The sequence below is a fragment of the Clostridium caldaquaticum genome, from assembly GCF_023806125.1.
Taxonomy (GTDB): domain Bacteria; phylum Bacillota; class Clostridia; order Clostridiales; family Clostridiaceae; genus Clostridium_AT; species Clostridium_AT caldaquaticum.
Map to the genome: position 1 here is coordinate 1 of NZ_JAMSKT010000013.1, position 57,671 is coordinate 57,671.

Here is a 57,671-nt window from a genome sequence, read left to right on the forward strand (position 1 = left end):
CTATTTTGTATAGATCCTATAAGAGATCCTCTTTTTTTCGAACAAAAGGAATGGGTCTTATTTGTGTGCCTTCATTTATGGTTTTCATTTTCAAGTTACTCTCCTTAAAATACAACTATACATATATTCTGGATAATTCTTTAAATATTTTAATAAAAGAAATATATTTGTGACTTACTTCATTTAGTAAAATCAATTCATTACTTATGTCTATAAAGTTATCTGTTCTTGTTTTTTTATTTAAATAGGAATTAATCCTATAGTTTAAAAGTTCATTGAATTTTTTAATTACAGGATTGAATTTTTTAATTGTTTTTAATTGACTATATCCCAAACTTGCATTTGATAAAGTAAATAAATTTACTAATCCTTCAATATATAAAATAAACATAAGTAAATTAGGATCGGTATACTTTTTTAGCAATAATGAATATCCATTGAAGTTTATTTCGTCTCTATTATCAACAATTTTATGTTCTTGATGAACACTTTCTAATTCCAAAGCACACTTAAATTTTATGCTATTTTTATATAGTCTATATCCAAGATCCCAATCTTCTTGTCTTTTAAAGCGTTCATCAAATCCACCAGCATCTAGAAGATGTTTTTTTAAGATTGATACATTACCTGTTCCAAATAATAACCATGGATATTGAAAATTATCAAGGTTATTTCCAAATATTTTTACTAATGAACCAAGAAAACTATCACTCCAAGAGGGTATAAAGCTATATTCTTCTATTCGAGTTAAATCATCTTTACATATAATTCTGTGATTATCTTGATAATCAAAATTAGTAGCTTTAAGTTTGTTATTAAAAGTAATAAGACTTCTTCTTACTGATTCAAATTCTTTTTTTTGATTATAGTTGAAGCTTTCGTAATAAAAAGAATATATTTTTTTCCATCTTATTACTGCACATATGGATAGATTAGACTCTAGAGTATGATAATTTACATGTCCGCTGACAAAATTAGGAGGTACAATTAAGTCGCTATCTGAAAAAATAATAATATTTCCTCTGGCAATTTTTAATCCTTGGTTGCGGCAAAAAGCAGCCCCGTGATTTTTTTCATTTATTATAAGTTTTATAGGAAAATTCATATTTAACGATTTGACCATATCGGCTGTACCATCATTTGAACCATCATCAATAATAATAACTTCAAATTTATCAAACATGAAATCTTGTTTATTAAAAGAATAAAGGCTTAGCTCAAGTAAGTCCTTTCTATTGAAGGAAGGAATGATTATACTTGCTTCTATTTTTGTCATTTAAACCTCCAAACCATTTTATTTAATGATAATAGTTTTAAGTAACTTATACTAATAATTGGATAAATTATTCTGCATAATATATAGTATTGTTTATGTTGTTATTATGTTCTAAATGGGGTATTAATATTTTTTTATTAATAAGGTAACATATATTTATTTTAATCATAAACTGATATTAGCGAAATTTTATTATGTATTATTCCTAAGGAAAATAATTCTATTATATTAAACCATTTTTTTAGATTGTTTTAAAAAGTTACTACGAAAGGGAGCCTGATATGGAATATAGAAAAATAAGCTTTAATAACCGTAAGAATACTAGTATGCAATATTATTTATTTGATGTTTCTATAATTATACCTTGTAAAAATGAAGGTAATAATTTAAAAATAACATTAGATTCTATAATGAAGGCTAAGAATAACGCTTGTTACGAAATTTTAGTTGTTGATGATGGTTCTTTAGATGATAGTACAGCATTTTTAAATTCTGATATTTATAAAAACGTTACTTTAATAAAAACTGAAGGAATAGGATGTGCTGAAGCTAGAAATACTGGAGCAAGATATGCTAGAGGAAAATATTTATTTTTTTGTGATGCACATATTAAAGTTCCTGAAATGTGGCTAGATGATTTAGTTAATACTTTGCAGTATAAAAAAGCTCATTTAGTAACTCCTTGTATTTGTGATATGTCGAATATAAGCTCAGAAGGTTATGGTGTTACTTGGAATGAAAGACTTCAATTTACTTGGATATTAAATAATCCTAATTGTGTAACAGAGATTCCACTTTCAGGTGCAGCCTGTTTATGCATAATTAGAGAAGTTTTTGATAAAATAAATGGTTTTAATAGTTTATTAAAATCTTATGGTATGGAAGATCAGGAACTTTGTCTTAAAGCTTGGCTTTATGGTTATAAATTAGTTATAAATCCAGATGTAAAGGTTAGACATCTTTTTAGGAAAGTGCATCCTTATAAAGTAAAAGAAACTGATATTTTTTATAATATGTTATGTGTTGCATATTGCCATTTTAATAAAGATCGTATTATTAAAATAATAAATATGTTAAAAGAAAATAATGCTTTTTCATCTGTATTAGCAGAATTCAAATCTAATACAGATGAAATTATTAATCAAAGGAAAAAATTTTTCAAAGAACGTATATATAATGATGACTATTTTTTTCAAAAGTTTAATATTATGTTTTAAAAAGCAATATTTCAAGGAGTGCGTATTTTGATAGAAAACATATATGCGTCAAGTAAAAAAAGTACTATAGATGTATCTATAATTATACCTTGTAAAAATGAAGTGAATACTCTTCGAAAGACTATAAATTCTATGATAAAATCTAAAAATTCTCTAAGTTATGAAATCATAGTAGTAGATGATAATTCTATTGATGGAAGTACTGATTTTTTAAAGGAGGATTTAAATAAAGAAATTTATAAGAATGTCTCTGTAATAAAAACAAATGATTTAGGTTGTGCAGGAGCAAAAAATGCTGGAGCTTATTTAGCTAAGGGTAATTATCTATTTTTCTGTGATGCTCATGTTAATGTACCTGATAGATGGTTAGATAGTTTAGTAAATACTTTAGAAACTACGAATGCTCATTTAGTTGCTCCTTGTATTGTTGACATGTCAAATACTTATTCTGCAGGCTATGGTCAAGTTTGGGATAGTGAACTTAAGCTAAAATGGTTAATGGATGAACCTAAAGGTATAAGCGAAATTCCAATTGCCTGTGGATGTACTTTTGGTATAACAAAAGAAGTATTTAATAAAATAAATGGCTTTGATAGATTTTTTAAGGTTTGGGGTAAGGAAGATGAGGAGATATCTCTTAAGTTGTGGCTATATGGCTATAAAGCTGTAGTTAATCCTTATGTTAAAGTGCAGCATCTTTTTAGAAAGAGTTTTCCTTATAAAGTAACTTCATTTAATGTAACTTATAATTTGTTGTGCCTTGCATACTCACACTTTAAAAAAGAAAGATTTATAAAAATTATAAATTTAGCACAAAATGATTTTTATTTTAAAGATGCTGCTTTACAGATAAAGCTTAATGAAGAATTGATTTTAAGTCAGAGAAAAAAATATTTTATAGAACGAAAATATGATGATGATTTTTTCTTTAATAAATTTAATATAGAGTTTTAATATAAAAATCCTCACTATTAAGTTGAGGATTTTTAATGTGAAAATAAATTATATATTTCATAATATTCATTGTATATTCATAATTTAATAGTATAATGAATAGCAGATATTGGGGGAAATAGGAAGTTCAATGAGTAATAATAGTTATATAGTAAGAACTTCAAAAGATGATTTATACAAATTTAAGCTTGAGAGCGGCAATTTAATTGTAGAAAAGTTTGAAGGCTTAAAGCAAACTAATGAGTATGTTTTAATAAAGGATATTTTAGAATATTCTTTGTACATAGATGAAAATGATAAAATATATATTTCTTATATTACAAATCAACAACAACTTATGTTAACTATTTTTGACAATAATTTGAGCAGTATAGAGATTTTTCACTCAAGCTGCAATACATATATTCATTCAGTTAATATAATAGCGATCAATTCAAATGTACATATTTTTATTGTTATTAAAAATTTAGCAGAAGAAAATAATTATTTATATCATTTTTATTTCCATCTAAATGAATGGATTAGTGAAAGAATAGATGGTATAGAGTATTTAAGATATACATGTCCATATTTTTTGGATTTTTATAAAAAAGATATATATTTATTTTACTGTATAAATAGTATTTCTGGAGAATATGTTATAAGAAAGTATAATACAGATAAAATAGTATGGGATTGCTTCAAGAACAGTATTACACTTAAGAATTTTACTAATTTAAATTTTTTTATTACTTTAAAAGGAATATGTTTAATATACTTTAATAAAATTATAAATAATAATGTGAGAACTCATATTTTATTTAAAAATTTAAACAACTTAGATTCTTTATGGAATTATAATAATATTTCAAGAGATAATTCTAATACCTTAAAGCCTGTAATATTTTGTAAAAACAATATTTTTTACTATATGTGGAATACAGGTACAAGCATAGTGTATAAAAAATCTAGTAATTTAATAAATTGGAGCGAAGAATTTGGATTAGATAGTAAAAAAAAGAATATGAGGAAACTTACTTATTTAAGCAATTTTTCAGAAGATAAGGATTTAAAAATCAACTTCATGTATTTTTCGTATCTAGATGCTACTTATCAAATAATAAATCCAAAACTAAACTGCAGTTACGAAAGTTTAAGTATAGATAATTTAGACGAGGATAATATAAAATCAGCTTCTTTACAGGAAAAAATAATATATTTTACAGATTGCGCTTTTAAAGGAGATAAGGACTACATGAAGGAAATGGAAGAAAAAGACATTTTAATTGCGAAGCTTAGAAACAAAATAGAAGAGCAGAAAAATAGATTATTATATTATGAAAATAAATTTAAATTTATAAATAATAGCATATTAAGCTTTAATGAAAAAAAAGAACAGTTAATTGATGCTATAAATTTACTGCAAAATGCTCTTATAGATAAGGGGAAAAAATTAAATGAACTTGAAGCTGCCTATGCTGAAAAAGAAAAAGAATTAGAATCGTTAAGACAAGAAGTATATAATATGAAAACAATAAAAACTAACAGATTTAGTTTAAAGAAAATGTTAAATAAGATTATTTTAATTATTAAAAATAAACTAAATTTTTAATGAATTGAGAAGACGATATCAATATAAATTTAATTGGTTATCGTCTTATTTTTTTAAAAAAACATTTAAAAACTGTAACCAATTTTTCAGTACTTCATATTATGTTAATAGAAAGATTATCTTTCAAATATGTTTATAAGGAGAGTTTATATGAAAGATATACAAGAAATAATGCTGCAAATGGAAAATTTGAGCAAACAGATTGCTGCTACATTGAATGAGGATGAATCAGAAGTAGAAAACGAAATAAAAGAACTGGCAAGATTATTAGATGAAACTTCAGCATTAGATGAAAATTTTAACACACTAACTCATGGAAAAGTTATATCACCATGTTCACCTAGCTGTCCGCCTACACCAGATCATACAGTAGAATTTTGCTGTGTTTTAAATGTTCCTAGCAATCTAGGTATTAGAAAGACTGGTGCTCCCAAAATAATTTTTAATACTGGTTGCTTACGATGTATTGTGGAACCATGCACTGCTTCTGCAACAGTTTGCGGTTGTCCTGTAACTCTTACTGTTTATAATGTAAAAATTGTAGGTTGTATTCCATTTTTTATAAATCATCCAATTACTACGACTTCATGTGTTAGCCCAAGTTCTGCTGCATCTACATTTGATTTATGCTGTCATGATTGTGTATGTGTAAATCATGTTATCTGTACTAAATGTACTGAGGCTGAAGCAAATAATGCTTGCAATAATATTCGTAATAAACTTAGTAGTTGTGTTAACACTACAGTAACTTTTAATCCTGTTGATGAGATAATATGTGGTGGTGCTTTTAAAGGTTTGAAAGTTTCTGGTTTCTTTACACTTCCAAATTGTAATCCATAAGATAAATATATGCTGGAATGATTAGTAGATTTTACTTAAAAGTATGAATAAAGTATTAAAAATCTGCAGTTAAGTATATTTACTTAACTGCAGATTTTTCAAAATCATGAGACTTACGAAAAATATTTTTAATAGACAGTTTTTTACTAAGAGAAATTTGAAAAGGGGATGAAATTGTGGAAACCTATGAAAATGAGTTTATAATAGTATTTCAGTCATACAATCAGGCAATGCTTTTATATAGTGAGCTTATTAAAATGGGGTGTAAGGTACAGATGGTTTCTACTCCCTGTAATCTTACGAAAGGCTGCAGTCAGTCAATAACTTTTAGTACAATAGATATAAGAAAAATAATAGATGCATTAGAAAATAATAATATGAAAGTTGCAGGAATCTATAAAATAATAAAAAATAATAATTATGTTAACTATATACCAATTCAAAGAGCTTAAAATTTAGGCTCTTTTTTATTACAATAATGTGTTTTTCTATAGATACATATCTCTGCATTATTAGAACATATCATTTCTTATCAATATAGTTTAATAATAATTCACAGAATTAATTTGTATGACATATTGTGTAGTAAAGGGAGGTGCGTAAAGTGGAAACTATCAAAAGTTTTATTTGGGAGTATAGATTTGTATTAGTAATTGCTGCAGCTTTAGGGTCATATGCTTTTGCAGAATGGAATGGGTTTAAAGCAAAATCCTATGCTCTTATGCTACAGGCAAAATCATTAGCTAAGGATGCAGTATTAAAATCCGGAGATGAGCAAGTAGAATGGGTAATTAAGAAGTCATATCAGATTTTACCAAAAAGATGGACAATACTCATTTCGGAGGAACTTATGAGAAAAGTTGTATTTTTTCTTTACCATAAGGCAAAGGATTATCTAGATGATGGAGAAATAAATAATAGCAATTAATAAAGTAAGACAGTCTCAAAATGAGGCTGTCTCTTTAAGAATAAATTTTATTTAAAAGAAAATCGTGATAATATTTTTATTTACCGCATAGTAATATTTTAAAAAGAGAATTAACGACAGAAGGGTTTAGGGGGATTTGAGTATGAGGATTTTACTCTGCGTAAGAGGAGATTATTTGAAAAGCTTTGCAGGAGATTCTAAAATTGTATTAATGACTGCAAAGTATTTAAGAAAGCTAGGTGCAGAAGTAGATATAAACAATGGAGATATTGTAGATTATTCTAAATATGATATTGTACATCTTTTTAACTTAACTAGGATGGGAGAAACTTATAAATATTATAAACAAGCCCATAAACAAAATAAAAATATAGTTATAACTCCTATCTATTGGAATTTAAAAAAATATTATGAGTATAGAAATGAACTTGAAAATATAAAACTTTGGGAAAAGTGCAGGCTGTATAGAGAAGAAATACTTAAGGGCTGCAAAATTGTATATCCTAATAGTGAAATTGAAAGAGAAATGATATATAAAGAATTTAACAAAAATATTCTATGCAAAGTAGTGCATCATGGTGTTGAGGTAGAACATGATGAAACTCCACTTTATGATTTAAAGGGCAGATATAGTTTAAACAATTATGTGCTTTGCGTAGCTAGAATAACTCCACAAAAAAATCAGCTTGCTTTAGCTAAAGCCTGCAGTAAATTAGGAGTTAGTCTTGTACTTATTGGAAACATAAATGATAAAGCATATTTCGAGCAGTGTATGAAGTATAAAAATGTAGTTTATTTAGGTTTTATGGACAGTTATCATATATATAATGCATATAGATTTTCTAAGCTTCATGTGCTTATTAGCTTTATGGAGATACCAGGGTTATCTTCCCTTGAAGCTGCAGCAAGCGGCTGCAATATAGTTTCTACTTCAGAAGGGAGTGCTAAAGAATATTTTAATAATATGGCACAATATGCTGACCCTTATGATGAAGGAAACATAGAATTTGTAATAGAAAATGGACTTAAGCAGAATAAGAGCAGCAAATTAAAGAAATATGTATTAGAAAACTATAGTTGGGATAAATGCATTCAGGAGCTTTATAACAGCTATAAAAAAGTATTGAATTTGTAGATAGTAATTTATATGGAAAACTAACATCTATAGCTAATAGGTGTTAGTTTTTTGCTATATAGGAATAATAAAGATGTTAAAATAAAGCTTTAAAATTTTATAAACTATTGTATAATAAGGGTTAGGATAATTTAGGAGAGATGAGAATGAAAAAAATTGAACTATTAGCGCCTGCAGGAAGTATGGAAAGCCTTTATGCTGCGGTGCAGGCTGGAGCAGATGCGGTATATCTTGGAGGAAGTAAATTTTCTGCAAGAGCTTATGCTTCTAATTTTGATGAAGAGAATATGATACATGCAGTAGATTACTGTCATTTATATAATGTTAAGGTTTATATAACTATAAATACTCTTTTGAAGGAAAGTGAAATTAAAGAAGCTTTAGAATACGCAGCATTTTTATATAGAATTGGAGCAGATGCCTTAATAATACAGGATACAGGATTTGCTTATTTATTACGTGAAAATTTTCCGGATTTTGAGATACACGCTTCAACTCAAATGACTATCCATAATGGTGAAGGAGCCCTGTTTTTAAAAAAACATGGGTTTAAAAGAATTGTTTTATCAAGAGAACTATCCCTTGAAGAAATAAAACATATATCTAAGGATTTAGGTGTTGAAACAGAGATTTTTGTTCATGGAGCTTTATGTATATGCTACTCTGGTCAGTGTCTTATGAGCAGCATGATAGGTGGGCGCAGCGGCAACAGAGGCAGATGTGCACAGCCCTGTAGGCTTCCTTACACATTAATAGAAAGAGGAAGCGGCAGGGAAAACTCTGCCTATATATTAAGCCCGAAGGATATTTGTACACTTTCTGATGTGGAAAAGATAATAAATAGTTCCACTACTTCTTTAAAAATAGAAGGAAGAATGAAAAGACCGGAGTATGTGGCTGGTGTGGTAGATGTTTATAAAAGAGCAATTGATAGTGTATATGAGGGAAAGAACTTTGATTTTGAAAAGGAAAATAAGAAGCTTCTTAAGCTTTTTAACAGAGAAGGCTTTTCAAAGGCTTATCTTTTAGGAAACAAAGGCAGAGATATGATGGCTTATTCTTTTCCTAAAAATACAGGTATAAGGCTTGGAAAGGCGTTGAAAAATTCTCTTGTAGAGCTTGAGGAGAATTTATCTATAGGTGATGGAATAAGAATAGGAGAAGAAGGGTTTATTCTATCTAAGATAATAAAAGATGGAAAAGAAGTGTCTGAAGCTTTCAGCGCAGATGTAGTAAAGCTTGTACCTTCAAAATATAAGCCAGGGGATATATTATATAAAACCTCTGATAATTTACTTTTAAAAGAGTTAGAAGGGTTTTATAAAAGTAATTTTATAAGAAAGATAGATTTGTCTCTTAAGGTTATTTTTAAGGAAAATGAACCATTTGTACTCAAAACTGTTTATAAAGACATGGAATTTAAAGAAATTGGAGATGTAGTACAGATTGCTCTTAAAAAGCCACTAGATAAAGAGAGGCTTATAGAAAATCTTACAAAGAGTGGTGATACTCCTTTTAGATTTACTGATATAAAATTTGAAAAGTTTGAATCAGGCTTCCTTCCTGTATCAGGAATAAATGCTTCACGCAGAAGGATTATAGAACAGATTGAAAAATATGTGTTAGTAAATTCTAAGAGAGATGTTAATGGTTTCTTACAATATCCGTCTTTTCAGGGTATTAGAAAGGTTTTGCCTCAAGCATTGGTTTTAGTAACTAGTAAAGAGCAGATTGATGCCTTTAAGTATAGCAATATAGAAGGAGCTTTAGCAGTAGACATATTTAAAAGGCAGAACAGATTAAATATAGAGGATATAATAGGTTTAGAGTGTGATAATATATATTTGAAAGTGCCGAATATAATAAAAGGGGAATTTGAATTTATATGCACAATAATTGAAAAATACATCCCTTATATTAAAGGTTTGATTACTTCAAATTTAGGCATTATAAGTAGGTTCGGCTGCAAAACCTCTATAATTGGAGATTATAAGCTAAATGTTTTTAATTGTTTTTCAACTTGGTTTTTTGATGATTATATAGATGGAGCTTGTATAAGCGTAGAACTAAATAAAAAGGAAATTGAAGGGGCTGTAAAAAATGCAAAGATGCCTCTTCAAGTAAAGATATATGGTAAGGAAGAACTTATGGTAAGCGAATACTGCCCTATTGGAAGTGTATTTGGTGGAAGGAGCAGTAAAGCAGCCTGCAAAGAAGACTGCAGCAAGGGAGATTATGTTTTAAAGGATAGAAAAGGAGAAAACTTTATTCTTAGAACAGATAAATTCTGCAGAAGCTTTATATATAATTCAGTTTCTACTAATTTAATTTCCCATATAGATGAAATTAGAAATATGGGGATTTGTTCCTTCAGGCTTGATTTTATAGATGAAGATTATGATGGAACGCTAAAAATTTTAAAGGCATTTAAGGAAAACAAGTGGCCTTATGAATATGTAGGTTTTACAAGAGGTCATTACAAAAGAGGAGTTGAGTAGATTGAACGAGAAGGCTTTAAAAGTTCTGGAATATTTTAAGATAAAAGATATGATAAAAAACTATACCCAAACTGGAGCTGCTAAAGATATTATAGATAATTTAAGACCTTATGATAATATTTATGAGGCTTGTGAACATCTTGAGGAGACTAGAGAAGCTTTAGAACTTTTAGTTAAAAAAGGGAGTCCTCCCTTTGAGGGGTTATATGATGTAAGAGAAGGAATAAGCAGAGCGGAAAAGGGTTCTGTACTTATGCCTGGGCAGCTTTTGAGGATAGCAAATATGTTGCGTTGTGCTAGAAGGTTTAAGGAGTATATTAACCATAAGGAGGAAGAAGAATCTTTCAAAGTTATTGAAGATATATGTGAAGGAATTGTTCCTATAAAAAAGCTTGAAGAAGAAATATTTTTTGCTATAGCAGGAGAGGATGAAATATCTGATAAGGCAAGTACTTTATTATATAATATTAGAAAAACCTTAAAGGATAAAAATGCTTCAATAAAAGATAAGGTAAACTCACTTATAAGAAGTAATTCAAAGTTTCTTCAGGATAACCTTTATACTATTAGAGGAGACAGATATGTACTGCCTGTTAAAGCTGAGCATAAAGGGGCTGTGCCAGGCTTAGTTCATGATCAAAGCTCCTCTGGTTCAACACTTTTTATTGAACCTATGAGTCTTGTAAATTTAAATAACGAAATTAAAGAACTTATGCTGAAAGAAAAGGCTGAAATTGAAAGAATACTGGTTGAGCTTTCTTCTAGAGTTTATGACAATATTACAATTGTAAAAAATAATGCTGATATTATATGGGAATTGGATTTTATATTTGCTAAGGCTAAATTTGCAAGTCATCATAACTGCAGCTGTCCAGCGATAAATGATAAAGGAATAATTGATATAATAGAGGGAAGACATCCACTTATAGATGCAAAGGTTGTTGTGCCTATAAGTGTTTATTTAGGTAGGGAATTTACTTCTCTTGTTATAACAGGACCTAACACTGGAGGTAAAACAGTAACACTTAAGACTGTAGGACTTCTGCATCTTATGGCTTTAAGCGGAATTATGATTCCAGCTCGAGAAAATTCTACTGTAAGCTTTTTTCGTGAAGTTTTTGCAGATATTGGAGATGAGCAAAGTATTGAGCAGAGTCTTTCTACTTTCTCCTCTCATATGACGAATATAGTTAATATAATTAATGAAGCAGATGAAAAATCTCTTGTTCTTTTTGACGAACTTGGAGCAGGTACTGACCCTACAGAAGGAGCAGCACTTGCTATGTCTATACTTGAAAACTTAAGAAATAGAGGAACTAGAATAGTAGCTACCACTCACTATAGTGAACTTAAGGGTTATGCTTTAAAAACTACGGGTGTTGAAAATGCTTCAGTAGAATTTGATGTGGAGACACTAAGACCTACTTATAGACTGCTTATTGGTGTTCCTGGGAAGTCCAATGCTTTTGAAATATCTAAAAGACTAGGACTTCCAGAGTATATTATAAAGGATGCTAGGGAAAAGATATCCAGTGATACTCTTAAGTTTGAAGAACTTATACAAAGTCTTCAGGAAAAGAGCATTAAAGCTGAAAATGATGCAAGGATAGCCGAAAGTTTAAAGTTCGAAGCAGCTAAAATAAAAGAGAAATATGAGGAAAAGCTGTTTAATTTCCAAAAGACTAGAGAAAATGCTATAATAAATGCTCAAAGAGAAGCAAAGAGGCTTATTAAAGAAGCTAAAGAAGAAGCTGATGTTATTTTAAAGAATATGAGAGAGCTTGAAAGGCTTGGTTATTCTTCTGAAGCAAGACAAAAATTAGAAGAGGAAAGAAAGAGACTTAAGGCTAGATTGGAAAATGTAGAAGATTCCATGAATAATACTGGATATGACGAGGGAGAGGGGCTTAAAGAGGTAAAGGAAGGACAGGAAGTATTTTTGCCTTCTTTAAATCAAAAGGTTATTGTACTATCAAAGCCAGACAGTAAGGGAGAAGTGCAAGTTCAAGCTGGTATTATGAAAATTAGTGTTAAACTCAAGGATTTAAGAGCTTCTAAAATATCAAAAGAAGAAAAAAAGGAAATAAAGAAAAGGGAAGTAAGTCTAAATTTAAAAGCAGTATCTTCTTCTGTTGATTTAAGAGGGATGGATTCAGAAGAGGCGGTATATAATACTGATAAGTATTTAGATGATGCCTATAGAGCAGGGCTTGGAGAAGTTACAATAGTTCATGGAAAAGGTACAGGGATTTTGCGCCAGACTATAAACGAAATGCTTAGAAAGCATCCTCATGTAAAAAGCTACAGGCTTGGAAGCTACGGCGAAGGTGGGACAGGAGTTACTGTAGTTGAGCTGAAATAAAAAGTGCTGGATATAAACTTATCCAGCATTTTTTATTAACTATTCTACACTTATATATACAGCATCTTCTGGTTTTACAATTTTTATATATTCAACCTTTGGATCTTCTGTACCTTGAACATATAGACCTGCACTTTTTAAACGTTCTATATAGTCAACTATTTCTTTAGTAATTTTTTCACCAGGACAAAGTACTGGGATTCCAGGAGGATAAGCAAGTAAAAACTCCCCGCTAATCATGCCGATGCTGTCTACAAGTGCTATGGAAGTTTTCACGCTATTAAAGGCTTCTCTAGGCTTTTGTATCTGTTCTGGAATAGCTGGAATATCTATAAAGTCTGACTTTCTATTACCTTTGCCATAGTATTCCAAGCTGATTTCTCTTAAGGCTTCCAGCATTTTTTCAATATTTTCCTCAGTATCTCCAAAGGAACCGACTGCCAAAACATTATAAAGATCGGAAAGTTCCATTTGAATATGATATTTGTTAGAAAGAATCATATCTAAATCATAACCTGTAATACCTAAATCTCTGCAGGTTATAGTTATCTTTGTGGGATCAAAAGCATAAGCACCAGCTCCTCCTAAAATCTCTTCTCCAAAGCAGTAAAATCCAGGAATTTTGTTTATTTCTCTTCTTGCGTAATTGCATAGGTCTATTGTTTTATCTAAAAGTTCTTTTCCATGAAGTGCAATCTGCCTTCTTGCACAATCTAAAGACGCCATCAATATGTAAGAAGGTGAAGTTGTCTGCATTAAGTTTAACATCTGTTGTACTCGCTGCTTATCTACTCTTTTTGAATTTACTTGGAGCAGTGAACATTGTGTAAGTGCCCCGATTATTTTGTGAGTACTTTGAGCACAAATATCTGCTCCGGCTTCTATAGCTGACATAGGAAGCTTTTCGTTAAATCCAAGATGAGGACCATGGGCTTCGTCTACTATTAATGGAATATCATAACTGTGTACAATTTCAGATATTTTCTTTATATCTGTTGAAACCCCGTAATAAGTAGGATTAATTATTAAAACTGCTTTTGCATCTGGATTATTTTTTAAGGTTTCTTCTACAGTTTTTGGAGAAACTCCATGTGCTATTCCTACAGTTTTATCTAGTTCAGGCTGCATATAAACTGGTACTGCACCGCTAAGTATTATTCCTGCAGTAACTGATTTATGAACATTTCTTGGAATAATTATTTTATCTCCATCGCTGACAACAGACATTATCATAGCCTGTATAGCTCCTGAAGTTCCATGTATGGAAAAAAAGGAAGCATCACAGCCATATGCATCTGCAGCTAATTCTTGAGCTTTTTTTATTGGGCCAGTAGGATGATGAAGGCTATCTACTAGCTTAAATACTGTAACATCGATTTTAAAAGGATTTTCGCCTATAAAGTTTCTATATTCCTCGTCTATTCCGTATCCTTTCTTATGACCAGGTACATGAAAAGGAATGGTTTCCCTATTTACATACTCCATAAGAGCATCAAAAAGTGGAGTCTGATTTTGATCTAATTTATACACTGTAAATCAGCACCTTCTTTCATAAATTACGTCCATAAAACCTTGAAAAATCAAGGGGTTTCTATGAGTTGTACAAAACAATAATATTATATGTTATATAGTTTTTAAATGCAATATGTAATATTATAATATTTAGTATTCTCTCCTATATGAATGTATATAAACCTAAAATTATGGCAAGAATAGAAAAAGTAGGAGGGATAATAATGGAAAATTTAAATGCTGTTAAAAGAGAAAAGAAAACATCCCATGAAGCCAGAAAAGAGAGAAGAAGCGGTAAAATACCAGGCGTACTTTATGGGAAAAATATTACAAATTTGTTATTTGAAATTAGTGAGTTAGAGCTTGCAAAAGAAATATCTAAAAATGGAGAGCATGGTATAGTTAATATCAATATAGATGGTGAAGAGCATAAAGCACTTATTAAAGAACTACAAAAAGACCCAGTAAACAGAAAGGTTGTACATATTGATTTAGAAAAGTTATCTGATAATTCTGTAGTTGTTACAGATGTTCCTTTAGTGTTTATTGGAGAAGATAAAGTAGCTAAAAATGGAGGCATACTTCAAAAGGAAAAAAATAAAGTTAAAGTACAGTGTAAAGGAGGAAACATTCCAAAATCAATAAATATAGATGTATCTAATTTAAGCTTTGGTGATACGTATAGATTATGTGATGTGGAATTCTCTAATGAAATAACATTTGTTGAAGATAGAAACACAGTAATAGCAACCGTTACTGATGGAAATACAGATGTAATAATAAAAGATACTCCAGAGGTAAGTAGCATCTAAAAATAATCAGGAAAATAGTGGATAAATTCCACTATTTTTTTATAAAAAAAAATAATAATATGTGGAAAAAGTATTTTATTTCCATAATTTTATAGTATAATAATTATGTTTAGAATATAAATTTATGTATTTACTTTTTATAAGACTAAAGGAATATGGGAGGTTAACTATGAATTACAGAGAAAAATATGAATTGTGGATTAACTCTAATATGGTGGATGATAAAACAAAAGAAGAACTTAGAGGCATACAAGATGAAAAAGAATTAGAAGACAGGTTTTATAGAGAATTAGAATTTGGTACTGGAGGACTTAGAGGAATAATAGGGGCTGGAAGCAACAGAATGAATGTATATACTGTTGGCAAAGCTACTCAAGGATTGGCTGAGTATCTTTTAAATACATATAAAGATGATTCATCTGTCAGTATTGCCTATGATTCTAGAATAATGTCAAAAGAGTTTGCAGAAACAGCTGCTGCAGTTTTATGTGCTAATAATATTAAAGTGTACTTATTTGAATCACTAAGACCTACACCTATGCTTTCTTATACAGTAAGACACTTAAATTCTAAAGCAGGAATAGTTATTACAGCTTCACATAATCCAAAACAGTATAATGGATATAAGGTTTATGGTGAAGATGGAGGACAGGTTACTGATAAGGCAGCAGGAGAAATACTTGATAAAATAACTGCGGTTGATGATTTTTCCAAAATTAAAACTATGGATTTAGAAGAAGCAAAATCAAAAGGTCTCTTAATTATTATAGGTGAAGATGTAGATAAAACTTATATAGAAAAAGTAAAGTCATTAACTATCAGAGAAGAGCTTGTAAATAAATATGCAAAAGATTTAAAAATAATATATACTCCTATCCATGGTACAGGAAACATTCCTGTAAGAAGAGTGCTGAAGGAACTTGGTTATGCAAATGTGTTTGTTGTTAAAGAGCAGGAGCTTCCTGATGGAACCTTTCCAACTGCAGCATATCCAAATCCAGAGGAGCCAAAGGTATTTAGTTTGGCACTTGATATGGCAAAGGAAGTGCAGCCGGATATAATATTTGGAACAGACCCTGATTGCGATAGAATTGGTGTTGTAGTTAAAGACAACAGCGGTGAATATAAAGTGCTGACGGGTAATCAAACAGGGGTGTTGTTAACTCATTACATCGTTTCCTCTTTAAAGGAAACAAATAAGCTTCCTAAAAATGGAGTAGTAATAAAAACAATAGTTACTACAGAAATGGCTAGAAAAATTGCAGAAGACTTTAATGTAGAGCTTATAGATGTTTTAACTGGTTTTAAATATATAGGTGAAAAGATTAAGGAATTTGAGGAAACTGGAGAAAATACTTATTTGTTTGGTTTTGAAGAAAGCTATGGATATTTAGCTGGGGATTTTGTAAGAGATAAGGATGCAGTTATTGCAGCTGCACTTATAAATGAGATGGCTCTTTATTATAAGATAAAGGGTATGAGTCTTTATGATGCGCTTATAAATTTATATAATAAATATGGTTTCTACAAAGAAAGTTTAATTTCTATTGAACTTCAGGGTAAAGAAGGCCAAGAGAAGATATCTAAAGCTTTAGAATATTTAAGACATTCCATGAAGCCAGCTGTGGATGGAGTTAAAATAGTGAGAAAGATGGATTATAAATTAAGTATAGAAAAGGACTTGTTAAATATTGAGGAAAGCATTATTAACCTTCCAAAGTCAAATGTTCTTAAGTTTATCCTTGAAGATGGCTCTTGGTTTGTAGTTAGACCATCTGGAACAGAGCCAAAAATGAAAATATATCTATCTTGTGTTGGAAACAGCTTAGATAATGCTGAAGAAAAAATGGGAATATTCAAAAATAGTATAATGAATATAGTTGAAGAAGCTTGCAATTGCTAAAAGATGAGAGTGAGGTAGTACTCACTCTTATAATTATGTTCTAATGAAGAGGTGATACTGTGCATGGAAAAACTTATTTTACAGAAAAATTATCAAACCTATTGTTTCTTGATATAAAAAAAGAAAAACTTATGAAACTATTTAATGTGTATTTGAATGAGAATGTATATATGCCAATAAAATCTGTAAAGATTATTGAAAATGTTAAAAAAGGGGATTCATTAGAAGAGATTCCTGTTTTTCTTTTCTTAGAAGGCATGTATTATGTTTTAGGGATTGACGAAAATTTTAAATATGCTGATATTTATAGGAGAATGCTTTTAAACATGCCTAGTAGTATCAATTTTATTAAAAGCATTGTTTTCAATGAAGTAAAAAAAGAAAATTATGCAGATGCTTTCATATTTTTAAAGGGATTAGTTCAGGTAGAAGAAAATGTAGAGAATTATGATAAACTGTTATCTTTAGCAGATACTATAAGATATAAGGATAAAAGCTTTAAAAATGAAGAGCTTTATGTAATTGAAAAAGCAAAGCTATTTGACAATATCTCATCTCCCTATCTTTATGAGGCTGTAATTAAAAGAGAAGATGGAGATTATGATGGAGCTATGTTTTCTATTAATACTTATCTGGCAAAAGGCGGAGAAAAAACTTTAGAAGTATCTGAATTTATACATTCTTTAAATAACATAATAAGTTACGAAAGAGGGAAAGAGCTTTTATATGAAGATGCAGATGGAGCTTTAAAACTTCTCATACCTCTTTTAGAGGAATATGGAGATGATGCTGCTTTATATTATTATATTGCAGTAGGCTACAGAATATTAAATAATTTTGAAAAGGCAATTTACTATTTGAATGAAGCATTAGCTATTGATGATGCGTTAGTTGAAGTAGTAAACGAGCTTGGTATAAATTATGCCTCCCTTGAAGATTATGCTACAGCAATAAAATATTTAAGAAAGGCCTTTGAGGCAACTAAGTCAGTGGAAATATGTACAAATTTGATAATGTGCTATCTTAACTCAGGTGATATACAGCAGGCTAAAAATCACCTGGAAATAGCGAAAAAGCTGGATGATAAGGATGAAGTAGTAATAGAGCTTGATAAAATTTTAAATAATAAAGCATAATAAAAAATATGGCTATCTAAAAAAGTTTAAAAATTATTTAGATAGCCATATTTTTAGTTAAGTATTATTTTTTTGGTGTAGGTTTTATATCTTCATAAATATATTTATGCATTTGATCAGTTGTAACTTTTAAATCTGTAACTATTACTGAGGCACCATTTATAGTCTGGCCTTTAGCGTATCCGTCTACAGGAAATCTTTCTTGATCAAGTGTTTTTATTCCAGAGGTTAAAACTTCAGTTCCCATAGCAAGTATGTCAGCTTTAGAAATACTAGTTTCAGTATATGGTAGCAGAGTAGCTACTATTGAAGGATACTTTGTAATACCTGCTGATTGTATTTTGTTAAATAGGGCAGTAAGTACCGTTCTTTGTCTCTCAGTTCTTTCATAGTCTCCGTTTCCCACATATCTAATTCTGGAGTATGCTACAGCCTGCATTCCATTCAGAGTTTGTGTTCCAGCTTGTGTTACATTGCGAGGAGTTTTATTTTCAATAGCGGCAACTTCAGTCATATAGCTGTTAATTAAGTTTATTTCATTTTTTTGTACATTAATAGTAACTCCGCCTAAAGCATCGATTATTTTTTCCAAGCTAAAAAAGTCTACTGTAACATAATCTTTAATATTTAATTGAAAATTTTCATTTAGAGTCTTGATGGCTAACTGAGCACCACCATAAGCGTAAGCATGGGTTATTTTTTCGTTGTTACGCCCAGGAATCGCTACGTAGGTGTCTCTCATAACAGAGGATAGTTTTATTTTTTTATGCTTTTTGTCAATGCTGGCTATCATTATGGAATCAGAGCGGCCAGCTCCAGTTGAGGATCGTCTGTCTACTCCAAATAGAGCTATATTAATAACGTCTTTATTTGGATCTTCTTGTTGAATTTTTTCAAGTGCTTCATTGTTTATACCCAGGTCATCATTGCTTTTAGATAACTCAGCGGTTTTCATTTTATCTAGCTGAAGAAATAAATATCCACCAACTGCAGCAGAAACCAATGCAAGCAAAACAAATATGGAGGATATAATGAGCACTTTTTTATGCTTTTTTTTATTAGAGCTATTATTTCTTTTATTTTTATTTTCCACTTTAATACCTTCTTTCATTACTATAATGGATTGAACTTACAACTACAATATTATACTATAGTTTTTTTATGGAAGGAAGTATCTTATAACTTAAAATATAAAAAATCCATTTATGCTATTAATTAGAAAATGATAAGATTGTATTAAATATTTACATTTTAGGTAACATATATATGATAATTGAAATTTATGTTAAATTATTTTATAATTAATTTTATAAGTTTGGAAGGGAGAATTACAAATGAAAGTAAAAAAAGCTATAATACCTGCTGCAGGGTTAGGTACAAGATTTTTACCTGCTACAAAAGCTCAGCCAAAAGAAATGCTTCCTATTGTGGATAAGCCAACAATACAATATATAATTGAAGAAGCAGTAGCATCAGGTATTGAAGAAATACTTATAATTACAGGAAGAAACAAAAGAGCTATAGAAGATCACTTTGATAAGTCAGTAGAACTGGAACAGGAGCTTGAAGCTCACAATAAACAAGAACTGCTCAGTTTAGTCAGAGAAATATCGAATATGGTAAATATTCATTACATTAGACAAAAGGAGCCAAAGGGTTTAGGCCATGCTATAAGCTGTGCGAAAACTTTTGTTGGCAATGAACCTTTTGCCGTAATGCTTGGAGATGACGTGGTAGACAGCAAAGTACCTTGTTTAAAGCAGTTAATCGATTGTTATACAGAATATAAAACTACTATTTTAGGTGTTCAAGAGGTTCCTTTAGAAGATGTTTCAAAGTATGGTATAGTTAAAGGAATGCATATAGAGGACAGGGTGTTTAAAGTTAAGGACTTAGTAGAAAAACCAAAAGTAGAAGAAGCACCTTCAAACATAGCTATCTTAGGAAGATATATAATTACACCGCAAATATTTGATATTTTAGAAAATACGGCTCCAGGGAAGGGCGGAGAAATCCAGCTTACAGATGCACTACGAACTTTAATACAAAATGAAGCTATGTATGCCTACAATTTTGAAGGAAGACGATATGATGTAGGAGATAAGCTAGGGTTTTTAGAAGCTACTGTTGAGTTTGCACTTAAAAGAGAGGATTTGCAAAGACCGTTTATGGAGTATTTGCTGACTATAAAAAATAATCCGAGATTTGTTGAATTGTATAAGCAGATAAATGCAAGTGAAAATTAAGTATATGTTTATTAAGTCTGTTAGTAAATTACTTTATTAACAGACTTTAATTTTTAAAAGAAAGTTATTTATAGTAATTACATTGAAATTTAATGTTTTTTTAAATATAATTAAATTAGTGCAAAATTTTACATAAAAATCAGTGTTAGAGTTTTTTAGATAATTTTTTAAGGGAAGGTGTCGGTATTGAATAAATTGCAAAAGTTTATATGTGTAGCTTTAAGTACCTTATCTATTTCATTACTTTTTACATATAATGTTTCTGCTGCAACTTTAACTCAGAGATTAGGTGGATTAAACAGATATGAAACCGCAGTTAAAGTATCCAGTTACGGCTGGCAAACATCAGAATATGCTGTACTTGCAACAGGACAAGATTTTCCAGATGCTCTATGTGCCGCACCTTTGGCAAAGAAATATAATGCCCCAATACTGTTAGTAGGTAAAGATAGTTTAGATAGTGCAGTTGAAAATGAATTAAAAAGACTTCAAGTGAAGAATGTATTTTTAATTGGTGGACAAGGTGTAATATCCGTTAATGTGGAAAATAAATTAAAGAGTATGAATATAGGCGTAACTAGACTTGGTGGAAAAGATAGATATGAAACTTCTATATTAATAGCAGAGCAATTATCTTCTACAGGTAAAGCTGTTATAACAACTGGGGGGGATTTTGCTGATGCATTATCCATTTCTCCTATAGCTGCAAGTGAAGGTATGCCAATACTACTTTCTGAAAAAAATGTTCTACCTAATGGAGTAAAAGAGTATTTAAATAAGATTAATGTAACTAAAACCTATTTAATTGGAGGTACAGGGGTTATAGGAGCAAGTGTTGAGTCTTCAGTACCAGCTCCTGAAAGATTAGCTGGTAATAACAGGTACGAGACAAACTATTCTGTAATAAATAAGTTTAAAGATGTTCTCAATTTTAATTCTATATTTGTGGCTACAGGAAAGAATTTTCCAGATGCCTTAGCTGGTTCAGCATTGGCAGGAAAAGGATTTTCTCCTTTAGTGTTAGTAGATGGTGGAATTATTCAATCTACTTCCGATTTAATTAAGGCAAAACTACCAGATAAAAACTCTGTAATTGCTTTAGGCGGAGAAGCTGTAGTTGCAAGTGCTTCATATAAAAGTATTGTTAAGAGCAATTATAGAATAGTTGTTGATGCAGGGCATGGGGGGAATGATCCGGGAGCAATTGGAACTGTACTTGGACTTAAGGAAAAGGATGTAACTTTATCTGTAGCTTTAAAGTTAGGGGATATTTTAAAAAGAAATGAAATTGATGTAGTATATACTAGAGAAACAGACATCGTTCCTGTTTATCAAGATACCTCAGATTTAGAAGCTAGAGTTAATATTGCAAAAGATTCAAATGCAGATATATTTATAAGTATTCATAGTAATAGTTATACAAATTCTTCTGCAAATGGAACTGAAACCTTTGTTTATGCCAGAGGTACAGAATCAGAGAAGTTAGCTCAATTAATACAAAAAGAACTTATTAATGCAACAGGTTTAACAGATAGAGGGGTAAAAACAGCAAATTACTATGTGTTAAGAAACAACAATATTCCTGCTGTATTAGCTGAACTTGCATTTATAAGTAATGAAAAAGAAGAAAGACTCTTGGCAAGCGACGATTTCCAAAATAAATGTGCAGAAGCAATTGGAAGATCAGTACTAAGTTATCTACAAAAATAACAGTAAAATTAAACAGAGAATTGACAAATTCTCTGTTTTTTAGCTGATTTTATATAAAGCTCTGCATTTAAATACTTAATATAACTTTATTTAGTTATATTGAGATGCTATAATTCAACTAAGGAGGGATATTTTTGTGGTTAGTAGAAAAATACGTAAATTAATAGCAGTATTATTAATTCCTGTGATATTGTTTGCTTTTCAAATTAGAGGACAAGCTTCTGTATCCTCGGACAGATATGCTCAAGGTATTTCTGTAGGATTTACTTCTATGGGAAATGTAACATCTTTAGATTTTACTGTAACGAATGATTATTTTGTTCAGAATGAAAATATTATTTTGAAATCTGGAAAAAGCTACAAGATTGATATAGCAGATTCTATATTTAAACTTTATGAAAATAATTCGTTGTTATTGCAGACAAATAACAATATTACAATTAAACCAACCGTATTAGGATCGTTCATTAGATTTGTAAAAAACACATATACAAGAAATTTTCCTGGAAGTATTACTTTTAAAAATAATGGTAGTTTTTTTATTCCAATTAATACTTTAAAAATTGAAGATTATGTAAAGGGTGTACTGCCTTTTGAAATGGATAATAGTTTTCCTATAGAGGCTCTAAAAGCTCAAGCAATTGCAGCAAGAACTTATGGAATAGCTAATAAAGGGAGCTATTCAAGCTCAGGGTATGATTTGAGGGATGATGTCTACTCTCAGGTTTACAGAGGAATTGTAACTTCTGCTTCAAATGCTAATAAAGCAGTTGATGAAACTCAGGGTATTGTACTTACATATAATGGTAGTCCTATTAGTGCACTTTTTTCGTCTAGCAATGGCGGATTTACAGAAAAAAGCGGAAATGTGTGGAGTACAAATTATCCATATTTTGTAGATGAGGCAGATCCTTTTGATCTTAATGAATCTAATCCGAGACGCAGTTGGAGTGCAAGTTTAACTGTAGCTAGAATAGATGAAATACTAAAACAAGAATACCCCAATTTAAATATAAAGCAATTTGTCAGGATTGATATAGAAAATATAAAAAAATATGTAAGCGGCAGAATAAGCGAATTAAGATTAATTTATTTAGATAATAATGATGTAGAACAAGCTGTAACTGTAAATAAAGACAAAGTTAGAACTTTATTTGGCTTAAATAGTGCAATGTATTCAGTAAATGCTGTTAAGGATCCTGTAACTCAAACTGATGTTGAATATACTTTTAATGGAAGTGGCTGGGGACATGGAGTTGGTATGAGTCAATGGGGTGCATACGGAAGAGCAAATGCAAATCAGAATTATACAAGCATACTTAATTTTTATTATAGAAATACTTTGCTTGAAAATGCATTTACAAATGCCTATATAGCACGATTTAAACAGCGAATTGGCGGTGAAAACAGATACTCTACCTCAAGAATGATAGCTGAAAAAGTAAATAGTGGACAAGTTAATGCAGTGGTACTTGCCACAGGGAAAGATTTTCCGGATGCCTTATCTGGTGCAGTGCTAGCTAAAAAAGTTGGAGGACCTATTTTATTAGTGGATCAATATCCAAGTTCAGAGGATAGTAAAGAAGCCCTAAATTATATTAGTTCTCATCTTTCAAAATCAGGCACTATTTACCTGTTAGGCGGAGAGGGAGTAATTTCTCCACAGTATGTTAGTACTTTAACTAGTATGGGCTTTAGTAGCAGCAATATAATAAGGTTAGGTGGAATAAACAGACAAGAAACTGCTCTTCAGGTTGCTTCAAATGTGAGCAGCGGAAATACTCCTGTTGTAATTGCAACAGAGAATGATTTTCCAGATGCTTTAAGCATATCATCTATTGCTGCACTAAGAGGATGGCCAATACTATTAACAAACAAGGATAACTTAAGTACACAAGTTGAAAATTTTATAAAATCTCGAAATCCAGAAAAAGTTTATATAGTTGGTGAAACAGGTGTTGTATCAGATTCTGTTAAAAATAAGATCAAGCAGATACTTAATGCTGGTGACAGCAGAGTAATTAGAATCGGGGGAGTTAATAGATACGAAACTAGCAGATTAATAAGCAGTACTTTTATTCCTGACACAGAAGAAGTTGTGCTGGCTACAGGAAAAAATTATCCTGATGCTTTATCTGGCAGCGTATATGCAGCTATGAATGGTTCACCTATTATATTAGTTGATGATTCTAATATGAGTGATGCAGAAAAATATTTAAGAGTTATAAATTATAATGGCAGTTATCCTAATTTAGTTGTTTTGGGTAAATCTGGTGCGGTTAGTGATAAAGTAGTAAATTACCTAACCAATTTAAAGTAAATTTTTAAAATGCCCACTTTATAAATGCAGGTGGGTATTTTTATGTGTGTTTTATTATAAATATGCAAAAACAAAAAAACATTGAATATTTTTAGAAATGATGTACAATGATTTATGTAGAATAAATAGTGTTTTATGATTGAGCTGAGGAAGTGATAAGGTGCAGAAATATAAAAGATTTTTAATATCTGACTCTATACTTGTAGTTATTTCTCTTTATGTAGCTTTGCTATTAAAGTTTGACTTTTATATACCTTCTGAATATATTTTGTTTTTTAAACTTAATATTATTCCTGTAGTAGTAATTACTGTTGTGTTTAATAACATTTTTAATTTGTATAAACATATTTGGAAGTATGCTTCTATAGAAGCAGTTATTTCAATTGTTTATTCTTTAACTTTATCTAATATTGTATTTATAATATATAGCTATTTTATAAATTATAGAGTATTAGAAAATCAGTACTTTAGATTTCCCTTTACAGTACATATAATATTTTGGATTTTATGTACTGTGACACTTGGTGGTACAAGATTTATTTATAGAATAAAAGAAGAAATGCAGAAAAATGATGAAAAAAATAATAAAGCAATTAGACTATTAATAGTTGGAGCAGGGGATGCAGGTGCAATGTTAATTAAAGAAATAAAAAAACATAAAGAATTAAATTATGATATAGTAGGTCTAGTGGATGATGACAATTCTAAAATAGGAAAAACAATAAATGATGTAAAAATTTTAGGTGGAACAAAAGACATAGTTTCAATTTGCAAGAAAAATAATATTGACGAAATAATATTGTCAATTCCTTCTGCAAGTTTTCAAAAACAAAAAGAAATACTTAATGTTTGCAAGCAGACAAAGTGTAAATTGAAAACTGTACCAGGTATATACGAAATTTTAGATGGTAAAGTTAACATTAGTAAAATCAGAGATGTGAAAATTGAAGATTTACTTGGTAGAGAACCAGTAAAGTTAAATGATGAAAATATTAATAAATATATAAAAGATAAAGTTGTTTTAGTTACTGGAGGCGGAGGTTCTATTGGATCTGAGCTTTGCAGACAAATTGCAAGATTTAATCCAAAGCAGCTCATTATATTAGATATATATGAAAACAATGCTTATGATCTTCAGATGGAGCTTAAATATTTATACCCTCAGCTAAATTTGAAGGTTGTGATTGCTTCAATTAGGGATATGGAGAGAATTAAAAGCATATTCTCTTCATGTAAGCCAAATGTAGTTTTCCATGCTGCAGCACATAAGCATGTGCCGCTTATGGAGGAAAATCCGCAAGAAGTTGTAAAAAATAATATTCTTGGAACCTATAATGTGGCTACATGCAGTGATATGTTTAATGTTGAAAAGTTTGTTCTTATAAGCACTGATAAAGCTGTAAATCCAACTAATATAATGGGTGCTTCCAAGAGATTTTGTGAAATTATGATTCAAACATTAGACAAAAACAGCAATACCGAATATGTGGCAGTAAGATTTGGTAATGTTCTTGGAAGCAATGGCAGTGTTATTCCATTATTTAAAAAGCAGATAGCTCATGGCGGACCAGTAACAGTGACACATCCTGATATAACTAGGTTTTTCATGACTATACCAGAGGCTTCACAGCTTGTTATTCAGGCTGGCGCCATGGCTAAGGGTGGAGAAATATTTGTACTGGATATGGGAGAACCTGTAAAAATTGCAGATTTAGCTAAGGATTTAATAGCATTATGTGGATTAAGGCCTGATGTGGATATTAAAATAAAGTATACTGGATTAAGGCCTGGAGAAAAGTTATATGAAGAGCTTCTTATGGATGAAATAGCTCTTACTTCTACAGAGCATAATAAAATTTTTGTAGAAAAACCTATTGAGTATGAGATAGAATTTTTAGAAAAGTCAATAGAAGAGTTCAAAGAAATAGTATATAAAAGCGATGAAGAAGTATTTGCTTTAATTGAAAAGAAAGTACCAACCTATAAAAGAAAAAAGTAATGTATTAAAATAGAAACATTTGGGAGGTAATTTATTGTGTTACAACTTAAAGAAGAACTTATGCTAAAGTTAAAAAACAGAACTGCAAAACTTGGGGTAGTTGGACTAGGCTATGTTGGTCTTCCTCTTGCAGTAGAGAAAGCAAAGGCAGGCTATGATGTTATTGGTTTTGACGTTCAGTCTCAAAAGGTTGAAATGGTTAATGAGGGGCATAATTATATTGGAGATATAGTAGACGAGGATTTAAAAGAGATTGTAAATTCAGGAAAACTAAAAGCTACAACAGATTTTAGTTTCGTAGCTGATGTAGATGCAGTTTCTATTTGTGTTCCAACACCACTGGATAAATACAAACAACCAGATTTATCCTATGTAGTAAATTCTTCTAAAAGTATAGCAAAATATCTTCATAGAGGTATGTTAGTTGTTTTAGAAAGCACAACTTATCCAGGCACAACTGAGGAAGTGCTTAAACCAATACTTGAGGAAAGCGGATTAAAATGTGGGAAAGACTTTTTCTTAGCCTTTTCACCAGAAAGAGTAGACCCAGGTAACAAACAGTTTAAAACTAAGAATACTCCTAAAGTAGTAGGAGGATGTACATCAGATTGTACAGAAGTGGCAGCAATGCTTTATAGAAGTGTGCTTGAAAGTGATGTTATGGAAGTATCTTCTCCAGCAGTAGCTGAAATGGAAAAAATATTAGAAAACACCTTTAGAAATATAAATATTGCATTGGCTAATGAAATGGCTATTTTATGCAAAAAAATGGGTATAGATATTTGGGAAGTGATAGAAGCAGCAAAAACAAAGCCTTATGGATTTATGGCATTCTATCCTGGTCCTGGCCTTGGAGGACATTGCATTCCATTAGATCCATTTTATTTATCATGGAAGGCAAAGGAATATGATTACCATACAAGATTAATTGAAACTTCAGGAGAAATTAATGATTATATGCCTGAGTTTGTAGTAGAAAATGCTATGAAGCTACTTAACTCACATAAGAAACCTATGAATGGTTCAAAGGTTTTACTTTTAGGGGCAGCTTATAAAAATGACATTGACGATATGAGAGAATCTCCAACGTTAAAGGTTATTGAGCATTTGGAAAAAAATGGTGCTGAAGTAATTTATAATGATCCATATATTCCTAGATTTAATCATAATAAAAAAGAATATGTATCAGTTGATTGGAAAGAAGTTATTGATGATGCAGATATTGTTATTATAACTACAAATCACAGCTGTTATGAGTATGAAGAAATTGTAGAGAGAGCTAAACTTTTATATGACACTAGAAATGCTACTAAGGATGTAAAAAATAATAGAGAAAAAATAAATAAATTATAACAGCTTAACAGGATAGACTATATGGTTTATCCTGTTATAGTACTAAAGAGGTGGTGCAAGAATTTATGAAAAAATTAAAATTTGCAATTATCGGATGTGGAAGAATATCATATAAGCATGTAGAAGCACTTGTAAAAAATAAAGAAGAAGCTGTACTTGCAGCAGTTTGTGATGTTATAGAAGAAAATGCAGCAGCAAAGAAAAATGATTATGAAACTAAAATGAATAATGAAATTAAAGTCAATGTTTACACAGACTATAAAGAAATGATACGTAAGGAAGAGATTGATGTGGTAACTATAGCTACAGAAAGCGGTTATCACCCAGAAATAGCTATATACTGCATGAATAAAGGAAAGCATGTAATCGTAGAAAAGCCAATGGCACTTTCAATTGAAGATGCGGACAAGATGATAGAATGTGCTAATAAAAATGGTGTGAAGCTCTGTGTAAGTCATCAGAATAGATTTAACATGTCTATTAGGAAATTAAGAGCTGCTATTGAAGCTAATAGATTTGGTAAATTAATCAATGGAACTGCTAGAATTCTTTGGAACAGGAATATGAATTATTACAAACAAGCACCTTGGAGAGGAACTTGGGAGCTTGATGGCGGTACGCTTATGAATCAATGCATACATAATATAGATTTACTACAATGGATGATGGGGGGAGAAGTTGACACAGTTTTTTCAATGAGTGATACTTTTATTAGAAATATTGAAGCGGAAGATTTTGGTGCAATTTTGATTAGATTTAAAAATGGTTCTATTGGTATAGTTGAGGGAAGTGCCTGTGTATTTCCTAAAAATTTAGAAGAAACTTTAAGTATTTTTGGTGAAAAAGGGACAGTTTGCATAGGTGGCCTTGCAGTAAATAAAATAGAAACTTGGAGATTCGAAGATAATGTAGAAAATGAAGAAGAAATTTTAAGTAATCAGGAAGGAGATCCTGATACAGTTTATGGATTTGGGCATGCTCCTTTGTTTAAGGATATGATAAATGCTGTTAAAGAAAATAGAGAACCGTTAATAAATGGAGAGGAAGGTAAAAAAAGCGTATCTATAATATTAGCTGCTTATAAATCTAGAATTACTGGAAGTCCAGTTAAGTTTCCGCTAGAGAGATTTTCTACTTTAGATATGAAAAATATATAATAGGTTGCTATTGATAATACCATAATAATAATATATGGACATAATTATTTTGTTTATTTTATGAAGGGACTAGCTTACTATGATTAAAAAACAACTACACATTTTAATATTGCCATCATGGTACCCTATCAGTAGTATGCCATTAAGTGGGATTTTTTTTAAGGAACAGGTTCAAGCGCTTAGAAGAGCAGGGGTTAAGGCAGGAATAGTGTACCCAGAAACTAGAGGTTTGACAAATTTTAGTATAAAAAATTTGTTAAATAACCATTTTCACATAACAAAGGAATTAGAAGACTCAGTAATGACATTTAGATTGCATAGTTGGAATATGTTTCCAAAGATGCCGAAACTCCAAGCAATACAATGGGTTTATGAAACAAAAAGACTAGTCAAAAAATATATAGAAATAAATGGTAAACCAGATATTATTCATGCACATAGTACGTTATGGGGAGGGTATACGGCTTTATTATTATCAAAGGAATATAATATACCTTACATTATAACAGAGCATCATTCTAATTTTGCAAATGGTCTTATTAAAGACTGGCAAGTGCCATATATTCAAAAATCATTTATTGATGCTAAAAAATTGATTGCAGTTAGCAGTCCCTTTGCTAAAATACTTCAGCATTATGATAAGGGAAAAAATATAGTGGTTATTCCGAATGCAATTAATACTGATTTTTTTTACTTTAAGAAAAAAAATGCAAAGAAAAATTTACTTATTTATTTGTAGCCCTTTTACATCCACATAAAGGCGCAGATATTTTGATAAGAGCTTTTGCTAAAGCTTATAAAGGAAATGATAAGTTTGTTTTAAAAATCGGCGGAGACGGAAAATATAGAAGACAATTAGAAAATTTAGCTTGTGAATTAAATATAAAAAGACAAGTAGAGTTTCTTGGCAGCCTGAATAGAGAACAGGTTAGAGAACAGCTTTGGAATTCTAATGTTCTTGTTTTGCCTAGTTATTATGAGACTTTTGGGGTTGTTTTAATAGAGTCACTATCTTCTGGTACGCCAATTATATCAACAAATTCAGGTGGACCTGTTGACATAGTAAGGTCTGATGTTGGAATATTATTTAATCCAGGCAATGTAAGTCAATTGTCCAAGGCGTTAGTAGATTTATATAAAAATTATGATTTATATGATCCATGTTTGATACGAAAATATGCAGTTGATAATTTTAGTGATAAAATTATTACAGAAAAATTAATAGATGTTTATAAAGAGGTACTCAATTTAAAATCCCATGATCTATGAGGTGATGATTTTTGAATATAGGGATGATATTAACTAATGGATTTGATCCTGATCCACGAGTATATAAAGAGGCTTTATCTTTAGTTAAGTTAGGACATAATGTTACAATTTTATGTTGGGATAGGGAATCAAAGTATAAAGATTCAGCTATACAAATTTTAGATGGAATTAAAATTGTTAGATTTTTTGCTAATTCTAAATATGGTTCAGGTTATAAACAGGCTTTAAAGTTTTGGAAGTTTAGAAATGAAGTTTCAAATTATATTAGAAAAAATAATTTTGATGCTTTACATTGTCATGATTTTGATGGATTTTTCATAGGTTATACTATTTGTAAAAATATGAAAATAAAATTAGTTTATGATGAACATGATTTGTTTTATACTTATTTTTTAAATAGGAAAGGTATTATAAATAAATTTATCTGTAATTTTATAAAATATAGTGAAAAAATAATGCTGAAAAGAGTAGATAATCACATAGTTGTTACTCCAGAGATGGCGAGATTATATTCAAATTCATCAAATAATATTACTATTATTAATAATGCTCCATTAAGTGCTATCTTTAGAGATATTAATAAGACACACAGTAATAAATTAAGAATTGGTTATATAGGGTCTGTTAGATATTTGGAGGAACTTAAGGTACTGATAGATGTTTCGCAAAAATTTAAGGATAAAGTTGAGATAATTATATCTGGTAGAGGAGTTGCACTGGATGAATTGATAAGCTATAGTTCTAATTATAAGAATGTAGAAATTACAGGAGCTTTTTCAATGGATCAGTTAGAAGAGTTGTATAAAAATATAGATATAACATATGCTTTTTATCCTGGAGATGTATCTTCAATATCTATGCCTAATAAATTTTATGAAAGTATAATTACTGAAACCCCTATAATTGCTAATAAGGAAACAGAATTTGGTAAAGAAGTGATAAAAAATAATATAGGCTATAGTATTGATGAAACTTCATTGAGTAAAGAGTTAGAAAAAATTATTTCGGAATTAGTTGAAAATAAAACTAAGAGAGAGTTTATTGTAAATAATATGAGAAGAATTAAAGGAGATTATGTTTGGGAAGCAAACGATAAGAAGTTAGAAGCTATATATGCAAACTAGTATATATGGTTAATAAAATGTGTGAGTAAAAATGGTTATTTTACAAAGAGTGGGTGCTTGATAGATGAGAAGTCAAAATAATGTAAGTGTAATAATCCCAATTTATAATGAAGAAAAATATATATATAATACACTTAATCGTATCATAAACCAAACATGGCAGGGAGATATAGAAATAGTAATAGTGGATGGTAATTCATCTGATATGACATTACAAATAATTCATAAGGTAAGTACAAATTTACCTGAAAATCGTAAAATTATTGTTTTAAATAATCCAAAGAGATGCATACCTACTTCATTGAATATGGCATGTGAAAATGTAAGTAATGATATAATTATCAGAGTAGATGGACATACATTTATTCCTTTAAATTATATAGATGAGTGTATGTCTGCCTTGACTAAAATTAAATTTAATGGAATAGTCGGTGGAAGATGTATTATAAATCAAGGTGATGATACAAAGATTGCTAAAGGAATTTCTATAGCTGTAGGTAATCCAATAGGAGTTGGGAATGCTTTATATAGAACCTTTAAAGGAGAATTAGAAGAACTATTGGATGTGGATACAGTACCTTTTGGAGCTTTTACAAAAGAATTATGGGAAAAAGTTGGGGGATATGATGAGGAATTGCTTTATGATGAAGATTATGATTTTAACTATAGAGCCAGAAGATTAGGATATAGAGTTGTAATGAATCCTAAAATAGTGCTTAACTATTTTTCGAGGAAAGACTTTAAAACATTATGGCTCCAATACTATAGATATGGATATTGGGCAAATCGTTTTTGTCTAAAGCATAAAATTGTGCCATCTTTCCGTAGACTTGTACCAACATTTTTTGTTTTAGCTTTGCTTACTTTGCCTTTTATAAGTAATTTGTTATTTTATTTAATGATTTCAATGTATTTAGTAATGATTTTTATAACGGCTTTTCGTGAAGGGGTTATAAAGAGAAAGGACTTTATTTTATTTGTAGCGATGATACCTGCATTTCCAACCCTTCACTTATCATATGGATTTGGAAGTATATTAAGTATTATTGCAAAATTGTTAAAATTTTAATATTTACTTATTCAATAAATATTTATAACTGTAGCAAATATGTATTAATTCATTTGCTACAGGTTTTTTATGGGATTTAATATTTGTAATAATTTAATTTTATGTGATATAATACTTTTATGTGTTTTATCATAGATTGAGGAGGATATTTATGATATGTAATAGATTTAAATCCTTTTTAGATTTTAGAAAAGTATGGGATCAATCTATTTATTATATTGTTTTTTTTATAATATTATGTCTAGGGTTTATTACTGCTAATAAGTATTATCAATTTTATAATTTTTATTATGTTGAAGGCATTGGATTAAGAATAGTGCAAATGATGCCATTATTTTTTATTGTTTTAATTGCATACATAAAATTAATACCGAATAATCTTGATGAGTTTCCAACTCTTTATTGGTATTTTTTTATTTTTATGACCATTATACCAATGATTGTAGTTTATATATTTAATGGTATTGGTGAAAGTAAAAATATTATAATGTTTATATATCTGGTGTCTTTTTTATGTATGGTCGGAGCTTTGCTTTTGAAAATAGATATATTAAAAATTAGGAATACTAATATTAATAAACATATATTTTGGTTTGGAATAATTATAATACTCATTGCAGGTTATAGTTATATTATTTATAAGTTAGGTATACCTAAAAACATACTTAAATCTTTTACCGATGTATATGAAATTAGATTAAATTATAGAAAAAACTCAAACAGAATAGTAGATTATTTTGTTCAGTGGTTAGGCAACGCTGTCAATCCTTTTATTTTTGCATATGCTTTAAGGAAAAAGGAGTATAAAAAATCTTTTACTTTGTTTATACTTCAATTAGTATTATATATATATACTTCATATAAAAGCTTATTTTTAGTATTTTTTTTGGCGCCACTGTTTGGAGCGGTAATAAGTATAGGGCTTTCAAAAAAATTTGTAAGTATAATGTTTATTTTAGGGGCAGCAGTTGGTACTATTGCTGGATTTTTGGATTTTTTAATGATTTATCTTCTTAGTGTGTTAAGAATATTTTTGTGGCCGGCTTTAATTGCGTTTGAATATTATGACTTTTTCTATATGTATCCAAAGCCACGTCTATCTTATAGTTCATTTGTACCATTTATACCAGATGTATATAACATTGAGCCTCCCTTTTTAATATCTAAGCTTTATTACAATAAACCTCTTATGAGGGCTAACACAACTTGGTATGCTGATGCATATGCAAACTTTGGATTTATTGGAGTGATTGTTTTTGCAGTCATTTTATATTTAATACTAATTGTAATAAAGGCTATTCAAAACAAAGATAAATACTTAGTTTCAAGCTGCTTATTTGGTGGAATTATTACGTTGTTTAATGGACCTTTATTAACTACTATTATTACTGGAGGATTAGCAGTAGGAATTTTTTTAGCATATTTTATACCTAATGAAATATGTACAAGTAATCAAGGTCTTATAAGCTTAAATTTAAAACTGGGATTTATGTTAAATAATTTTAAAATTAAAATTATAAATATAATGAAAAAATTTTTAAATCGTAATTAGATAATAAATAGTAAAATAGTACAACTCAACATAATAAATTTTACCTTTATTAATTTGGTACTAAAATTTGAGTTGTTGTGCGGTTAAAGTTTTGGAGGAAAATATGACAAAGTCTAAACTTAGTAAAATAGCAGGAATACTCATGATAATTACTATAATAAGTAAATTAATTGGATTTGTCAGAGATGCATTAATAGCTAGTTCATTTGGAGCTTCTTATCAAACAGATGCTTATACTATGTCATTAACAATACCTTATATGTTTTTTGAGTTATTTGGTTTGACTATTACAACTACTTTTATACCTATTCTTAGTGAAAGTTATATAAAAAAAGGTAAAAAAGAGATGTTTAATTTAGCTAATTCCATATTAAATATATTAATTATTATTACTATATTTGCATCCATACTTGGGTGGCTTTTTGCTCCAATAATTGTAAAAATGTTAGCACCTAAATTTAATGAGGTTACATATAATTTAACAGTTCAACTTACTAAGCTAAGTATAATTAATATATTGTTTTTAAGCTTAAATAGTGGACTAACAGCTGTAGTGCAGGCTTTAGATGAATTCGTATCGCCAGCAATTGTAGGAATTGTTATGAATATACCTATAATATTTTATATAATTTTTGGTAAATCTCATAATATTGTAGAATTGACAATTGTTACAATCTTAGGTAATGCTATTCAAATATTAGTATACTTGCCATGGCTTATTAGGAACAGATATAAATATAAATTTTATATAAACTTACACGATTCACGAATAAAAAAAATGCTTTATTTAATATCTCCAATACTGATAGGTATAGGAGTAGAAAAAATTAATTCTATTGTAAATAGAATAATGGCATCAGGACTGGCTCAAGGTAGTATTACGGCGTTAGATTATGCTAATAAAGTAAATTATATGGTTTATTTTACATTTGCACAGGCTATTATTACTGTTATTTATCCTTCGCTTTCTAGAGAAGGAGCTTCTGAAAATTTGAATCAGTTTAAGCAGTATTTAATAAAAGCATTTAATAGCATAAATTTATTAATGATTCCTTGCTCTGTTGGTATGCTTGTTTTAAGGATACCTATTATTAATATATTATTTAAACATGGTTCTTTTGATGATAGAGCAGTAAATATGACATCTACTGCACTATTATACTTAGTTATAGGAATGATTTTTTATTCAATTAGAGATGTAGGCAATAGAGCTTTTTACGCTCTTCAGGATACTAGAACTCCAATGATAAATGGTATTTTTGGAGTAATAATAAATATAATTTTAAACATTACTTTAGTTAATATTATGGGAATAGGGGGACTTACTTTATCTACCTCTATATCAGCAATAGTTACATCGATATTACTTATTTATCGTTTAAGAAAAAAAATTGGTAGTATTAATTTATCTGGTACTTTAAAAAGTCTTGGTAAAATACTACTTGCTTCAATTGTTATGGGAACAGTGATAAATATTTTAAGAATTTATATTTCAAATAATATAACAGGATTAAAAGCTGATTTATTTATAGTTGCATTATCAATATTTTTAGGGATATTTGTTTATGGAATTATTCTCTTAATTTTAAGAGAACAGGAGTTTATATTATACTTTAAAAATATTAAAAGCAAAATATTGTTAATAAAAGAGAAACAATAATATAAGACTATAATAAAATATATTTTGTTATAAGAAAGAGAAGTGGATTTACAATATGGAAAAATTTAAAAAAGTTTTAGTTTTAGCAATAGTTTTTGTTTTTTTGTTATCAAGTTGTAAATTTTCAAATAATAAAAAAGAAATTATTATTTGGTCACATTTGAGCGATACTGAAACACGCAACCTTGAAAAATCTGTAAAACAGTGGACTAAATTCACGGGAATTAACGTCAGGGTATATAGTGATAAAGGAGATGTATATACTTATCTTCAGGCTGTTAAGGCTAATAAAGAACCAGATATTGTGTTTGGAGTAAAGCAGGAAAATTTAGGAACTCTTTATAAAGAAAATTTAGTTGACGAAGCTCCAAGTGATATTATTAAAGAGGAAAACTATGCAAAGGCAGCTCTAAATTCAGTTACATTTGATAAAAAGACTTTTGGAGTACCTATTTCTATGACCACTTATGCTTTATATTTTAATAAGGATAAAGTTAAAACTCCACCGACTACATTGGATGAACTTTTAGAATCAGCAAAAAAAGTAGGATTTCAATATGATATTAACAATATTTACTATAGCTATTCATTTTTAGATGCATTTGGGGCAGAGATTTTTGATGATTTAGAAAATAAATCAGCAGTTGATAATTTAAATTTAGCTAATGAAGGAGCAATTAAGGGAATTAAATTATTAAGGGATATGATTCAAAGGTATAAATTTATGCCAAATGATACAAAGTTTAATATTAATGACGCTAAAGATAGTTTTAAAAATGGTGATGTTGGATTATACATAGGAGAAATGTGGGATATAGAGGGGTTTAAAAAGGCAAAATTAAATTTTGGTGTTGTTCCTTTGCCTAAAATCAATAATAAAGAAACTAAGTCAATAGTAATTACTCAAGTTGCTTTTGTAAGTTCTTTATCAAAATATAAAGAGGAATCATGGAATTTAATTAAATATTTAGTTTCTAACAATTTACTAATAATGGATAAAAAAGAAAATAAATTACCAGTTATGTTAGATGAGTTAAATAAGGAATCAATTATTAATGATCCAATTTTCGGCGGTTTTTCAAAGCAAGCTCAAAATAGCAGTTTAACTATTAATAGACAAGACATGCATGGATTATTAAAAGCTAGTGAGTATTTGCATTTGGTTACAAATGAAAGTGTAGATCCTGAATTATTTGGCAATCTGATAACTAATGCAATTAAGTTAGAAATAATAAAACAAGATCATACAAAAATAGAGTAGTATTTTTAAAGTTTGCATTGGAGGAATAAAAAATGAATTACGTTTCTAGTAAAAGTAATATAGGAATAAACGTAACTATTGGACATTTTTCAGTAATTGAAGATGAGGTGGTTATAGGAGATAATTGTATTATAGGAAATAATGTAGTAATACACAAGGGTACAAAAATAGGATGCAATGTACGAATTGATGATAATACTGTAATTGGAAAACAGCCAATGAGAGCCGTAAACAGTATTTTTAAAGATGAAAAAGATTTTCTACCTGCAAATATAAAAGATAAATGTTTAATAGGAGCTGGTGTTATAATTTATTGTGGATGTGAAGTTGGAGATAGTACTTTAGTTGCTGATTTGGCTACTATAAGAGAAAATGTTATTATTGGAGAAAAGACAATCATAGGGAGAGGTGTAGCTATTGAGAATTTCTGTAAGATTGGTTCTAATTGCAAGCTAGAAACAAATGCATATTTAACTGCTTATTCAGAGGTTGAAGATTATGTTTTTATAGCTCCTGGAGTAGTAACTTCAAACGATAATTTCGCAGCAAGGTCAAAAGAGAGATATAAACATTTTAAAGGTGTAACAGTTAAAAAGGGTGGAAGAATTGGAGCTCAAGCAACTATTTTGCCAGGAAAGGTTATAAATGAAGATGGTTTTATAGCAGCAGGAAGTGTTGTTACTAAAGATGTTGAAAAAGAAGTAATTGTTGCTGGAAATCCAGCGAAGGTAATAAAGAGAGTACCTGAAGATCAGTTATTAATTAATCAGTGAGAGGAGAAATTAATATGAAGATATTAACTGTTATTGGAGCTAGGCCCCAATTTATAAAAGCTGCAGCAGTTTCTAATGTTATAAGAAAAAAACATAATGAAATCCTTGTGCACACAGGGCAGCATTATGATGAAAATATGTCAAAAGTATTCTTTGATGAGTTGGGTATTCCTAAACCTGATTATAATCTTTCTGTAGGTTCAGGTGGTCATGGCTTTCAAACTGGAAGCATGTTGATAAAACTCGAAGAGATTTATACTTCTGAAAAGCCAGATTTAATTTTAGTATATGGGGATACAAATTCTACTTTAGCAGGTGCTCTTTGTGGAAGCAAACTGCTAATTCCAGTAGCTCACGTAGAAGCTGGTTTAAGAAGTTTTAATAAGGCAATGCCAGAGGAACAAAATAGAATACTTACAGATCATATTTCAAAGTATTTGTTTGTGCCTACAGTTTCAGCAGAGAAGAATTTGAAACTTGAAGGAATAACTGAGGGAGTATACAATATAGGGGATGTAATGTATGATGGAATACTTCATTTTAAAAAAGTTGCAGAGAAGAAGTCCTCTATTATTGATAAACTTGAGCTATCTAAAGGAGAATATATACTTACTACTATACATAGAGCAGAAAATACTAATAATATAAATAGACTTAAGAATATTATTGAGGCTTTAAATGAAAGTGAGGTTCATATAGTTTTACCGCTTCACCCCAGAACTAAAAAATATATTCAAGATTATGGACTTTATTTTTCTCATAATGTTACAGTAATAGAGCCTATAGGCTATTTAGATATGATTGCATTAGAAATGCATTCTAAAAAGATAGTAACGGATAGTGGTGGTGTTCAAAAAGAGGCTTTCTTTATGCAGAAACCGTGTGTTACAATGAGAGATGAAACAGAATGGATAGAAACTGTAGAAAATGGTTGGAATATAATTGCAGGTACAGACAAGCAGAAAATTCTAGATGGAATATTAAATTTTGTACCAACAATGGAGCAGGAGAATATATTTGGAGATGGAACTGCTGCTGAAAAAATTGTTAATATAATTAGTGAGTAAGAAAAAATATTGTTACAGGAGGATTAAATGCAAAGCAGTAATAGTATTTATATTAATATAAAAGATGATATTGAAACAAAAAAGATGCAGTTTATATTAAAAAGATTTATAGATATAGTATTGGCTTCAATTGGAATAATTTTGTTATTACCTATTTATGTGGCAATTATTGTTGCTATTAAGCTTGATTCAAAAGGACCAGCTATATTTAAACAAATAAGAGTAGGTAAAGATGGTAAAAACTTTACTATTTATAAATTCAGAACAATGGTAGTAAACGCTGAAAGCAAAAGAAAGTTAGAAATAAATGTTGATGATATTGAAAATTTTGTTTTTCAGAGTAAGAGTGACAATAGAATAACAAAAGTAGGTGCTTTTTTAAGAGAAAGCAGTTTAGATGAAATTCCTCAATTGTTTAATGTACTTATTGGAAATATGAGTTTAGTAGGACCTAGACCTGAAATACCAGAAGTAGTTAAGCTCTATCCACAAAATTACAGACAAAGATTGCTGGTTTTGCCAGGAATTACGGGGCTTGCTCAAATCAGTGGAAGAGGGGAAATAGAGCTTGGTAAAACAATTTATTATGATTTAACTTATATTAAAAATTTTTCTATATGGTTGGATATAAAAATTATATTTAAGACCTTTATAAATGTAGTAAAAAAAGAAGGAGCTTTTTAAATTTTCTAAGTTATATGAAAGTGGTGAAAGAGTATGCTTCAAAATAAATCCATTAAAACCTTTATGGAAGAATTAGCCTCAAGCTCTCCAACTCCAGGAGGAGGTGGTGCAGCTGCTTTAACTGCGGCATTAGCAAGTGCTTTAGGATCTATGGTTTTTAATTTAACCGTTGGAAAAAAGGTTTATGATGATTATAATGATGAACTTAAGACTGAGATTTTAAGCAGCTTAGAAACATTAAATTCATATACAGACGAATTTATAAATTTAATGGAAAAGGATGCAGAGGCATTTGGAGAATTTATGTCAGCTTTTAAGCTGCCTAAAAATACTGAAGAAGAAAAGAATCATAGGCAGAAGAAAATAGATGAAGGTTATATAAAAGCACTTGAAGTACCTTTAAATTTAGCAGAAAAAGCTTTTGCAATATATAAAAGCATAGAGTTTTCTGCAAAATATGGAAATAAGAATGTAATTTCTGACAGTGGTGTGGCAGCACTTCTTTTACAGGCTTCTTTAGAAAGTGCAGTTTTAAATGTTAAAATAAATTTATCGGGAATAAAGGATGAAAAATACAAAAAAAATTTACAAGAACGTTGTAAATATCTTATTGAAGAGGGGATAAAACTTAGAGATAATATAATGAAAATAGTAGAATCTAAGTTATAAATATTGTGTTTTAATAAACACTATAAATAATATATTAATAGTAAAATAATATGGACATACTTAAAAACTATGTCCATATTATTTAAGTATATGTTAATTTACGGCAAATCGTTTAAAGTTTTAAACTCATAACCTTTATTTTTCCATTCTTTAAGAATCGAATCCATTATATCTGCATTTGTTTTAGAAACTGCATGTAAAAGTATTATTGCACCATTATGTGTTCTTTCCATTATAATTTTTTTCGCATATTCATGAGAAGGCTGCTGTTCTGGTATCCAATCTTTATAAGCAAAGCTCCAGAATATAGTTTTATAGCCTAAAGCTTGAGTGTAGCTCATAGAAAGTTCACTATATTTTCCCATAGGTGGTCTGAAGAATTTTGGCATTTTAGTTCCTGTAACCTGTTCAAAGGCTTTTTCTGTAAGTGTAAATTCCTGATTGAATTTTTCTTTACCTTTTAGAGCAGTCTTAGCCATGGAAGGATGACTGTCAGAGTGGTTACAAACAAGGTGTCCTTCCTCCACCATTCTTTTTATTAATTCTTTATTTCCATTTATATAATCAGTAGTTACAAAAAAGGCTGCTTTAACATTATTGTTTTTTAGGACATCTAATATTTTAGCTGTATATCCTCTCTCATAGCCTTCATCAAAGGTTAAATATAAAACTTTTTTAGAAGTATCTCCAAGATAATATCCAGAATATTTTTTTAGCATTTCTACCACTTCGGGAGGTTCTCCAGAAGGTGTTCCGTCTTTTTTAGGCTCATAAAACCAATTTTTTTCTGAAGTATTTAAATTTGTATTATATACCTTTATATGCTTGTGCATATTTTTATCAGATATAACTTCTCTAGGTACAATATTTTTTTTCTTTTCCTCATTTTTTATTTTAGGTGTTTCTTTAAGTTTTATTCTTTCTTTAATTTTTAAACTAGCTGATGTTTTTGTATTTTCAATGGACGCTGCAACACCTTTAGTCTGCTTTTCACTGTAAGCAATTAAGGACAAAGGAATTACTAATAGTAAAGACATTATTTTTTTATTCATATTTTACCGCCTCCATTTCTTATGATATACTTTATATGAGATTAATGCTAATTATAAGATGGAGAATGCTAAAATGGTTGAAATTTTTATGGAAAATATAGGTAAACTTTACGATATAATTCTACAGCCTATAGATATTATGTACAAACTTACTGCAATAAATAATTACAAGACAAAATTAAATGTTGGCAAAAATGAGAGTTTTGGTGAATTTTATTTTAATATGGTACAAAATAAAAAAAATAACGGAGTAATTTATACTCCAATAGAAATTGCAAATTATATAGTTGAAAATACAATAAAAGATGAAAACATAATTCAAAATCCTTTTATCAGGATTGCGGATCCATCTTGTGGATGTGGAAATTTAATAATTCCATGTTTTCTTCATTTAAAAAATATATATAAAAACAATTTAGAAAAAATTAACAAATTACATAATATCAACTTAAAAGAAGAAGATATAGAAAAACATATAATTGAAAACAATTTATTTGGCTTTGATATAGATGAGTCAGCTGTAAAAATTTTATTAATTGATTTATTTAATATTAGTAAGTATATAAAAGTACAAAACTTTTTTAATGCTGATTTTCTTCTTGATGAGGGAATAGAAAAATTTGATGTTTTTATTGGAAATCCTCCATATATTGGACATAAAACAATTGATAAAAATTATTCCACAGTCATAAAATTGAAGTATAGACAAATTTTTAAAGACAAGGGAGACTTGTCTTACTGCTTTTTTAAAGCAGCATTAAATAAATTAAATAAAGGAGGCAAACTAACTTTTATAACATCCAGATATTTTCTTGAATCTCTTAGTGGAGAAGAGCTTAGAAAGACTTTAAAAGAATTTTGTTCAATTGACAGAATCATAGACTTTTATGGTATTAGACCATTTAAAAATGTAGGCATAGATCCAGTTATAATATTTTTAACTCTTGATAGAAAGAGTGATATTATACAAGTTATAAAACCTAATGTAAGTAAGAATAAATATTTCTATAGTGCAGTTTTTGAAAAAATAGGACAAGATTTTAATCTTTTTGCAATAAATAAAGCTAATTTAAACGATAAAGGTTGGATACTAAGAGATGAAAAAGAGAGAAACATAATTAATAAAATAGAAAAAAAATGCTTCACTAGCTTAGGAAATATATGTGATAGTTTTCAAGGGATTATTACTGGTTGCGATAAGGCTTTTGTAGTAGACAGAAATACAATTATACAAGAATGCTTAGAGCAGGATATTATTAAACCTTGGATAAAGAGCAGCTATATTCATAAAGAAAAGGTTCAAAGAGCTGACAGTTATATTATTTATTCAGATTTAATATCAGATGAATATAAATATCCTAAATGTATGGAACATATTGCAAGGTTTAAGGAGAAGCTTGTGCAGAGAAGGGAATGTAAAAATGGAATAAGAAAATGGTACATGCTTCAATGGGGCAGAAATAAAAATATCTTTGAAGGAGAAAAAATAGTTTTCCCCTTCAAGTCAAATAAAAGTAGATTTTCTTTAGATAAAGGAAGTTATTTTAGTGCGGATGTTTATTGTTTAATTTTAAAGGAACATATCCCATTTTCCTATGAATATTTATTAAAAATTCTAAACAGCAAGGTATATGAATATTATTTTAAAACCTTCGCAAAAAAACTAGGAGAAGATTTATATGAATATTATCCCAATAATTTAATGAAACTTTGTATACCTAATATTACAGATTTAAATGGTGATGTGGATGTATTTTTATATGACTTTTTTCAGTTAGAAGATTCAGAGATAGAAACCATGAAAAAGTATGTAGAACATTAAACTTAGTTTATTTTTTCAAAAGTCCCAAATTTTACTGGACTTCCATGCTGAACTAGTGTTTTACCTTTACATAGAACATAATTTATAGTTAAATCATTATTCATGATTAAAATATCAGCTTGTTTATCTATCTCTAAGCTGCCTAAGTAGTTAAGCTTTAATATCTTTGATGGATTTTTTGTTAGAGGATGTAAGGCTTTTTCTATAGGGATATTATAGCAGTTAACCATCTTTCTAAACTCTATTATATTACTTTCCATGGAGCCTATGGATATGCTTGTTAATCTGCCATTTTCATCAAATACAGGCATGCTTCCATTGCTGTCAGAGCTCATAGTTATGTTTTCTATTGGGCAGCCATTATCAATCAAATATTTAAAAGCATAAGAAGCGTCAACAGGTATTGAATCATATTCTGTTTTTGATATTCCTGATGTTAAATCTAAATAACCGCCAGTTTTAATATATTTCATACCTTGATATAAGAGAGGCATGTTTCTATTAATATGAGTTGGTAGCATATTTTGTGCTAGGAGAGGATATGAATTAATTATTTCCAGAAGAGGATATAAACCTTCCTTATCATCCCCTACATGTATGTGTAAAATACCGCATTTTCCAGAAAGAAGTCCAGCTACTCTGCAATCTAAAGCCAAACGTTCAATATCTTCTTTTAATGGTTTGCTTCCCCTATGGTCAGAGATAGCAATTTCTCCAACTCCAATTATTTTGTCAATAAGTATTATGTCATCTCTTGAGCTTTCAGTTATAGTTCTGGTAGGAAACTGGTAACATCCAGTCCATATGAGAGTATTAATGCCTTCTTCCTCTAATGCTCGAGACTTTGCAAGTAGACTGTTTAATGAACGGGTTGTGCCGTCAGTACCTAGACAGCCTACAACGGTAGTAACTCCAAAGGTTGTTATTTGTGAAAGCTGAATTTCAGGAGTTCTTGTAGTATATCCTCCTTCACCTCCGCCGCCTGTAAGATGTACATGCAAATCGATAAATCCAGGAGTAACTATTTGGTTCGAAGCATCAATAACTTCAACATCATAGAAATCTTTTGGCGGTATAGGTATATAGTCAGCTATTTTTGCGATTTTATCATTACATATTAATATATCTTTTTTTCCTATAAAATCGGGTGTATATATAAGTCCATTTTTTATTAACTTTAACATATTTATTAATCCTCCTAGAAGATATCAATATAATTTTTTAAAACCTCCAAAATAGTAACGTTATTAGTGTTTTACTATTTTGGAGGTTTATTCATTAGTTTATTTTATTAAATCTTCAACATATTTTGGAAGAGTAAAGCAAGCTTTATGGAGTTTTTTGGTATAATATTTAGTTTCAAAATCTATTCTATTTGATAAATTCGCATTTTCTGGATCATATTTTTTAGAGCCTATAGTAAAGCTCCAGAAGCCTCCAGGATATGTAGGAATAGCTGCCATAAACATTTTTGTAATTGGAAATACAGCTTTAGCATCATTAAATACTTTTTGTACTACTTGAGGAAGATAAAATGGAGTTTCTGTTTGAGCTATAAATATTCCATCTTCAGTTAGGCATTCATAAATTTCTTTATAGAAGCTTCCTCCAAATAAGCCTTCAGCAGCTCCAAAGGGGTCAGTAGAATCAACTATTATTACATCAAATTCATTTTTATGTTCATGAACATATTTTATACCGTCTCCTACAAAAACCTCGCATCTTGGATTGTCCAGTTCGCAGCTTATTTCAGGAAGATATTTTTTGCATTCCTCAATAACGCATTCATCTATTTCACAGAGCACTGCCTTCTCCACAGAAGGATGCTTTAGTATTTCTCTAATTGCACCGCCATCTCCGCCACCAACAACCAATACTTTTTTAGGATTTGGATGAGTGAATAAAGGAATATGACTTATCATTTCATGATAAACAAATTCATCTTTTATGGTAGTTTGAACTATGCCGTCAAGTACTAACATTCTGCCGAAAGCTTCAGTATCTAATACGGCTAGATCTTGATATTTAGTTTGTTTCCTTACTAAAGTTTCTTTTATTTTATATGTCATTGCAGCATCGCTAATTTGAGCTTCTTTGAGCCACATATCCATATGGTAAAACCTCCTTGTATGTATTCCCTAATTTATTTTTCCTTTGTAAACATAGATAATTATAACAATCATTTTTTATATGGGCAATACTTCTATTGATAAAGAATAAATAAAATTTTATCTTTATATAAAAAATATTGCAATAAGTATAAAATAATAATAATATGGGAAAAATATTAAAGTATGTATAAAATTTTTGATTTTGGCAGGAAAATAATGTAATATATAGAATATTAATATAGGGTAAAAATTTACTTTTTATCTTCATCAAATTAAATTAAATAATATTGCGAAGTTAGGGGGATACAGATGTATTTAAAGTTTCAGAAAGAAGATGAAAAGCTTATAGTATATATGATGGGAGAATTAGATCATCATAGTGCAGAGGAAGTAAGAAGTAAAATAGATGACAGGTTGGATAGGGATACAGTAAACAAGCTTATAATGGATTTTACTAACGTTACATTCATGGATAGTTCAGGCATAGGTGTAGTTATTGGACGATATAAAAAGATTTCTTTAAAAAAAGGAGAAGTATGTATAACTAATGTAAATAATTCTGTTAAGAGAGTGTTCGACTTATCTGGTATGTTTAAAATTATAAAGCTTTATGATAATGTAGAACAAGCATTAAAGAGCATTTAATGTGGGGGGATAAAGATGTACGATAACATGATAAAAATAGAATTTCAAAGCAAATCACAAAATGAAGGTTTTGCAAGAGTTGCTGTAGCGGCTTTTGTTTCACAATTAGATCCAACAATAGAAGAGATTACTGATGTTAAAACTGCTGTGTCTGAAGCTGTTACTAATGCAATAATACATGGTTATGGAGGAAAAGAGGGTATAGTTAAGATTGAAGCAAGGATTAAAGATAATGAACTTACTATTACTGTAAGTGATGAAGGAGTAGGCATAGATGATATTGAACTTGCTATGCAGCCTCTTTATACTTCAAGACCAGATTTAGAGAGATCAGGAATGGGATTTACAGTTATGGAAACTTTTATGGATAGTTTAGAGGTAACATCGGAAAAGGGTAAGGGAACCAGCATAACAATGAAAAAAGTTTTTAAATCTTTAAGTTAGGTGAAGAGTATGGATGAAGAAATTCTAAAAAAACAAGACTATAACTATGAAGATAATTTAGAGCTTATTAAAATGGCCAGAGAAGGGGATAAAGATGCATTAAACAAACTCATTCAGCTTAATTTACCTCTTGTTTCAGCTGTAAGTAAAAAGTTTTTAAATAGAGGTTATGAATATGAGGATATTTTTCAAATAGGCTCTATGGGATTAGTTAAGGCTGTAAATAATTTTGATCCAAGTTTTAATGTTAAGTTCTCTACCTATGCTGTTCCTATGATTATGGGAGAAATAAAAAGATTTATAAGAGATGACGGTATAATTAAAGTTAGCAGAAGTGTAAAAAATATAGCAAGAAAGCTTCATTATGATAAAGAAGCTCTGACAAAAAAGCTTGACAGAGATCCAACAATTGAAGAATTAGCAGAGTACTCTGGAGTAAATACTGAAGAAATATTATTTGCTTTAGAATCTGCGAGTAATCTTCAATATTTATATGATACAATTCATCAAGATGATGGTTCTCCAGTACTTCTAATAGATAAGCTTAGTGAAAACTGTGAAGAAGATGGAGAAATAGTTGATAAAATTGCATTAAAGGAGGCACTAAGCAATTTAGATACAAAATCCAGACAGATAATTATGCTTAGATATTTTAAGGATAAAACTCAGGTGCAAGTAGCTAAGATGCTTGGAATAAGCCAAGTACAAGTATCCAGAATTGAGAAAAAAGTATTAAAAATAATGAAAGAAAGATTAAGTGGATAGGATGCATTATTTTTGTATCCTATTTTTTATTGAGTTTTTTTTACTTAAAGTATTAAAAATAATAATCGTATAACATAATGCAATTTGCATACAATATTTTTAAGAATTGCTATCTAAAAAAGGAAGTGATATATGTGGATAAAAAAGAAGAAAGAATAAAGCAAAGATTTCAAACTTTATCTTCTGAAGTGAGGCCTAAGTCAAATATAATAAAAAATTGTTTTAATGCGTTTTGGATAGGAGGGCTTATATGTACTATAGGGCAATTAGTCAGCAATTATTTAATAAACATAGGAGTCCCCAAAGATGATGTATCAGGCTTAGTTTCAATAGTAATGGTATTCATAGGAGCACTTCTTACAGGTATTGGTGTATATGATAAGATAGCAAAAATTGGGGGTGCAGGAACTTTAGTACCAATAACTGGATTTTCTAATGCTATAGTTTCACCTGCAATGGAATTTAAAAAAGAAGGCTTTATATTTGGAGCAGCTGCCAAAATGTTTGTTATTGCTGGGCCGGTTTTAGTATATGGTATTGGTTCTTCAGTGATTGTAGGTATTATATACTATTTTATTAAGTAGGTGATGTTTATGAATAAAAGAGTAGGAAAGCAAACAATTCGAACTGACAGCAAACCTAGAATTATATCTACTTATAGTGTAGTTGGACCTAAAGAGGGAGAAGGACCTTTAAAGGATTATTTTGATATAATACTGCAAGACGATTTAAATGGAAAGGATACCTTTGAGAAAGCTGAGAGCAGCATGATTTATATGGCTGTAACTGAAAGTATCAAAAAAGCCAATTTAAAGGAAAATGATATAAATTATTTATTTGCAGGAGATCTTTTAAATCAATTAACTTCTTCCTGTTTTGCAGCAAAGGATTTGGATATACCATTTGTTGGTCTCTTTGGAGCTTGTTCTACAATGACAGAATCTTTAGCACTAGCTGCTATGACCATAGATGGAGGCTTTGCAAATTATGTAGTGGCTGCAACTTCCTCACATTTTTCATCAGCAGAAAGGCAGTTTAGATTTCCATTAGAATATGGAAGTCAAAGAGCACCTACAGCTCAGTGGACTGTTACTGGATCGGGAGCTATGGTACTTGGCAGGGAAGGGAATTATCCCTATGTAAGCCATATTACTATAGGAAAGGTTAAAGACTATGGAGTAAATGATGTAAATAATATGGGTGAAGCTATGGCACCAGCAGCAGTGAGTACTATAGCCCAACATCTTATGGATATTGCGCGGGAGCCAAGCTACTATGATTTAATTGTTACTGGTGATTTAGGCAAGGTGGGTAAAGAAATTACAATGAAGCTGCTTTTAGAAGAGTATGGTTATGATTTGAAAAACAATTATATAGATTGCGGAGATGAAATTTTTGACCATGAGAGGCAGGGAACTAATGCTGGAGGAAGTGGATGCGGCTGCTCGGCAGTAGTAGATTGCGGATTTATATATAAAAATTTAATTCAAGGTAAATTAAAAAGAGTGCTTTTAGTTTCAACAGGTGCTCTTTTAAGTTCTACATCTTGTTTTCAGGGGCTTACAATACCAGGTATTGCCCATGCCGTAGCAGTAGAGACATAAAGGTTTCTTACAGCTAAAAGGAGGCTTATTAATAATGGATTATATAAAAGCATTTGTAGTTGGTGGAGTTTTATGTGTTATTGCACAAATACTTATAGATAAAACAAAATTATCGCCGGCAAGAATATTAGTTAGTTTTGTAACTATGGGAGTTATACTTACAGCCTTAAAAATATATGAGCCTGTTGTAAATTTTGGGAAAGCAGGTGCAACTGTACCTCTTCCTGGGTTTGGATATGCACTTGCTAAAGGTGTTATGAAAGAAGTTGATAAATCAGGATTAATGGGAGCATTTACAGGTGGAATAAAAGGAACAGCTGGAGGTATAACTGCTGCAATAATTTTTGGATATTTGATGGCATTACTTTTTAACCCTAAAACAAAGGAGTGAAAACTTTGAGAAGGAGGGTAATAATAGTTACTGACGGAGATGATATTGCTAAAGAAGCAGTAGAAGAGGCAGCAAAAAACATAGGCGGAAGATGTATATCTTTATCTGCTGGAAATCCTACAGTATTAAGCGGGGAGAGAATAGCAGAACTTATAAAAATAGCTGAATATGATCCAGTAATAGTAATGGTAGATGACAGAGGGGATATTGGTATGGGAGATGGTGAAAAAGCCATGTATAAAATAATGCAGGATAAAGATATTGAACTTTTAGGAATTATAGCAGTTGCATCTAATACTGCTAGAGCTAATGGAGTTATTGTTGATTGCTCTATAGATAAATTCGGTAATGTAATAAGTAAAGCGGTTGATAAGTATGGAAATAAGAAAAACAATAGACTTCTAAAAGGCGATACAGTTAATATATTGTCAAATGCTGATATAAAGTATATAGTTGGTATCGGGGATCCTGGAAAGATGGATGGAAGAGATAATATTACAATAGGTGCACCAATAATAACAAAAGCTATGGAAGAAATTTTGAAAAATTACAATAAAGAACTTACTAGTTTTGTATAAAATAAAAGGAAGTGTGTTTACTTCCTTTTATTTTATACGGGTTATTGTGTATTATCACTATTTGAATTTGGCTTCATTTCATTTCCATTATTAGGGTTTGTATCAGCAGGTGTTGAAGGAGTTGTATCTTTAGGTTTTTGTTCAGTTTGATTTTCTACAGGTTGCTCTGGCTCTGTAGGTGTTGGCTCTACTGGTTCTGGTTTTGTATCATCCATTTCAGTAGGAAGTACATAAGCTTGATCTTCAAGTGTTCTTGAAGATTTAGAATCTCTCTTAATAAATACTCTAGATTCTATAAGTTCTTTAGGAGTAAATTCTGTAGCAAGTTTTCCGTTTAGTTTATTTACTTTAGCTTCTACATGTACATCGCATAAAGTAGTAGGCTGAGTACCAGCTATAAACATTTCAGTATATACTTGACTTCCTCTTGGATCCTTGGAGCATAAATCAGTTGGAACCAAGCCAGATTCTCTGCAAACGGATCTAGTTACTATACCAGAAGGTTTCTCAATTTCTTTAATAGACATATTACTATGGGCAGCTTTCATTATCTTACCCCATATGGCAGCAGCAGTATCACTTGATATACCTTTTGGGAATGGTTCGGGATTATCATGCCCTATCCAAACAGAACCTGAATAATATGGAGTTAACCCGCTAAACCATAATTCTTTCTTATCTCCTGTAGTACCTGTTTTTCCAGCAACAGGCATAGAACCAAATCTAGCACTTGGGCCAGTACCGCCAGAACTTACAGGACCTTTCATCATATCGTACATGATATAAGCACTTTGAGGGCTTAAAATTTTGCTGTTTTCTACCTTACTTTCAAGTATAGTAACGTTTCTTCTATCAATCACTTTCCTGTAAAGTCTAGGTTTAGTATACATGCCGCCATTTCCAAAGGTTCCATAGGCTGCTGCCATAGTAAGAGTATTTTCACCGTCATACATTTCACCAAGAGAAAGGGAAGCAAGACTAGTTTTATCTTGTGTTGTATGGAAGGTTAAACCAAACTTTTCACCATAGGATATACCTGTTTTAAGTCCTAAAGCAAATTCTTGTTTAACTGCTACTAAGTTTATAGATTTTTTTATTGCTTCTCTTAAAGTTACATATCCTTGATACTTTAAATTATCATTTTTAGGCTCCCAACCAGGCCATTGCTTTTTTATTTCACTGCCTATAGGTGAGTCCTCAACTACAGTAGCTGCTGTAGCTTGTTTTGAATCTATAGAAGCTGCATATACTGTAAGAGGTTTTATAGTAGAACCAACAGGTTTTTTAAATTCTTTAGAACCATTAAAAGCCGCTCTATTAAAGGATCTTGCAGGCTGCTCACCTCTACCTCCAATTATTACCTTAACTTCCCCAGTATGATAATCCATAATAACAGCAGAAGCTTGAGGATCCATTATTCCATTTAGCATCTGTGTTTTAATACTGCCATAGTTTTTAGTGTCGTCTATTATTGCTTGAGCAGCATCCTGAAGGTTTTTATCCATAGTAGTATATATTTTAAGACCGCCAAACATGAGAAGATTGTTAATTTCCTCATCTGTGTAGTTATATTGAGCTTTTAAATCTTCTTTAACCTGTTCAATAGCTGGAAGGGTGAACCATTCATAATTTAATCTGCTATTATTTGTATTAGTAGATTGAACAAATTCAAAGCTATCTTTGCTTAAGCCATTTACAGCTTGGTTATATTGCTGCTCAGTTATATAATTATTTTTCAGCATCATACTAAGTACTGTTTTAGTTCTGTTTAAGTACTTTGAAGGATCTTTTTGTCTTGAAGCCAAAAAAGCATTATATATACTTGGATTTTGAGGAACACCTGCTAAATAAGCACACTGAATTAAATTTAAATCTTTAGCAGATTTATTAAAATAGTACTTTGCTGCAGCTTCAACACCGTAAACAGTACCTCCTAATGGTACTGTATTCAAATATCCTTCTAGAATTTGATCTTTGGTTAAATGTTCTTTCTCTAGTTTTACTGCTAAATACATTTCACGAATTTTTCTTTTGGCAGAATCTAAGAAAGTAGGTTCTTTTTCTCTAGTTGAAAGCATAGCATTTCTCACAAGCTGCTGAGTAATTGTAGATGCACCTTCAAGCTCATCTATGCCTCTAAGCTTGTTTAAAATATCAATATATATAACTCCAGCAACTCTTTTGAAATCTACCCCATTATGTTTATAAAATCTTTCGTCTTCAATGCTTACAAATGCATTTACTAAGTCTTTAGGGACATCGTTTATGGATATTACAGTTCTTTTTTCTTCCGAGTTAACGTCATCTATATAGTTATCATTGCTGTCATATATAGTAGATGGTTCGTTAAATGTTAAAATAGCATTCACGTCTAGCGGTGGAGCAGTCTTTATTATAGCTAGTGTAACTCCAGCACCTGCCACACCTGTTAAGATAACTAACCCTAGGAATATTAATAGTACAATTTTAAAAAATTTTGCTAATTTTCTCGTCTTCTTTTTATTTTTTTTATTTGTATTTCTTTCTTTTTCCATATGTTAATCCTCCTTGAATGCCTCATAGAATAATTCAGCAGACCTTAATATTATAACATATTCGAAATAATAAACAAATCTATATGAGGACATATCAAAATAATTATATAGTCTAAGAGTAATTGCTTGTCCTATATAATTTTATCATATATTTATGAATGTTATTATATTAATATGATTATATTACAAATATTTACACAAATCAAAATTTTATTCAGATTCAAGGTATTAAACTAAGAATTTTTGAAATAAATTATTAGTGATATATTAATACTTAAAGAGTAGGAAGTGGTATTATTAAAAGAAAATATAAGAAAACTGGAAAGTATAAATTTAAAATTATTATTTTTTTTATTATTATTTTAATGTGTTTTAATATGTTTATTTATACTCTCGATAAGATTATAACTCCTACAGTTATGGTTGTAGCAGTTGCTGAGATGAGAGCTAAAGCTATGGAGATAATAACTTCTTCGATTTTAAATGAATATTCAAAACAGTTTAATTATGATGATATAATACGAATTGAAAAAAACTCAGAAGGAAATATTGCAATGCTGAAAGCAGATACTATTAAAATGAATAAAATTGCTGCAGATGTAGTTTTAAATTCTCAGAAAGAACTTAAGAAGCTTGGAAGCATTGGAATAAAAATCCCTATAGGTTATATTTTTCAAAATAACATTCTGGCAGGTATTGGGCCCTATGTTACTGTAAAAATGGAACCTATAGGATACATAGAAACTAAATATGAATCAGAGTTTGAAAGTGCAGGAATCAATCAGACAAGGCATAAAATATATGTACAGGTTTCTGCAAAAGCAAAAATTATTATTCCTACAAAAAATGAAGAAATTCAAATAAAAAGTGAAGTACCTATAGCTGAGACAATAATTATAGGTAAAACTCCGGATACTTCAATAAATTTGGATTTAAATAATGCTGGATTTAAATTAAAAAGTACAGGAGAATAAATATGTATAAAAATAAAAATCTGCATTAAGCTATTAATAGTATAATTTATTTAAGCTTAAGACAGATTTTTATTTTATACAATTTAAAGCTAATTTTATTCCCAGTTAAAGATATATGGAATGTTTCTATAGTAATCACCATAATTAAGTCCATATCCTACAACAAATACATCAGGAATTTGGAAACAGCAGTAATCTGGCACTAAGCTTACCTTTCTTCTTTCTGGTTTATCAAGAAGTACACAACAATTTACACTTCTAGCACCTAACTTTTTAACATGTTGAATAACAAATTCCATTGTAATACCAGTATCTATAATGTCATCTATAATTAAAACATCAAGACCTTCAATGTTATCAGGAATATCATTGACTACATTTACATAACCAGAACTCTCCTCGCTGTGTCCATAGCTTGAGGTGGTCATAAATCCAATTTTTACTGGAATAGTTAAATATCTTACTAAATCAGCAGCAAAAATAAAACTTCCTCTTAAAAGTGCAAGAACATAAAGATTTTTATTTTCATAATCCTTTGATATTTCAGCACCTAAATCTGCAATTTTATTTGCTATCTGTTCTTTGGTAATAAGTATGTTTCTTTTTTTATTGTCCATTGTTGTCCTCCAATCTAAAGTTATTTAGAAAATTAGCTATTAAAAAATAAATAACATTTACTTTGTAAAAGCTTTATTACACTTATTTTTCAAGTTTATTCGAAAGCTTTAATTCCTATTGAGTTATAAAATTCTTTATCGATATAATGTTTTAAAGTTAAATTTTTATCTTTCCTATACTTTATCACTTGAGCTTTCATTACTTCTCCATACTTACCATCTAAAGCCCCGTCATAGTACCCTATATTTTTCATTAATCGCTGCACCTGAAAAACATCAGACCCGCTGTCTCCAGGAGAAAGAGTTCTAAATTTATTTAAAAACATATGAAAAGGCCCTCCGTATATAACAACAGTAGTTCCATACCCTACTAGACTGTAAAGTTCTTCTACATCTTTATTAAACATTCTAATACATCCGTGTGATGCATAGCTGCCAACAGAACTTGGTCGATTAGTGCCATGAATTCCATATTTTCCCCAAGGAACATTTAAGCCCATCCACCTTGTTCCAAATCCTTCACCCCATTTTCCTTTACTTATTATAGTCCATGTACCTATAGGAGATGGTGAAGAAGGCTTACCACTGGCAATAGAGTAGGTTTTGACTATACTATTTTTATTTTTATCTATTAAATATAATGATTGTTCATTTAAATCAATTAAAATATTATACTTATTAATATTTTTGCTTGAAATGTTCAAAGTTTTTGCACTTAAATGAATAGGTGATAAATATAGTAATAATAGAATAAATATAGTAATTAAGTGAAATGATTTTATAATATATCTCTCCTTTCGTTTAATCTTATAGTTATATTTTACATGATTATTATTTGAATAATTATATTAAATATGTGATATTTATAAATAACTTATAAAATCAATTTTAAATAATTGGTTTAACTAATTAAAATCATTTTACATTTTTAATAGAATAAAAACTCAGGATAGATAATCCTGAGTCCTTATTCTATTTATTACTTTTTATTTCAGTCCATATATTGTCATATAATTTTATTGTTTCTCCTAGATCTTTAAGATGTTCACCCTTTTTTATAATTTCAGTATCAGGGTATATAACTTTATTTTCAAGAGTTGTTTTTTCCATTAATTTATGAGCTTCAACATTTGGATTAGCATATGGGAAATTCTTTGATATCTCCGCACTTATTTCAGGTTCAAGCAGAAAATTTATAAATAACTCGGCATTTTTTGGGTGTTGAGCACCTTTTGGAACTACAAAATTATCCTGCCATAGATACAAACCTTCCTTAGGGAAGAAAACTTTGATATCAGGGTTTTCCTGTTGGGCTAGTGCAGCCTCTGCTCCCCATACATATCCAACAGCAGCTTCACCGTTTATTAGTGAGGTCTTTGGACTATCGCTATCAAATATTTTTATATTATCTTTAAGCTTTAACAATTCTTTTTTGGCTTCTTCAAGTTTTGATGGATCTGTTTCATTAAAGGAATATCCTAATTTTTTTAATGCTATTCCTATAACGGCTCTTTGATCATCAAGAACTACAAGATTATTTTTAAATTTAGTGTCCCAAAGATCTGCATAGCTTATTATCTCCGTATTGAATAGTTTTGTGTTAACTGCAACTACAACATTACCCCACATATAAGGCACAGTATATTTATTTTCTGGATCAAAGTCTAAGTTTTTAAATTCAGCACCTATATTTTTATAGTTAGGTATATTGCTCATGTTTATTTCTTGAATTAATTTTTGCTTTCTCATTGCATCTACCATATAATCAGTTGCAACAGCTATATCAAATTGTGCACCACCTGCCATTATTTTAGCCAGCATTTCTTCATTAGAAGAGTAGGTTGTGTAATTAACTTTTATTTTATACTTTTCCTCAAATTTTTTGATAACTTCTTCAGGTAAGTACTCTGACCAGTTAAATACATTTATTTCTTTTCCATCCGTTTGGACGTCTGTATTTTCAGGTGCAGCTTGATTTTTTTTGCAGCCAGTTAAAACACTTCCTACTAAAAATATAGATAAAAATATGCTGGCAAGTTTTTTAATTTTCAATAGTATCAACTCCTTAAAATGTAAATATTTATTTTTTTTGATTTTTGCTAAACTTTAAACGCATTTTTTCAGATATAACAGCTATAGTTATAGTAAAAATAAGCATAATTGTGGATAAAGCGTTTATTTCCGGAGTTACACCAAATTTAACCATAGAGAAAATCTTAAGAGGTAAAGTTGTAAAGCCAGGTCCAGAAACAAAGAAGCTTATAATTACATCATCCATAGATAGGGTAAATGCTAAGAGTGCTCCTGCTATAATACCAGGGGCTATTATGGGCAAAGTAATTTTGTAGAATGTCTGAAATGGACCAGCACCAAGATCCATAGCTGCTTCCTCAAGTGAGGGATCAAATCCGTTAAGTCTAGATCTAACTACAATAACAACGTATGATACACTAAAAGTTGCGTGAGCTAATATTAGTGTAAGAGAACCTGCAGGAATGTTTGCTTGTGAAAAAAACATAAGCAGTGAAATTCCCATTACAATTTCTGGTATTATAATTGGAACATATAACAATCCATCAAGTACTGTTTTACCTTTAAATTTATATTTATACATACCTACTGCTGCTAAAGTTCCGATTATTGTAGCAATTAAAGTGCTTACTGCAGCTACAAGCAAGCTATTTGTCATGGTACTTATTATGTTTCTATCCTTAAAAAGACCAAGGTACCATTTGAAAGTAAATCCTTGCCATATGGCATTTACTTTTGAATTATTAAAGGAAAACACAATCAACGTAGCTATAGGCAAGTATATAATAATAAAAATTAAAAATGTATATATAGATAATAATTTATGGCCTGAGCGTCTCTTTTTCACCTATAGCACCTCCGTTTTATTATTTGTACCAGCAATTTTAAGATATACCCCTATTAAAACAAAGGTAAGTCCAATTATAACAATAGAAGCTGCTGAACCCAAAGGCCAATCCCTAGCAGTTAAGAATTGATTTTTAATAAAGTTACTTATTAGCATAATTTTACTTCCGCCCATTAAGTCTGGTATAAAGAACAAACCAAGGGTAGGGATAAATACCAATATACATCCAGCAACTATTCCAGGCATAGTAAGAGGAACTGTAATTTTAAAGAAAGTTACAAAAGGTCGTGCACCTAAATCATTTGCTGCTTCAATATAGCTTTTATCAAGACTATCTATTGAAGCATATAAAGGCAGAACCATAAATGGAAATAGTGTATATACAAGTCCTAATAATACAGCTCCATTAGTATAAAGCAACTGAAGAGGATCTGCTATTATTCCCAGTTTAAGTAAATAAGAGTTAATTACTCCGTTGGTTCTTAAAAGAGTAATCCAAGAGTAAGTTCTAATAAGTGAGTTCGTCCAAAAAGGAACAATAATTAGCATTAATAATATACCGCTTAATTTCTTAGGAGCTTTTGCAATATAGTAGGCAAATGGATATCCTAAAATGAGGCAGATAATTGTAGTAAAAAGAGAAATCCATAAAGAATACATAAGCATCTTCATATAAAGAGGATTGAATATGCTTATATAGTTTTTAAGGGTAAATTTAAATTCAACTTGTCCATATGTACCGCGACTTAAAAAACCCATAGCTATAACAATTAACAGAGGGACAGCTACAAGTATCGTTAGCCAAAGAACTATAGGCGATAATGTCCAGAGTGGACCTTTGTTTTTTTTCATTATAATATCACCACCCCATCTTCGTATTTCCAGCTGACATATACATCACTGTTTTTATTGTTTAAAGCTAATGATGTATCCATTGTTTCATTAATTATTACTTCTTTTCCATTAAAAAGAGTTACGATTGTTTTATTAACAGATCCAACATAAATTCTTTCCTTTATTTTCCCAGTGAGTATATTCTTATCATTTACAGTTGAATAGGATAACTTCATTTTTTCTGGTCGTATTGCTATAGAAATTTTTGAACCTCTACTTAAAGATTCTGTTTTAAGTGAGGGATCTTTAACAAATATTTTATTATTAGTTTCCAGAATTAAAGTA

General features: G+C 29.8%; 50 protein-coding genes and 1 pseudogene (1 of these 51 running past the window's edge). 38 read left to right on the forward strand and 13 right to left on the reverse strand.

Annotation, left to right across the window (positions count from 1 at the left end; all coding sequences use genetic code 11):
* Window positions 1–115 precede the first annotated feature (115 nt).
* The gene (locus M2651_RS09480) at window positions 116–1,276 is read right to left on the reverse strand and encodes a glycosyltransferase family 2 protein (RefSeq protein ID WP_252132116.1); all 1,161 of its coding nucleotides are present in this window, start codon (window positions 1,274–1,276) and stop codon (window positions 116–118) included.
* Window positions 1,277–1,557: 281 nt separating this feature from the next.
* Here M2651_RS09480 and M2651_RS09485 point away from each other — a divergent pair, with 281 nt between their 5' ends.
* From M2651_RS09485 to M2651_RS09525, 9 genes are all read left to right on the forward strand, one after another.
* Window positions 1,558–2,493, forward strand: a complete 936-nt coding sequence (locus M2651_RS09485; protein ID WP_252132117.1) for a glycosyltransferase family 2 protein — start codon at window positions 1,558–1,560, stop codon at window positions 2,491–2,493.
* A 27-nt stretch (window positions 2,494–2,520) separates the two neighbouring features.
* The gene (locus M2651_RS09490) at window positions 2,521–3,447 is read left to right on the forward strand and encodes a glycosyltransferase (protein ID WP_252132118.1); all 927 of its coding nucleotides are present in this window, start codon (window positions 2,521–2,523) and stop codon (window positions 3,445–3,447) included.
* Between the two features lie 130 nt (window positions 3,448–3,577).
* Entirely contained in the window at window positions 3,578–5,038 is a 1,461-nt protein-coding gene (locus tag M2651_RS09495; protein WP_252132119.1) for a hypothetical protein, read from the forward strand.
* A gap of 150 nt (window positions 5,039–5,188) precedes the next feature.
* Window positions 5,189–5,878 carry a hypothetical protein gene (locus tag M2651_RS09500; RefSeq protein WP_252132120.1) on the forward strand — a complete coding sequence of 230 codons (690 nt, stop codon included), beginning with the start codon at window positions 5,189–5,191 and terminating at the stop codon, window positions 5,876–5,878.
* A 176-nt stretch (window positions 5,879–6,054) separates the two neighbouring features.
* A complete protein-coding gene (locus M2651_RS09505; protein WP_252132121.1) occupies window positions 6,055–6,330 on the forward strand; it encodes a putative Se/S carrier protein in 276 nt (91 codons plus the stop codon).
* Window positions 6,331–6,482: 152 nt separating this feature from the next.
* Window positions 6,483–6,806: a hypothetical protein gene (locus M2651_RS09510; protein WP_252132122.1), complete on the forward strand. Its 324-nt coding sequence runs from the start codon at window positions 6,483–6,485 to the stop codon at window positions 6,804–6,806.
* Between the two features lie 142 nt (window positions 6,807–6,948).
* Window positions 6,949–7,941 carry a glycosyltransferase family 4 protein gene (locus M2651_RS09515; RefSeq protein WP_252132123.1) on the forward strand — a complete coding sequence of 331 codons (993 nt, stop codon included), beginning with the start codon at window positions 6,949–6,951 and terminating at the stop codon, window positions 7,939–7,941.
* Window positions 7,942–8,087: 146 nt separating this feature from the next.
* Window positions 8,088–10,439 carry a U32 family peptidase gene (locus tag M2651_RS09520; RefSeq protein WP_252132124.1) on the forward strand — a complete coding sequence of 784 codons (2,352 nt, stop codon included), beginning with the start codon at window positions 8,088–8,090 and terminating at the stop codon, window positions 10,437–10,439.
* Window position 10,440: 1 nt separating this feature from the next.
* Complete coding sequence (locus tag M2651_RS09525; RefSeq protein ID WP_252132125.1) at window positions 10,441–12,801, forward strand: endonuclease MutS2; 2,361 nt, start codon at window positions 10,441–10,443, stop codon at window positions 12,799–12,801.
* A 39-nt stretch (window positions 12,802–12,840) separates the two neighbouring features.
* On the opposite strand, the gene M2651_RS09530 is transcribed toward M2651_RS09525, so the two are convergent.
* Entirely contained in the window at window positions 12,841–14,331 is a 1,491-nt protein-coding gene (locus M2651_RS09530; protein ID WP_252132126.1) for an aminotransferase class I/II-fold pyridoxal phosphate-dependent enzyme, read from the reverse strand.
* Between the two features lie 206 nt (window positions 14,332–14,537).
* Here M2651_RS09530 and M2651_RS09535 point away from each other — a divergent pair, with 206 nt between their 5' ends.
* The 3 genes from M2651_RS09535 (at window position 14,538) to M2651_RS09545 (ending at window position 18,164) form a co-directional block, all read left to right on the forward strand.
* Window positions 14,538–15,125 (forward strand): 50S ribosomal protein L25, encoded by a 588-nt coding sequence (locus M2651_RS09535; RefSeq protein ID WP_252132127.1) that lies wholly within the window; start codon window positions 14,538–14,540, stop codon window positions 15,123–15,125.
* 169 nt (window positions 15,126–15,294) lie between these two features.
* Window positions 15,295–17,028 carry a phospho-sugar mutase gene (locus M2651_RS09540; protein WP_252132128.1) on the forward strand — a complete coding sequence of 578 codons (1,734 nt, stop codon included), beginning with the start codon at window positions 15,295–15,297 and terminating at the stop codon, window positions 17,026–17,028.
* A gap of 59 nt (window positions 17,029–17,087) precedes the next feature.
* Window positions 17,088–18,164, forward strand: a complete 1,077-nt coding sequence (locus M2651_RS09545; protein WP_252132129.1) for a tetratricopeptide repeat protein — start codon at window positions 17,088–17,090, stop codon at window positions 18,162–18,164.
* Window positions 18,165–18,228: 64 nt separating this feature from the next.
* Here the strand turns inward: M2651_RS09545 and M2651_RS09550 are convergent, their stop codons facing one another.
* Window positions 18,229–19,257 (reverse strand): LCP family protein, encoded by a 1,029-nt coding sequence (locus M2651_RS09550; protein ID WP_252132130.1) that lies wholly within the window; start codon window positions 19,255–19,257, stop codon window positions 18,229–18,231.
* 241 nt (window positions 19,258–19,498) lie between these two features.
* Between M2651_RS09550 and galU the strand changes: the two genes are divergently transcribed.
* The 17 genes and pseudogenes from galU to M2651_RS09635 all read left to right on the forward strand — a co-directional run bounded on the left by galU (window position 19,499) and on the right by M2651_RS09635 (window position 40,077).
* Complete coding sequence (galU, locus tag M2651_RS09555; RefSeq protein WP_252132131.1) at window positions 19,499–20,410, forward strand: UTP--glucose-1-phosphate uridylyltransferase GalU; 912 nt, start codon at window positions 19,499–19,501, stop codon at window positions 20,408–20,410.
* A gap of 186 nt (window positions 20,411–20,596) precedes the next feature.
* The gene (locus M2651_RS09560; protein WP_252132132.1) at window positions 20,597–22,120 is read left to right on the forward strand and encodes an N-acetylmuramoyl-L-alanine amidase; all 1,524 of its coding nucleotides are present in this window, start codon (window positions 20,597–20,599) and stop codon (window positions 22,118–22,120) included.
* Between the two features lie 136 nt (window positions 22,121–22,256).
* Window positions 22,257–24,440, forward strand: coding sequence for a SpoIID/LytB domain-containing protein (locus M2651_RS09565; protein ID WP_252132133.1), 2,184 nt, complete (start codon window positions 22,257–22,259; stop codon window positions 24,438–24,440).
* A 160-nt stretch (window positions 24,441–24,600) separates the two neighbouring features.
* Window positions 24,601–26,439, forward strand: coding sequence for a polysaccharide biosynthesis protein (locus tag M2651_RS09570; RefSeq protein ID WP_252132134.1), 1,839 nt, complete (start codon window positions 24,601–24,603; stop codon window positions 26,437–26,439).
* A gap of 36 nt (window positions 26,440–26,475) precedes the next feature.
* On the forward strand, window positions 26,476–27,792 hold the full coding sequence (locus M2651_RS09575) for a nucleotide sugar dehydrogenase (RefSeq protein ID WP_252132135.1): 1,317 nt from the start codon (window positions 26,476–26,478) through the stop codon (window positions 27,790–27,792).
* Window positions 27,793–27,857: 65 nt separating this feature from the next.
* On the forward strand, window positions 27,858–28,949 hold the full coding sequence (locus M2651_RS09580) for a Gfo/Idh/MocA family protein (protein ID WP_252132136.1): 1,092 nt from the start codon (window positions 27,858–27,860) through the stop codon (window positions 28,947–28,949).
* Between the two features lie 79 nt (window positions 28,950–29,028).
* Window positions 29,029–29,688 carry a glycosyltransferase gene (locus tag M2651_RS09585; protein WP_252132137.1) on the forward strand — a complete coding sequence of 220 codons (660 nt, stop codon included), beginning with the start codon at window positions 29,029–29,031 and terminating at the stop codon, window positions 29,686–29,688.
* Between the two features lie 17 nt (window positions 29,689–29,705).
* Window positions 29,706–30,218: pseudogene (locus M2651_RS09590) on the forward strand (glycosyltransferase); the annotation flags it as partial.
* Window positions 30,219–30,229: 11 nt separating this feature from the next.
* Window positions 30,230–31,342 carry a glycosyltransferase gene (locus M2651_RS09595; protein WP_252132139.1) on the forward strand — a complete coding sequence of 371 codons (1,113 nt, stop codon included), beginning with the start codon at window positions 30,230–30,232 and terminating at the stop codon, window positions 31,340–31,342.
* Window positions 31,343–31,406: 64 nt separating this feature from the next.
* Window positions 31,407–32,411: a glycosyltransferase family 2 protein gene (locus tag M2651_RS09600; protein ID WP_252132140.1), complete on the forward strand. Its 1,005-nt coding sequence runs from the start codon at window positions 31,407–31,409 to the stop codon at window positions 32,409–32,411.
* Between the two features lie 151 nt (window positions 32,412–32,562).
* Window positions 32,563–33,963, forward strand: coding sequence for an O-antigen polymerase (locus M2651_RS09605; protein WP_252132141.1), 1,401 nt, complete (start codon window positions 32,563–32,565; stop codon window positions 33,961–33,963).
* 103 nt (window positions 33,964–34,066) lie between these two features.
* On the forward strand, window positions 34,067–35,623 hold the full coding sequence (murJ, locus tag M2651_RS09610) for a murein biosynthesis integral membrane protein MurJ (RefSeq protein ID WP_252132142.1): 1,557 nt from the start codon (window positions 34,067–34,069) through the stop codon (window positions 35,621–35,623).
* 55 nt (window positions 35,624–35,678) lie between these two features.
* Window positions 35,679–36,884: an extracellular solute-binding protein gene (locus M2651_RS09615; RefSeq protein ID WP_252132143.1), complete on the forward strand. Its 1,206-nt coding sequence runs from the start codon at window positions 35,679–35,681 to the stop codon at window positions 36,882–36,884.
* Between the two features lie 32 nt (window positions 36,885–36,916).
* Window positions 36,917–37,657 (forward strand): acyltransferase, encoded by a 741-nt coding sequence (locus tag M2651_RS09620; protein WP_252132144.1) that lies wholly within the window; start codon window positions 36,917–36,919, stop codon window positions 37,655–37,657.
* Between the two features lie 14 nt (window positions 37,658–37,671).
* Window positions 37,672–38,724 carry a non-hydrolyzing UDP-N-acetylglucosamine 2-epimerase gene (gene wecB, locus M2651_RS09625; RefSeq protein WP_252132145.1) on the forward strand — a complete coding sequence of 351 codons (1,053 nt, stop codon included), beginning with the start codon at window positions 37,672–37,674 and terminating at the stop codon, window positions 38,722–38,724.
* Window positions 38,725–38,751: 27 nt separating this feature from the next.
* Entirely contained in the window at window positions 38,752–39,408 is a 657-nt protein-coding gene (locus tag M2651_RS09630) for a sugar transferase (protein WP_252132146.1), read from the forward strand.
* Between the two features lie 33 nt (window positions 39,409–39,441).
* On the forward strand, window positions 39,442–40,077 hold the full coding sequence (locus M2651_RS09635) for a cyclodeaminase/cyclohydrolase family protein (RefSeq protein ID WP_252132147.1): 636 nt from the start codon (window positions 39,442–39,444) through the stop codon (window positions 40,075–40,077).
* 98 nt (window positions 40,078–40,175) lie between these two features.
* On the opposite strand, the gene pdaA is transcribed toward M2651_RS09635, so the two are convergent.
* A complete protein-coding gene (gene pdaA / locus M2651_RS09640; RefSeq protein WP_252132148.1) occupies window positions 40,176–41,129 on the reverse strand; it encodes a delta-lactam-biosynthetic de-N-acetylase in 954 nt (317 codons plus the stop codon).
* A 73-nt stretch (window positions 41,130–41,202) separates the two neighbouring features.
* Between pdaA and M2651_RS09645 the strand changes: the two genes are divergently transcribed.
* Window positions 41,203–42,951 carry an Eco57I restriction-modification methylase domain-containing protein gene (locus M2651_RS09645; RefSeq protein ID WP_252132149.1) on the forward strand — a complete coding sequence of 583 codons (1,749 nt, stop codon included), beginning with the start codon at window positions 41,203–41,205 and terminating at the stop codon, window positions 42,949–42,951.
* 2 nt (window positions 42,952–42,953) lie between these two features.
* Here M2651_RS09645 and iadA read toward each other — a convergent pair whose 3' ends face one another.
* Both iadA and speE read right to left on the reverse strand, forming a co-directional pair.
* On the reverse strand, window positions 42,954–44,135 hold the full coding sequence (iadA, locus tag M2651_RS09650; protein WP_252132150.1) for a beta-aspartyl-peptidase: 1,182 nt from the start codon (window positions 44,133–44,135) through the stop codon (window positions 42,954–42,956).
* Window positions 44,136–44,234: 99 nt separating this feature from the next.
* Entirely contained in the window at window positions 44,235–45,062 is an 828-nt protein-coding gene (speE, locus tag M2651_RS09655; RefSeq protein WP_252132151.1) for a polyamine aminopropyltransferase, read from the reverse strand.
* A 309-nt stretch (window positions 45,063–45,371) separates the two neighbouring features.
* Between speE and spoIIAA the strand changes: the two genes are divergently transcribed.
* The 7 genes from spoIIAA (at window position 45,372) to spoVAEA (ending at window position 49,489) form a co-directional block, all read left to right on the forward strand.
* Window positions 45,372–45,707: an anti-sigma F factor antagonist gene (spoIIAA, locus tag M2651_RS09660; protein ID WP_252132152.1), complete on the forward strand. Its 336-nt coding sequence runs from the start codon at window positions 45,372–45,374 to the stop codon at window positions 45,705–45,707.
* 15 nt (window positions 45,708–45,722) lie between these two features.
* Entirely contained in the window at window positions 45,723–46,151 is a 429-nt protein-coding gene (gene spoIIAB / locus M2651_RS09665) for an anti-sigma F factor (protein ID WP_252132153.1), read from the forward strand.
* 9 nt (window positions 46,152–46,160) lie between these two features.
* Window positions 46,161–46,916 (forward strand): RNA polymerase sporulation sigma factor SigF, encoded by a 756-nt coding sequence (gene sigF, locus M2651_RS09670; protein WP_252132154.1) that lies wholly within the window; start codon window positions 46,161–46,163, stop codon window positions 46,914–46,916.
* Between the two features lie 134 nt (window positions 46,917–47,050).
* The gene (gene spoVAC, locus M2651_RS09675; RefSeq protein WP_252132155.1) at window positions 47,051–47,500 is read left to right on the forward strand and encodes a stage V sporulation protein AC; all 450 of its coding nucleotides are present in this window, start codon (window positions 47,051–47,053) and stop codon (window positions 47,498–47,500) included.
* A gap of 9 nt (window positions 47,501–47,509) precedes the next feature.
* Window positions 47,510–48,520, forward strand: coding sequence for a stage V sporulation protein AD (gene spoVAD / locus M2651_RS09680; RefSeq protein WP_252132156.1), 1,011 nt, complete (start codon window positions 47,510–47,512; stop codon window positions 48,518–48,520).
* Between the two features lie 34 nt (window positions 48,521–48,554).
* Window positions 48,555–48,911 (forward strand): stage V sporulation protein AE, encoded by a 357-nt coding sequence (spoVAE, locus tag M2651_RS09685; RefSeq protein WP_252132157.1) that lies wholly within the window; start codon window positions 48,555–48,557, stop codon window positions 48,909–48,911.
* A complete protein-coding gene (gene spoVAEA / locus M2651_RS09690) occupies window positions 48,908–49,489 on the forward strand; it encodes a stage V sporulation protein SpoVABEA (RefSeq protein WP_252132158.1) in 582 nt (193 codons plus the stop codon). The genes spoVAE and spoVAEA overlap by 4 nt, the downstream gene beginning before the upstream one ends.
* A gap of 41 nt (window positions 49,490–49,530) precedes the next feature.
* Here spoVAEA and M2651_RS09695 read toward each other — a convergent pair whose 3' ends face one another.
* A complete protein-coding gene (locus M2651_RS09695) occupies window positions 49,531–52,023 on the reverse strand; it encodes a transglycosylase domain-containing protein (RefSeq protein ID WP_252132159.1) in 2,493 nt (830 codons plus the stop codon).
* 338 nt (window positions 52,024–52,361) lie between these two features.
* Here M2651_RS09695 and yunB point away from each other — a divergent pair, with 338 nt between their 5' ends.
* Entirely contained in the window at window positions 52,362–52,997 is a 636-nt protein-coding gene (gene yunB / locus M2651_RS09700; RefSeq protein WP_350338296.1) for a sporulation protein YunB, read from the forward strand.
* Window positions 52,998–53,092: 95 nt separating this feature from the next.
* Here yunB and hpt read toward each other — a convergent pair whose 3' ends face one another.
* The 6 genes from hpt to M2651_RS09730 form a co-directional block, all read right to left on the reverse strand.
* The gene (gene hpt / locus M2651_RS09705) at window positions 53,093–53,614 is read right to left on the reverse strand and encodes a hypoxanthine phosphoribosyltransferase (RefSeq protein ID WP_252132161.1); all 522 of its coding nucleotides are present in this window, start codon (window positions 53,612–53,614) and stop codon (window positions 53,093–53,095) included.
* 95 nt (window positions 53,615–53,709) lie between these two features.
* Window positions 53,710–54,318: a L,D-transpeptidase family protein gene (locus tag M2651_RS09710; RefSeq protein WP_252132162.1), complete on the reverse strand. Its 609-nt coding sequence runs from the start codon at window positions 54,316–54,318 to the stop codon at window positions 53,710–53,712.
* Window positions 54,319–54,586: 268 nt separating this feature from the next.
* A complete protein-coding gene (locus tag M2651_RS14455) occupies window positions 54,587–55,666 on the reverse strand; it encodes a polyamine ABC transporter substrate-binding protein (protein ID WP_252132163.1) in 1,080 nt (359 codons plus the stop codon).
* A gap of 28 nt (window positions 55,667–55,694) precedes the next feature.
* Window positions 55,695–56,492 (reverse strand): ABC transporter permease, encoded by a 798-nt coding sequence (locus tag M2651_RS14460; protein ID WP_252132164.1) that lies wholly within the window; start codon window positions 56,490–56,492, stop codon window positions 55,695–55,697.
* Window positions 56,493–57,344: an ABC transporter permease gene (locus M2651_RS09725; protein ID WP_252132165.1), complete on the reverse strand. Its 852-nt coding sequence runs from the start codon at window positions 57,342–57,344 to the stop codon at window positions 56,493–56,495.
* A protein-coding gene (locus tag M2651_RS09730) for an ABC transporter ATP-binding protein (RefSeq protein ID WP_252132166.1) crosses the window boundary here: on the reverse strand, window positions 57,344–57,671 show its 3' portion. The gene runs 749 nt beyond the window's last position; 328 of the gene's 1,077 nt are visible here — the last part of the coding sequence; its start codon lies beyond the right edge, outside the window — the gene reads right to left on this strand; it ends in the stop codon at window positions 57,344–57,346. Before M2651_RS09730 ends, M2651_RS09725 begins: the two co-directional genes overlap by 1 nt.

What these genes read in the sequence shown, in the direction of transcription:
- M2651_RS09480 (WP_252132116.1), bottom strand. Translation starts at nt 1,276, where the DNA reads ATGACAAAAATAGAAGCAAGTATAATCATTCCTTCCTTCAATAGAAAG.
- M2651_RS09485 (WP_252132117.1), top strand. Translation starts at nt 1,558, where the DNA reads ATGGAATATAGAAAAATAAGCTTTAATAACCGTAAGAATACTAGTATG.
- M2651_RS09495 (WP_252132119.1), top strand. Translation starts at nt 3,578, where the DNA reads ATGAGTAATAATAGTTATATAGTAAGAACTTCAAAAGATGATTTATAC.
- M2651_RS09500 (WP_252132120.1), top strand. Translation starts at nt 5,189, where the DNA reads ATGAAAGATATACAAGAAATAATGCTGCAAATGGAAAATTTGAGCAAA.
- M2651_RS09515 (WP_252132123.1), top strand. Translation starts at nt 6,949, where the DNA reads ATGAGGATTTTACTCTGCGTAAGAGGAGATTATTTGAAAAGCTTTGCA.
- M2651_RS09520 (WP_252132124.1), top strand. Translation starts at nt 8,088, where the DNA reads ATGAAAAAAATTGAACTATTAGCGCCTGCAGGAAGTATGGAAAGCCTT.
- M2651_RS09535 (WP_252132127.1), top strand. Translation starts at nt 14,538, where the DNA reads ATGGAAAATTTAAATGCTGTTAAAAGAGAAAAGAAAACATCCCATGAA.
- M2651_RS09540 (WP_252132128.1), top strand. Translation starts at nt 15,295, where the DNA reads ATGAATTACAGAGAAAAATATGAATTGTGGATTAACTCTAATATGGTG.
- galU (WP_252132131.1), top strand. Translation starts at nt 19,499, where the DNA reads ATGAAAGTAAAAAAAGCTATAATACCTGCTGCAGGGTTAGGTACAAGA.
- M2651_RS09580 (WP_252132136.1), top strand. Translation starts at nt 27,858, where the DNA reads ATGAAAAAATTAAAATTTGCAATTATCGGATGTGGAAGAATATCATAT.
- M2651_RS09585 (WP_252132137.1), top strand. Translation starts at nt 29,029, where the DNA reads ATGATTAAAAAACAACTACACATTTTAATATTGCCATCATGGTACCCT.
- M2651_RS09600 (WP_252132140.1), top strand. Translation starts at nt 31,407, where the DNA reads ATGAGAAGTCAAAATAATGTAAGTGTAATAATCCCAATTTATAATGAA.
- M2651_RS09605 (WP_252132141.1), top strand. Translation starts at nt 32,563, where the DNA reads ATGATATGTAATAGATTTAAATCCTTTTTAGATTTTAGAAAAGTATGG.
- murJ (WP_252132142.1), top strand. Translation starts at nt 34,067, where the DNA reads ATGACAAAGTCTAAACTTAGTAAAATAGCAGGAATACTCATGATAATT.
- M2651_RS09615 (WP_252132143.1), top strand. Translation starts at nt 35,679, where the DNA reads ATGGAAAAATTTAAAAAAGTTTTAGTTTTAGCAATAGTTTTTGTTTTT.
- M2651_RS09620 (WP_252132144.1), top strand. Translation starts at nt 36,917, where the DNA reads ATGAATTACGTTTCTAGTAAAAGTAATATAGGAATAAACGTAACTATT.
- wecB (WP_252132145.1), top strand. Translation starts at nt 37,672, where the DNA reads ATGAAGATATTAACTGTTATTGGAGCTAGGCCCCAATTTATAAAAGCT.
- M2651_RS09630 (WP_252132146.1), top strand. Translation starts at nt 38,752, where the DNA reads ATGCAAAGCAGTAATAGTATTTATATTAATATAAAAGATGATATTGAA.
- M2651_RS09635 (WP_252132147.1), top strand. Translation starts at nt 39,442, where the DNA reads ATGCTTCAAAATAAATCCATTAAAACCTTTATGGAAGAATTAGCCTCA.
- pdaA (WP_252132148.1), bottom strand. Translation starts at nt 41,129, where the DNA reads ATGAATAAAAAAATAATGTCTTTACTATTAGTAATTCCTTTGTCCTTA.
- M2651_RS09645 (WP_252132149.1), top strand. Translation starts at nt 41,203, where the DNA reads ATGGTTGAAATTTTTATGGAAAATATAGGTAAACTTTACGATATAATT.
- iadA (WP_252132150.1), bottom strand. Translation starts at nt 44,135, where the DNA reads ATGTTAAAGTTAATAAAAAATGGACTTATATATACACCCGATTTTATA.
- speE (WP_252132151.1), bottom strand. Translation starts at nt 45,062, where the DNA reads ATGGATATGTGGCTCAAAGAAGCTCAAATTAGCGATGCTGCAATGACA.
- spoIIAA (WP_252132152.1), top strand. Translation starts at nt 45,372, where the DNA reads ATGTATTTAAAGTTTCAGAAAGAAGATGAAAAGCTTATAGTATATATG.
- spoIIAB (WP_252132153.1), top strand. Translation starts at nt 45,723, where the DNA reads ATGTACGATAACATGATAAAAATAGAATTTCAAAGCAAATCACAAAAT.
- sigF (WP_252132154.1), top strand. Translation starts at nt 46,161, where the DNA reads ATGGATGAAGAAATTCTAAAAAAACAAGACTATAACTATGAAGATAAT.
- spoVAD (WP_252132156.1), top strand. Translation starts at nt 47,510, where the DNA reads ATGAATAAAAGAGTAGGAAAGCAAACAATTCGAACTGACAGCAAACCT.
- spoVAE (WP_252132157.1), top strand. Translation starts at nt 48,555, where the DNA reads ATGGATTATATAAAAGCATTTGTAGTTGGTGGAGTTTTATGTGTTATT.
- M2651_RS09695 (WP_252132159.1), bottom strand. Translation starts at nt 52,023, where the DNA reads ATGGAAAAAGAAAGAAATACAAATAAAAAAAATAAAAAGAAGACGAGA.
- hpt (WP_252132161.1), bottom strand. Translation starts at nt 53,614, where the DNA reads ATGGACAATAAAAAAAGAAACATACTTATTACCAAAGAACAGATAGCA.
- M2651_RS09725 (WP_252132165.1), bottom strand. Translation starts at nt 57,344, where the DNA reads ATGAAAAAAAACAAAGGTCCACTCTGGACATTATCGCCTATAGTTCTT.